A 57,671-nucleotide genomic window follows, 5' to 3' on the forward strand; every position below is an offset into this window, starting at 1 on the left:
ATAGGTGTCCTTACTGGACCAACGGCTCGGCGTGCTGCAGGAGCGGTTGGTCGCGTCGCTTGTGCCAATTTCGGGCGAAGAAGGCGCGTACGACGTAGGTAGCCTTTGAACGGCCTCGGGCCCGGCTGCCACCTTGCCAACGTGCGAGCGGCGGTCGGATACTTGCGCGGACGGCCGCTCGGCTGACTCGTTGGTCAACACCGCCAAAGGATCATGATGGACCTCTGGGACCTGACCCGCCTGCTATTCCGGCGGTGGTACATCGCGCTCCCGATCCTGCTGACGTCACTACTCACCGCAGCTCTGGTTGGCCAGTCAGTCAAGCCCGACTACCGTTCGACGGGCAATGTGGTGGTCATTCCCGCGCCTGGGCCGCCTACTTCGACGGCGACACCGGCGCCGGGTGAGAAAACGCCACCGAAAAACCCGTGGGCGGATCTCGGCCTGGAGGCGCTCGGCAACGCGGCAATCCTCAAGGTGCTCGACCAGAAGGCGCTGAAGAGTCTCGCCGACGCGGGCCTCTCCGACAGCATCACAGTGCAGATGACCCCCCGGACGCCGATCCTCTACGTCGAGGCGGTCGGCACGTCGCCGGCCCAGGCCACGGCGACGGTCCGGGAGGTCATCAGGCTGCTCATAGCCGAGGTGGCGGAGCAGCAACGGCGCTTCGACGTGCTGCCGCAGGACACCATCACGACCCTCACGCTGACCGACGGTGCCGACGTCGCAGCGGTCACCTCGAAGGCCAAGCGCGTGTTGATTGTGATCGTCGGACTGGGATTGTTGATCACTGCCGGCGGGACGATCGGCTTGGACGTGCTGCTGCGTCGGCGCCGCGGTGTCGGGCGGGTCGAAGCCGACGGTGCGGACGGGGAGTCTCGGCGCGAGATCGTGAGCCGGGTGTCGGGCGAACGCCGCGCCGACGTCCCGCACTCGGCCGCTGTGGCAGACGCTACCGAGGCCGTCGGACGACGGCGGTTCGCTCCGGCCGGGCAGCAGCCGGCGGTGCCGTCCCGGCCGCCGAGGGTCGCCGGAATGTATCGCGGGCAGGAGCAGCCCGGCGCGGGCGGCGAGCGGCGCGCTGGCGCCAACTCGAACGGGCCAGCTGAAGGCATCGAGTACGTCGTCCCCCAGGCGAAGCCCACCTCGGCCTCAATGGACAAGACGGTCATCCTGCCGCCGACGCGCAGCCAGCGGATCGGACGAGAAGATCGAAATGGTGGGCGTTGAGTTCGGCCCTACTGCACCCGGCCGACCTTGAGCCGTCGCTGCTCGAGGTCCGCACCTACGCCACGCGCCGCCGGCGGGCTCGGGTCGACGCGGCAAGCCTGCTCAGCCTCATGGTGTTCCTGCTGTACTGCCTGCCGGCCACGCTCATCGTGCCGGAAATGACGTTTGCCGGTCGACCGGCACTCCTGGTGGCGTTCGCGCTCGCCTGCTGGTGGTCACTGACCCGGCTGCATCCCCGACTGGTGATGCCCGGGCCCCAACCGATGCGCTGGGCGGCTTTTGCCTATCTCATTTCGTTTCTGCTGTCCTACCTCGCAGGAAAGATGCGCGGGCTGCCGCAGTTGGAGGCGAACGGGCAGGACTTCGCCATGATCGTGATGGTCGAGTTCCTCGGCGTGGTCCTCATCGCGGCGGACGGCGTGCCCAACTGGCAGCGACTCGCCGGCGTCCTGAAGATCTTCATCTGGTCCGCCGGGTTTGCCGCGGTTGTCGGGCTCCTTCAGTCGGCGACGGCGTTCGACATCACGAGGTACATGACACTGCCGGGTCTGCGCTTCCACGGCGAGGCGGCGGACTTCGCGGCGCGGGGCGATGGCGGGCTCTTCCGCGTGGCGAGCACGACCGCGCACTACATCGAGTTCAGTACGGTGATGGCGGTGGCCGTGCCGTTCGCGATCCACTTCGCCCGGTTCGCACCCTCGCGCTCGGCACGCATCGCCAGCGGATTGATTGCGCTGTTGATGGTCGCGGTCATCCCGATGACGGTGTCCCGGACCGGCGTCCTGGCACTCACTGCGACAATCGCGGTGGTGTTCATCGCCGCCTGGAACTGGCGGACCCGTTACCACGTCCTGGTGTTCGGCGCTGTCACCGTCGGTGTGCTCATGGTGGTCAGACCAGGGCTGCTGGGCACCATGAAGTCGCTGTTCGTGTCAGCACCGGACGACCCGAGCATCCTGGGCCGCACTCAGGACTACGAGTACGTGGCGTACTGGTTCACCCAGCGTCCCTGGCTCGGGCGAGGCCCGGGCACGCTGATTCCGGACCTCTATCTGATCCTTGACAACCAGTGGCTCGGGACGTTGGTAACCGGCGGAATCGTGGGTGTAGTGGCATTCGCCGGGCTGCACATCACCGGCATTACGTTGGCTTCCATCGCAATGCGGCGATCCACGCGTTCCGAGGAGCGCGATCTGTGCGCGGCGCTCATCGCGGCTCAGGTCACGTCGATTCTGGTGGCCGCCACGTTCGACTCACTTGCCTTCACCACGTTCTCGTTCACTCTCGCGCTGACCTGCGGACTCTCCGGCGCCGCCTGGCGCCTCACCCATCCGCATCGGACGATCCGTACGTCCACTGTCCGGCGGTGGAGCGACTGACGCTTGACGTCGGCTGTGTTACAACTGTTCACGTGCCGAGCCACGTGACGGAGATCGACGCGGCCCACCATGGGCTGCGTCAGAGCGGCGTAGACGGGCGTAATCGGAGGCGCCTCGCGGTGATTCCCATCCGACCGGACGACTGCTGTCGGCCGAGCGGTCAGCGTCACGCTCAGAACGTGTGACGATGCCCGCCCGACCCGGGCGCCGCTACGGCACCATTACCAATTGTGGCGGATTTCGGGAGGCACTACGGTCGCCTTGAGTCGCTGGGGCGTTTTGCTTCGCTGCATCAGCCAGGAGAGGGCATGCCGTGGGTAGCGATCGGAAGGGACGCGTCGGCAGGCCGCCTCGCACAGCGAGCGCGATTCAGTGGGCGCCGGTGGCGCCGGTACCGGGCCGGCCGGCGACATTGTGGCGACACATCCGCAAGCTCAAGGCTGCGGTGGCCATCACGGGCCTGTTCCTCGCCGGCGCGGTGATCGCGCAGCCGGCCATCGCGGCCGACAACCCGTGCTCGCTGAACCCGATCGTGTGCGAGAACAGCGCAACTGGCAGCCTGCCCACGGAATGGGACGACATGTACGGCTCCGGTGACTGGGAAATCCAGGGCTTCGCCACCGAGATGAGCGTCAACGTCGGGCAGACGGTTTCGTTCAAGATCGATACGCCGGCCACCAGCTACCGCATCGACATATACCGGATCGGTTACTACGGCGGCAGAGGGGCGCGGAAGGTCGCGACCGTCAATCCGTCGGTCGCCCTCCCGCAGAACCAGCCGGCGTGCGTGACGGACCCGGCCACCGAGATATTCGACTGCGGCACCTGGGCCGTCTCGGCGTCGTGGGCGGTCCCGGCGAACGCGGTGTCCGGCGTGTACGTGGCGAAGCCGGTGCGCACCGACGGCGCTGCCGGCACGAGTCACATCCCGTTCGTCGTCCGCAACGACGCCAGCCACTCGGACATCATCTTCAAGACCTCGGACGCCACCTGGCAGGCGTACAACACCTACGGCGGCGCGAACTTCTACTGGGGCGGCCCGAACGGTCGGGCGTTCAAACTGAGCTACAACCGGCCCTTCGCCACCCGCGGCCTGGAAGACGGGCGTGACTACCTCTTCAGCAGCGAGTACGCGATGATCCGCTTCCTTGAGCGGAACGGGTACGACGTCAGCTACACCACCGACGTCGACGCCGACCGCCGGGGGCACCTGATCAGGAACCACAAGGCCTTCCTCTCCGTCGGTCACGACGAGTACTGGTCGGGCGCCGAGCGCGCCAGCGTCGAGGCCGCCCGCGACGCAGGCGTGCACCTGGCCTTCTTCAGCGGCAACGAGGTCTACTGGAAGACCCGCTGGGAGTCGAGTGTCGACGGCACCAACACCGCCTACCGAACGTTGGTCTGCTACAAGGAGACCTGGGCCAACAGCAAGATCGATCCCACACCCGAGTGGACCGGTACGTGGCGGGACCCGCGCTTCAGCCCGCCCGCCGACGGCGGCCGTCCCGAGAACGGGCTGACCGGCACGCTGTACCAGTCCAACAACACCGACCTCGCCATTCAGGTGCCGACCGAGCAGGGCAAGAACCGCTTCTGGCGCGACACCAGCGTCGCCACGCTGGGCGCTGGGCAGGTCGCCACGCTGGCGCCGCACACCGTGGGCTACGAGTCGAACGAGGACCTCGACAACGGGTTCCGGCCGAAGGGTTTGATCCGCCTCTCGACCACGACCGGCCCCACCCCCGAGTATCTGCGCGACTTCGGTAGCACGACCTCGCCAGGAACGACCACCCATCACCTGACCCTGTACCGCGCGACCAGTGGCGCGCTCGTATTCAGCGCCGGCACGATCCAATGGGCATGGGGCCTGGATTCCCAGCACGACGGCCCGCAGGAGCCGGCCGACCCGCGCATGCAGCAGGCGACCGTCAACCTCTTCGCCGACATGGGCGTGCAGCCCGCCAGTCTGATGAGCGGTCTGGTGCCGGCGACGGCCTCCGCCGACTCTGTAGCGCCGACCACGGCCGTCACGTCCCCCGTCAACAACACGTCCCTCGTCAACGGGTCCGCGGTGACCCTCACCGGTACGGCCGTCGACGCCGGCGGACGCGTCGCCGGCGTCGAGGTGTCGACCGACGGCGGTGACACCTGGCACCCGGCCACCGGTACGGCTTCGTGGAGCTACACGTTCTACAGCAACGGGGTCGGTACGCAGGTCGTCCAGGCGCGGGCGATCGACGACAGCAACAATGTCCAGCAGATCCCGGCCTCGGTCACGCTCAAGCTCACCGGTCCCAGCACGCTCTTCGGCGCCCGGGTGCCCGCCGAACCGGCGGTCGGCGACACCGCGGGCGTCGAGCTCGGCGTGAAGGTCGTCGCGCGAAGCGACGGCACGATCACCGGGATCCGCTTCTACAAGGGCGCCAGCAACACGGGTACCCACAACGGTTCGCTGTGGACCTCCACCGGCACCAGGCTCGCGACCGGCACCTTCTCCAACGAGACCGCGACCGGTTGGCAGACGCTGGTCTTCTCCAGTCCGGTGCAGGTCCGCGCCAACACCACTTACATCGCGTCGTACTACGCACCCAATGGTCACTACGCAGCGGATCCGAACTACTTTAGCTTCGGCGACCACGAGGCAACGCCGTTGCTGGCCCCTCGCTCGTACACCTCAGGCGGCAACGGCGTCTACCGCACCGGGGCGGGCTTTCCGGCCAGCTCCTACGGCGACACCAACTACTACGTCGACGTGCTGTTCTACGATGGCGATTCGTCCGAGCCGGCGGTCCTGTCGGTCTCGCCCGCCCACGGCCAGACCAACGTGGACCTCACGGACAATCCGGCGGCGACGTTCTCGAAGGACATCGACCCGGGCTCGATCGAGTTCACGTTGAAGAACGCGGCCAACGCCGACATCGCCGGACTTGTCGCGTACGACAACGCAACCAGGACGCTGACCCTCACTCCGACGTCCGGCCTGGCCGCCTCACAGAACTACACCGTGAGGTTGTTCGCCCGGGACACCGACGGCCGGCCGATGGAGGAGGCGATGACATGGACGTTCACGACCACCCCCTACAGCCAGTTGTCAACCCTGTTCGCAGTCGATGCCGTACCGGACATCGCCGCCTCCGCGGACTCTGGTGCGCTGACGCTCGGCGTCAAGTTCGTCCCGACGGTCAACGGCAGGATTGTCGGCGTGCGGTACTACCAGGGGCCCGGCAACGACGGCCCGCACACGGCAAGCCTCTACTCCGAGACCGAGACGTTGCTGGCCAGCGCGACGTTCTCGGGTGGCGGTACCGGCTGGAAGAGCATCTACTTCGAAGATCCGGTGACCGTGACGGCCGGTAGTACCTATGTGGCGTCCTATTTCACGCCGAGCGGTCACTATGCATACAACGCCAACTTTTTCTCGTCGGCCTACACGAGCGCGGACTGGGCGCTCACCGCACCTGCGGGCAGCAACGGTGTCTACCGGTACGGCTCCGACGGCTTCCCCAGCAGCACCTACAGCAGCGCCAACTACTGGGTGGACCCGCTGTTCCTGACCGATGCTCCGCCACCCGGTCTGCCGACCCAGCCCCACCCACCCGCCGGATCGTTGATGTTATTCAGCGGCAGCGACACCCCGGCGCTCCCGAACGACCCGGACACCTCGTCGATCGAACTCGGTATCCGGTTCACCAGCGAGGTGGCCGGCAAGGTGGCGGGCGTCCGGTTCTACAAGGGCAACCAGAACACCGGTGCGCACACCGCCACGCTGTGGTCGCCGGATGGCCAGCAGTTGGCGACCGGATCGTTCATCGCCGAAAGCGCCAGCGGTTGGCAGACCATGCTGTTCTCGCAGCCGGTGGCGATCACGCCGGGCGAACCCTACACCATTTCGTACCACACGGATGTCGGGCATTACTCAGTGACCGTGAACGGGCTCGCCGACGGCCGGAATCAGGGGCCGCTGCAGGTATCGGCGGGTGGCGCGGTCTATCGATACGGCTCGACCGCGTTCCCATCATCGTCGTCCAACCACAACTATTGGGTTGACGTTGTATTCACGCCCGACAACTAGGATCGGCTAAAGCGAAGAATGTCTGTACGGATATGAGACTCGGCGCGGTCGGAAGACCGATCGGCGTGCCCACGATTATTGATCCGCGAATGGGGAGGCATCGTGGCCACCACGACGGTCTTGCGTGACCCTCGATGAGACGGATCACGCCGCAGCCGCTGCGGTCCAGACCAACAGTCTCGGTCGTTGTTCCCTGCTACAGGTACGGGCACTTTCTGCCGGCTTGTGTGCGGAGCATCCTCGACCAGGACGGCGTCGACGTCGACGTCCTGATCGTCGACGACGCCTCACCCGACAACAGCGCCACGGTCGCGCGCCGGCTCGCCGAGGAAGACCCCCGGGTGCGGGTCATCGTGCACGAGGTCAACCGGGGCCACATCGCGACGTACAACGAAGGCCTGGCGGCGGTACACGGTGAGTACCTCGTGCTGCTCTCCGCCGACGACCTGCTCGCCCCGCGCAGCCTGGCCAACTCGACCGCACTGTTGCACGCCAATCCGGACGTCGGTCTGGTCTACGGGTTCACCCGGTCGTTCTCCGACGAGCCGCCACCGGCGCGGACCGCCCCGCGTTCCTGGTCGATCTGGCCGGGGGAGGAGTGGCTGAGCCTGCTCTGTCAGCGGGCGAGCAATCCCATCGCCACACCGGAGGTGGTGATGCGAGCCAAGACGATGCAGGATCTCGTCGGATACGACGCCCGGCTGCCACACGCCGCCGACTTCCTGTTGTGGCTGAGGGCCGCCACCCGGGCGTCGATCGGGCGGGTCAATGGCGTGGACCTGGCCTACTACCGAGTCCACGGAGAGAACATGCACATGGCGCAGTATCCGGGCGCGCTGCGCGACCTCACCGAGCGCAAGCGCGCCTTCGACATTCTCTTCGACGAGGACGGCGACCATGTGCCGGACGCGGCGCAGTTGCGGGAGGCGGCGAGCCGCGGCGTGGCCCGAGAGGCCCTGGTCGTGGCCTGCCAGGCGTACCACCGGGGTTTCCCGACCGACGAGCAGGCCGAGGTGCTGGGACGCCTCGCCGAGTTGGCTGAGCAGATCTTCCCGCCGTCGCGCACCACCCGGCTGCGGCGTTCCTACGACCTCCAGGTGGCCCGGGCCAGCAAGGGCAAGGGTCCGCTCGTGCCCCGGCGGGTGACGGCGCTGCGCAACCGCGCCGTCGACCATCTGCGGTGGCGGCGGTTTCGGCGATCCGGCATCGATGGCGCATTGGGGTGGCTATGACCGGCATGGACCGGAACGCCGACGACATCATCGTGCTCTCCGGGCTGACCAAGCTCTACGAGCCGACACCGCGCTGGATGCGGGTGTTCGCCAGATCGCATCTGCGCGAGACGGTCCGCGCCCTCGACGATGTGGATGTGGTCGTCCGCGCGGGCGAGATCTGTGCCGTCGTCGGCCCCAACGGTGCCGGGAAGACCACCCTGTTCCGCATCATCGTCGGACTGACGTCGGCCACCGCCGGGCACGGCAGTGTGCTCGGGCTCGACGTCGAGCGTGACGCGGAACAGGTCCGCCAGGTGGTCGGCTGGATGCCCTCGGAGGACCGCAGCCTGCTCATGCGAGCCACGTCGAGGGAGAACCTTCAGCTCCACGGCCGGTTGCAGGGCATGCCGCGCAATGATCTGACCGACCGCATCGAGCAGGTCCTCGAGACGGTCAACCTGACGCCGCAGACCGACACCGTGGTGGCCAGCATGTCGGCGGGGATGCGGGCCAGGTTGCGCCTGGCCAGGGCGTTGTTGCCCGGCCCGCGCGCGCTGATCCTCGACGAGCCGACCGGGCCGGTGGACCCGATCGCGGCGTACGGGTTGCTGACGCTGATCATGGATCTGGCGAAGCAGGAGCGGCTCGCGGTGCTGATCTCCTCGCACCGACTGGAGGAGATCGAAGCACTGCAGTCGCAGGCGCTCCTTCTCGACGGCGGAAAGGTCAGATACTCGGGCGACCTGGACCGGCTGCGCCGGGAGTGGGAGCGGCCGGAGCTGGAGCTCGTCGTCGCCGGACATCAGGACGCGCTCGCGATCGCCGATGGCCTCCTGACCCAGGGCATCGAGAGCCGGGTCGACGGCGTCAGCGTCCGGTGCCGTCCCACCGGCCTCGACGGTGTGGGCGGGGTACTGACCCGACTGGGCCCACTCACGGGCACCATCCAGCACGTCCGTGAGATTCCTATGCCGTTGCGTGATCTGATCGCGCAGGTGTACGCGCGAGGCAACCACGCCGAAGGAGACCCTCGATGAGCCTCGCCTACCCGTCCGTCGTCGGGAAGCGCTCGTTCGGCAGCAAGGTGCTCAACACCGTCGAGGCATACGTCCGAATCGACCTCGTCGAGGAGCGGATGTTCCCGGCCACGAGCATCATGCGCTACGTCGCGGCCGTCTTCCCGGTGCTGCTCTACTATTTCCAGGGCAACTTCCTGGCGATCTCCGATCAGCTCTTCGTCGTGATGGTCGTCGGCACGGCGGTGGTCGCCGGACTCCAGGACGCTCTCACCGCGCTCACCAGCCGGCTCAACTTCGCCATGGAGCGGGGCACGCTGGAAACCTATCTGGTCGAGCCGGTGCCGTGGGCGTTGATTCCAGTGGCGATGAACGTGTGGCGCAGCTGCACCGGTGCGCTGCTGGCGTGCTTCATGGTCGCCGTCGGCTGGCTGCTGGGAGCCCCGATCCAGGGATCCGGGGTACCGGGGGCGCTGCTGGTGCTCTTCCTCGGCATCATCGCCTGCAACGCGCTCGGCACGTTCGCAGCCGCGTTCATCGTGCTCTTCAAGCGGGGCGAGCCGGTGGTCATGCTCTTCAGCCTCGCCACCGCGGTGCTCGGCGGTGCGCTGTTCCCGATCAACGTCCTGCCGGAGTGGATCCGGTGGGCCAGCTATCTGATCCCGCAGACGTACGTGATCAGCGGGATCCGGCAGCTTCTCATCGCGGACGTGCCGCCGGACGGCCTATCGGTCGGTTGGTCCATCGGCATTCTCGCGGCCTTCTCGGTCGTGTCCTTCGCCGCCGGGCTGTTCGTCTTCGATCGCGCCCTGCGACTCGCCAGGCGGCTCGGAATCCTGAGCATCTGATGGCGTCTCTGGGAGGTGTCCGGTGATCCGATGGGCGACCGGGGCGGCGCGGCGGGCCGCCAGCCGGTACAGCCAGGCTGCGGACCTGAAGTGGCGGCAGCTGCCGCCCTTTACGGTCGCCACCCGGATGAGCGGTCGGTCGAGCGGGCCGACGGTCTATTACCTCGCGCCGCATCCGAACGGCACGTTCGGCGGAGTGCGCAACTCGTACCGGCACGTCGACAGCCTCAACGCGGCCGGGATCCCCGCGGCGGTGGTCCACGCCAAGAAGGGGTACCGGTGCACCTGGTTCGCCAACAGCACGCGGGTCATGAGCGCCTCGGATGTGGTCCTCGGTCCGGATGACCTGCTGGTGATCCCGGAGTGCTACGGCCCGGGGCTCGGCGGGGTGCCCGACGGGGTGCGGGTGGTCATCTTCAACCAGGGCGCGTACATCACGTTCGACCGGGTGCCCTATGAGACGACCGGGGCGGGCGCGCCCTACACCGGTGTGCCTGGCCTGGTCGGCCTGCTGGCCGTGTCGCAGAACAACGCCGAGTTGTTGCGGTACACGTTCCCGGATCTGCCGGTTGGTGTCGCCCGACCGGTCATCGATCCGCTGCTCTTCCACCCCGCAGACGAGCCGCCAGCGCGCCGGATCGCCTACCTCACCCACCGGCGGCCGGAGGAACGCGAGCAGTTGCGGCACATACTGCGCGCCCGCGGCCTGTTCGACCGCTGGGCGGAGACGCCCATCGCCGGCCGGTCGGAGTCGGAGACCGCGACTATCATGCGGGGCAGCGCAATCTTCCTGAGCTTCAGTCAACGCGAAGGGTTCGGGCTCCCTCCGGCCGAGGCCATGGCGAGCGCCTGCTTCGTCATCGGATACTCCGGGCCTGCCGGCCGGGAGTACTTCGAGCCGTCGGACTGCATCTCCGTCCCCGATGGGGACCTGCTCGCGTTCGCACGCGCCGTCGAGGATGCCTGTGCGGCCCACGACGACGACCCGGAGACGTTCCGCAAGGCCGGGTTGGCGGCTTCGGAACGAATCCTGGCGCGCTATTCGGCCGAATTGCTCCGGGCCGAGCTGCTGGCCTTCTACACACCGCTGGTCAGCGGCTCGCGCCGGTCCCGCGACAGCTGACTGGTCCCGCGACCTGATTAGTCCCGCAACAGCTCGGCCAGCCGCTGCGCCTGCCGCTCGGTCGTGAATTGTTCCTGCACCGCCTTGTGCCCGGCAGCACCGAGCGCCGTCGCCTCCGCCGGGTCCCGCAACAGCCGGATGATGGCCGCCGCCAATGCGTCGGCATCGCCCGGCGGCACCAGCACGCCCCATTCGCTGGACACGTAATCGCTCATGCCCGGCGTCGCGGTTATGACGATCGGTCGTCCACAGGCCATCGCCTCTAGCGCCACAGTCATCCCGCTCACATGCACGTTCGGCCGCAGCGCGACCACCACGACCTGGCTGCGCCAGTACAGCTCACGCAGCTGTGGGTGGCTCAGATGGGGATGCCGCACGCCGAGCTCGGCGGGCACGGGCACGTCATGCTGCGTCGCGATCTTGAATCGGGCATGGCCGATCGACTGCCGGACCAGGCACATCGCCCGAACCACCGTGTGGTGGTCCCGGTCGCGGTCGTTGCCGGCGCTCGCGACCAATCCGGGGACCGGCTCGTCGTCGCCCAGGGTGAAGAACTCCCCGTCGATGCCGAAGAGCAGGTGCCGCAGGCGATGCTCCGGAACACCCAGCTCGTCATGTAACACGGGCAGTTGAGCCGACGACAGTGCCCAGACCCGGTGCGCCCGGCGCAGCAGCGGAGCTGCGAGGCGCCGGTGCGTCCGGTCGCGGTCGGTCAGCGCGATGACGCCGGTGGCGACCGGGACACCGCCGCGGAGGATGGACGGCAAACCGGCCCGCTCGTCCCAGCACACACACAGGTCGGCGGAGCCTTGCAGCTCTGCCTTCCGCCAGGTCTCCGCCCATTCGTAACGGCCGAGCGCGCGCGCCGCGCGGGCCGCGTGGCGTCCGACCGGTCCGGCGGCGTAAGGCGGCGCGGCCGTGACCTGGTATCCGTAGCTGCCCAGCCGGTCCAGCCCGTAGGGCAACCGGTCGGGCACCTCGCCCGCAGCGTGCCGCCGTGTCCAGTCGGCCGCGTCCAGATTGCCGCTGAATCTGAGCTGAAGGTTCATATTCGCCACGAGTGGGACTCCTCTTTTCTCGGCACTAGGCGCCGCGGACGATTGCGGGGGACCAAGCGTCGGGCACCAGCACACGAGGCGTACCGGTGCCGTCGGCCGGCACCGCCCACACGTCGCTCGACGCCGAGCCGTTCGTGTCGCGGGGCAACCCGTACACGACGATGCTGTCGTCGAGCCACTCCGCCTGGTCGTCGACGCTGCGGGTCTCCGCCAGTGGCGTTTCTTGTCCAGTTGTTAGGTCCAGCACGGTGAGCCGCCACCTTCCCGCTGGAAGGTCGCCGCGTTTCTTGAACGCGACGCGGGTCCGGTCCGGCGACAGCGACGGGCATTCGACGTCCTGCCGCAACGCGGTCAGCCTCTGCCCGGACAGCGATCCCTCGACCAGCCAGGTTGTCTTTCCTGAGGCGGCCGTGGCGTAGAACCGGTCGTCGTCGACGAACGTCACCCCCCACACGTTCTTATCCGCCGCGGTGACCGTTCTGCCGTCGACGACCAACTTGAACCGCTCGATGTCGATCGGTTCGGCGCCGCCCGTCGGGCCGATCATGGTACGCGTGGAGAACTGCCCGGGGCTGGCGTACGAGTCGCCGTAGACGAATGTCGTGGTGGCGGTCAGCGTGCCGTGGGGTGACACTCGCGCCCGGCTGGGCAGGCCGGGCACTGGCCGCTCCGAAACCGCCGTCCACTGCGGGCCAAGGATCTTCACCTGGTACGTCGTGGCCAAGCCGCGCAGCGCCACCAGGCAGACGGCGGTACCGCGCACGGCGTGCACCCGGTCGCACGAGGCTGGGGTGAACGCGCGGGGGCCGGCCGGTGCGCTGAGCGGGGCCACCGCCACCCGGCCGTACCCGGCGCCGGTGGCGGTGCTGCGGAAGACCAGATGGGGTCCGGCGACCACGGACGCGGTGTCGTCGCGTACCGGCACGGCGGGTGTCTGCGTGGCCGCGTCGGCCTCGTTCGTCGCGACCTGTCGAAGGTAGAAAACCACGCCGGCGACGGCCACCAGCACGATTCCGGCGAAGACCCCGACTCGCAGCCGAAGACCGGTCATTTTCCCCCCTCGGCGCCAAGCAGGAGCCACGCGGCGGCCGGGATCGCCACGGCGAGCGCGACCGCGAATCCGAGCAGCGCCGGGTGGCGGCCCACCGCGACCCACAGCCCGCCGAAGGCCAGCGACGATGCGAACCGGGCCAGTACGACTACCGTCTGTGCGGCGGCGATCCCCGTTCCGCGCGCCGGCACGGGCACCAGCCGGCTGACCAGCGCGGCGAGCACCCCGTCGGAGGCGGCGTAGAACACGCCGAGGAGGAGCAGAGTGGCGGCCGTCCACACCAGACCCCCGAACGGACTCGCCGCGAACAGGTACGCCAACAGCAACGCCACGTGCCCGCCCACGAGGACGCGGGCGCGCCCGACCCGGTCGGCCAGGCGGCCCATCGGCACGGCCAGCGTGAGGTATGCGACGTTGGTACCGACGTAGAGCAGCGGGAAGAGCAGTGCGGTGAAGTCGTCACGGCGCTGCAGCGACAGGTACAGGAACCCGTCGCCGATGGTCAGCACCCCGAGCAGCCCGGCGGCGACGAGTGTCCGGCGCAGCCGCGGTCCGGTCGCCGTGCGGACCACCTCGCGTATGCCCAGCCGGGCAGTGCCGCCGCCGACCCGTCGATCGGGTACGAAGAGCACGAGGACCGCGAGACCGACCAGCGCCACGGCGAAGGAGACCACGAAGATCGCGTCGTACCCGCGGGGGAGCGCCGCCAGCAACGCGAACGCCGCGAGCGGCCCGATCGCCGCACCCAGCGTGTCCAGCGCACGGTGCACGCCGAATGACCGTCCCAGCATGCTGGGTTCCGAGGTGTCGGCGATCAGCGCGTCGCGGGGCGCTGTCCGCAACCCCTTGCCCAGCCGGTCGGCCGTGACGACCGCCGTGATGGCGGCCATCCCGTTGGCGGCCAGCATCGCGATCCGGCTCGCCGCGGAAACGCCGTATCCGACCACCGCTATCCATTTGGGCCGGCGGCTCCGGTCGCCCGAGTATCCGCCAAGGATCCGGACGAAGGCGCTCACCCCTTGGTACACGCCGTCCACAAAGCCGTATGCGAGGAGCCCGATGCCGATCTCGGCGGTCAGGTACAGCGGTAGGACAGCACTGACCATCTCCGAGGAGACGTCGGTCAGCAGGCTGACGATGCCGAGGAGCACGACGGTCCCGGCCACCCGCCGACGTACCCGGTTGGCCGGCGTCTCCCGCTCGCCGGTCAGGCTGTCTCGGACCGAGATGTACACCGCGCGATCAGCCGAGCGCTGATGCGAGTGCGGCCCCAACCCGTTCCTGCTGGACCGCGGTGATCTGAGGGTAGATCGGCAGCGACAGGACCTGGGCGGCGGCCTGCTCGGCGTGCGGAAAGCTCCCCGGTCCGTGGCGCAGGCCGGCGAAAGCGGGCGTCAGGTGCACCGGCACCGGGTAATGGATGCCGGCGCCGATGCCCTGCGCATTGAGGGCGGCCAGGATCTCGCCGCGGCGGGCGGCCGGCACGCGTACGACGTACAGGTGCCACACGTGCACATTGCCTGGTGCGGTCACCGGCCGCACGACATCGATCCCGGCGAGCAACCGGTCGTACCGGCCGGCCGCCTCGCGGCGGGCGGCGTTCCAGCTGTCGAGCCGGGCGAGCTTGGCCCGCAGCACGACCGCCTGCAGCGCGTCGAGGCGGCTGTTCACTCCGATCACGTCGTGCACGTACTTGCGCAGGCCACCGTGGCTGCCGAGGGTGCGTACCTTCGAGGCGAGCGCCTCGTCGTCGGTGACGACAGCGCCGGCGTCGCCGTACGCGCCAAGGTTCTTGCCCGGGTAGAAGCTGGTCGCCGCGATGCCACCAGCGCCGGCAGGGACGCCCAGCCGGGTGGCGCCCTGGCTTTGCGCGGCGTCCTCCACGATCGCGATGTCGCGCCCGTCGAGCAGGGCACGGAGCCGCTCGACCGGCGCGTGCTGGCCGTACAGGTGCACCGGTACGACAGCCCGGGTCGCCTGGGTGACCGCGGCGCGCGCCGCGTCGACGTCGATCAGGTAGGTCTCGGGGTCGACGTCGACCAGCACCGGCTGCCCACCGGCCCGCGCCACCGCCTCGGCCGTGGCTATGAACGTGTTGGCGGGCAGGATCACCTCGTCACCGGGCCCGACGCCGAGGGCGCGCAGCGCCAACTCCAGCGCGTCGGTGCCGTTGGCAACCCCAACGCAGTGCCCCACGCCGGCGAACGCCGCGTACTCGCGTTCGAAGGCGGTCACCTCGGGGCCGCCGATGAAGGCGGTGTCCGCCAGGATCCGTTTGAAGCCGATCGCGACCTCCTCGGCCACCTCGGCGTGCGTGGCCTGCAGGTCCACCAAGGGAATCGCGGTCATCGTGGAGTACTCCCGTGAAGAGCTGGCTGGCGGACAGAACGGAGGAACCGGGCCGGGCTGCCGGCCCACACCTGATCGGGGGGTACATCGCGGAGCACGACCGAGCCCATCCCGATGACCGAATTCGCGCCGACGGTGAGCGATTCGCGGATCAGCGCGCCCGCGCCGAGGTAGGCGCCCCGCCCGATCCGCACGGAACCGGAGATCCGCACGCCCGAGGCGATCGTGGCGTGTTCGGAGACGACGTCGTCGTGGGTGAGCACGGTCTGCGGCATGATGGCCACGTGTGCGCCGACCGTGACGTCGGCGGTCAGGACGACCTGAGCCAGCAGCACCGAGCCTGGCCCGACCGTGCAGTTGGCGGGCACCTCGGCCGACGGGTGTACGACGGTCGCGTACCGTGCTGGCGGCAGGCCCAGCCGCTGCACCACCTGCTCGCGGACGCCGGGGTTGCGTGCGTTGGCGATGCAGACCACCACGGCGGCATCGGGCAGGTCGGCGATCGCCTCCAGCGGGCCCAGCACCGGCAACCCGGCACGGATCACGCCGTGCAAGGCCGGGTCGTCGTCGAGAAAGCCGCGCAGCCGCCATGTCGGCGCTGCCGCGTTGATCGCCGCAACGGTGGCCGCCGTCTCCCGGGCTATTCCTCCGGCGCCGGCGATCACGAGATCGATGGTCATCGGCGGACCAGTCCACGAAGTGTTCCGACGATGTGGTCCTGGTCGTCCTCGGTGAGCGCATGGTGCAGGGGCAGGACCAGTGAGTCACGCGTGATCCGCTCGGTCACCGACAGCGGGGCTGGGCTGACGTCGGCGTACGCCGGCTCCAGGTGCGACGCCATGATGCCGCGCCGGGCGGACACCCCGGCGGCGGCGAGCGCGGCGAGGGTCTCGTCCCGCCCGACGCCGAACTCGTCGGTCAGCAGCACCCAGAAGGTCTGGAAGTTGGTGCGGCCGTGCGCCGGATCGCGGACCGCGACCGCGCCCGGCACGTCGGCCAGCAACTCGTGGTACCGCGCGGCGAGGCTGCGGCGCTGCGCCACGATCTCCCCGAGCTTGCCAAGTTGGACCAGGCCGATGGCGGCCTGGATGTCGGTCATCCGGTAGTTGTAACCCGTCTCCAGGTACGCCTCGAGGATCGGTTGGGCGCTCGCGTGCCGGTCCGCGGCCGACACGTTCATCCCGTGCTCGCGCAACCGGCGCAGCCGCACCGCCCAATCCGCGTTGTCGGTGGTGATCATCCCGCCTTCGCCGGTGGTGAGGAGCTTTCGCGGGTGAAACGACCACGCCGCGAGCAACGCCCCGGCACCGACCGGACGGCCGTCCACCATCGATCCTGCCGCGCACGCCGCGTCTTCGATCAGCGAAACGCCCCAGCGGTCGGCGGCGGTCCGCAGCGCGGACACCTCGGCCGGCACCCCGCCCTGGTGCACGGCGATGACGGCCCTTGTGCGCGACGTGCGCGCCGCGTCGAGCGTCGCCACCGTGACGTTGCCGGTGGCGACGTCCACGTCGGCGAAGACCGGCCGCGCTCCGACGTAGCGGACCGCGTTGGCGGTGGCAATGAACGACAGCGACGGGACGACCACCTCGTCACCGGGCTCCACCCCGACCGCGACGAGCGCGAGGTGCAGCGCCGTGGTGCAGGAGCTGACGGCGACGCCGTGGGCCGCACCGACACTGGCGGCGAACGCGGCCTCGAACGCCGCGACCCGAGGGCCCTGGGCAACCCACCCCGAGCGGACAGCGTCCGCCGCGGCCAGTGCCTCCTCCTCGCCGAGCGCGGGGAGCATCACCGGGATGCGGCGTGCCGCCTCGATGGTCACCGCGCCTCCTGGGACTCGCCGCGGGCGGGCTGCTCCGTGCGCCACCACTCGACCAGCCCCCGTAGGCCCTCCCGAAGTCCGATCTGTGCCCGGAAGCCGAGTGCCTCCGCGGCGGCGGAGGTGTCAGCGAGCCGCCGGGTGACCCCGTTGACCTTCCGCGCCGGGCCGTACTCCGGGGACAGGTCGCTCTTCATCACCGAGAGAAGCGTGCGGGCAAGCTCGTCGAGGCTGGTCTCGACCCCGCTGGCGATATTGAACACCTCGTCGGTGCGAGCCGACTCGGCGGCCAGGATGTTGGCCCGGGCGATGTCGACCACGTCTACGAAGTCCATCGTCTGGGTGCCGTCGCCGAGTATCAGCGGGGCGAGGCCCGCGTCGATGCGCTCCATCCAGCGGATCAGCACCTCGGTGTACAGCCCGTGGATGTCCATCCGCTGGCCGTACACGTTGAAGTACCGCAGGGCCACATAGTCCAGCCCGTACATCCCGTGGAAGCTGCGCAGCATGCCCTCGTTGAACGCCTTGGCGGCCCCGTAGAAATTGTCGTTGTTGTACGGGTGGTGCCGTTCGCTGGTGGGGAACTCCTCGGCCAGGCCGTAAACCGACGCCGACGACGAGGCGACCACCTTGCGGACGCCCTCGGCGGCCGCCGCCTCCAGCACGTTGAACGTGCCGTCGACGAGCACCTCATTGGCCAGCCGCGGCTCCTCGGCGCACTGCGTGATCCGGATGGCGGCAAGGTGGAAGACAAGGTCCTTGCCCCGGGTGACGTCGCGGACGAGGTCGGCATCGCGGATGTCCCCCTCCACCACGCGCACCCGATCGTTCTGCAGCGCCCACTGCAGGTTCTCGCGCCGGCCGCGCACGAAGTTGTCGAGAACGACAACCTCGCTGGCACCGCCGTGCACGAGCAGGTCGACCACGTGCGAGCCGATCGTGCCGGCTCCGCCCGTCACCAGGGCACGCGCATTCTTGACCGAAACCGCCGCACTCATCGTTCGGACTCTCCTTCCAGATCGACCATCACGCCGCCTTTGGCGAGACTGTGCGAGGCTGCCTGCAGGATCTGCAGAACCCGTAGGCCGGATCGGCCGTCGGTGAGCGCGGGCGACCCGGTGCGGATGGCGCGCGCGTACTCCTCGACCATGGTCCGCAGCGCCTCGCGCTCAGTCAGTGCCGGCGCCACCATGTCCCCCGAGCGGTAGGACACCAGCATGTCGTGGCGCTCTTCGGCGCCGAGCTCGTCAGGCGTCGCCACGTCGACGCCCCGATCGAAGATCGCCAGCCGCTGGCTGGGGTTGAGGTCGTCCCAGACCAGGGTGCGCTTGGATCCACCGATGATGGCGGTGCGGATCTTGACAGGGGAGAGCCAGTTGACGTGGATGTGTGCGATCGCACCGGTGTTGAGCTGGAGCGTGAGGTATGCGACGCAACTGCGGCCGGCGCCGATGCCGTCGACACCGTGCGCGGCGACAGCCACCGGCACGACGCCTGGCGGCAGTACGAAATCCAGGATGGACAGATCGTGCGGCGCCAGGTCCCAGATCACGTCGATGTCGCGCTGGACCAGACCGAGATTGATGCGAACCGAGTCGAGGTAGTGCAGCTCGCCCAGATCGCCCGAATGCAGCAACTCGCGGATGCGAAGGACTGCCGGGGTGTAGCAGTAGGTGTGGTCGCACATGAGCGTGAGCCGGCGCCGGTCGGCCTCCTCGACGAGTTGGCGGCCCTCGTCGTACGTGGCGGCGAGCGGCTTCTCCACCAGTACGTGCTTGCCGGCGCGCAGCGCGGCCAATGCCACCGGCAGGTGGGTGCCGGCCGGGGTGGCGATTGCGACGGCCCGTACCGCGTCATCGGCCAGTACCGTGTCGAGGTCGTCGGTGACCTGCACGGTCGAATAGTCCCCGAGCACGCGGCGGGCCCGTTCGACGTCGAGGTCACACAGCCAGCGGAGGCGGAACGCCGTGGATCCTTGGAAGTTGCGAACCAGGTTGGGGCCCCAGTAGCCAGCGCCGATCACGGCGATCCCGATGGGTTTGTCGGAGACGGCAGGTGAAGAAATCACGGCAATCCGTTTCGTCTACGGCGGTTCGTAGTGGGCGACCATGGGGCCAACGTGCGGCACACCCGCGGCGTGTGACAACGATTGGCACCCGTTGACCTGGTCGTGGTCCGCCCCGGGAAGTTACCGGCCGGCGATCGGCCTGGACAGCACTGTGTCGGATTTCGGCGGGCTGCTGCCGGGGAACCGATACCTTCGGCCCACGTGCCTCGGCTGCCGGTCGCGTCATTTCCAACCGACGGGTGCGTAATACCAGCCGCCTCAACGGCGGCCGGCAGCCTGCGCTCGTTCCTACAGTGATGGGCACCAAACTCGCGAAGAGGAACGAGATGATCGATTCTGTTGAGCCGCGCCGGGACGACGTGTTCGTCGCACCCGGCGCCGATGTCGATGCACGCGCGACGATCCAGGCAGGCACCAGGATCTGGCATCTCGCGCAGGTGCGGGAGAACGCCTGCCTCGGGCGCGACTGCGTGATCGGCCGGGGCGCGTATGTCGGACCCGGAGTGCGCCTCGGCGACAACGTGAAGGTCCAGAACTACGGTCTCGTCTACGAGCCCGCCGTGCTGGGCGACGGCGTCTTCGTGGGGCCCGCAGCAGTGCTCACCAACGATGAGTACCCGCGGGCGGTGACGCCGGAGGGCCGACTCAAGGGCGGTGACGACTGGACAGCGGTTGGGGTCATCGTAGGAGAGGGCGCGGCGATCGGAGCTCGTGCCGTCTGTGTAGCGCCCGTGACGGTCGGCCGTTGGGCGTTGGTCGCTGCGGGCGCCGTCGTCACCAAGGACGTGCCCGACTTCGCACTCGTGGTTGGCGTCCCGGCCCGCAGGGTGGCCTGGGTAGGCCGCGCAGGCGAGCCGCTGGCGCCCAAGGGCGACGGCCGGTTCGTCTGTCCCCGCACCGGCGGTGAGTACCTGGAGCTGGCCGGCGTACTTACGGAGGTATGAGTGCGGGGAAACCTCTTACCTGACTTCCGTGAGGAATTAGCCGCACATCGGTTGTCCGGAAAACACGGGGCCTATCAGTGACCACGTGTAGAACCGCAGCGACGCACTCCGACAATCAGTCGAAGGGAACGGGCCGCCGCGCCACGTCGGTATGAACCAATGGGCCGGGGCCTCATCAGGGTGAGCAGAACTAGTGTCGCCTGTCTGAAGTGATTTGACGGATGGGGTGTGGGACAGTGGGGCATGTCCGACCCGGCCTGGAACCCGCCTGCTTCGGCCGCACGCCACAGTGGGCTACAGCGGTGGCCAACACGTCGGTTCCACATGATGAGTCGCACTCCGCCGAGTATTCGGTGGGGTTGACGTAACGGAGCAGTGGTTCTTTTGCGTCGTAGACCCGCCGGCTGTAAGCCGAACAGAGGAAGGTCAACGACAACCACGTCCATGGCCGTCGGCGTTGTGGCAGCGTCACCCAAGAGAGGGCGTGACGGAAGCGGCACTCCAGTGCCGTGATCTGCGGTGAGAGGGGATCCCCACATGGGCGCATCGTCCACCGGCCTGCTCGCCGCGGAGGGCCCCGGCTCCGTCTCGCAGGCTCCGAACCTGCCGGACGGGTTCACGGACACGTTCACCAGCCGGTACGTCGACGCCGGGGTACTGCGTCTGCACGCGGTCATCGGAGGCGACGGGCCGCCGCTGCTGCTGGTACACGGCTGGCCCCAGACCTGGTACGCATGGCGGCTGATGATGCCGGCGCTGGCCGAGAACTTCGAGGTGATCGCGGTCGATCAGCGTGGTATGGGGCTGTCCGACAAGCCCCGGGACGGCTACGACACCGCAACCGTCGCAAACGACCTTGTGGCGTTGATGGACGCGCTCGGCCACCAGCGGTTCGCCATGGTCGGCTGCGACACCGGACTGCTCATCGGCTACGCCCTGGCCGCTGATCACCCCGACCGGGTCGACCGCCTGGCCCTCGGGGAAGCCCCTCTTCCGGGCGTGTCTCCCACGCCGCCACTGTTCCTTCCCGCGCCGCTCAACGAACGCCTGTGGCACATCCCGTTCAACGCACTTCCAGAGGTCAACGAGAAGCTCGTCAGCGGGCGGGAGGACATCTTCTTAGGCGCGAAGTTTTCGGCCGCGGCCGGAAAGAAGAACCTGTCCACCGACGCCGTCAAGTACTACGTCGACCTCCTCGCGGCCGACCCGGAGGCGCTGCGCGGCAGCTTCGAGCTCTACCGCGCTTTCCCGGTGACCCAGGCGCAGAACGAGCAGCGCAAGACCCGGCGGCTGACGATGCCCGTCCTGGCGATCGGCGGAGCGGAAAGCTTCGGCGAACAGGTCGGCAAGTGGATGGACCTCGTCGCGGACGACGTGCAAACCGTGGTCCTGCCCGACTGCGCGCACTGGGTCGCCGAGCAGGCTCCGGACGCGATGCTGGCCGCCCTGATCGGGTTCCTGGCCCCGTACCGGGACGGGTGGCTCGCGGCCCGCAATCCGCGCTGAGCCTGTCGGGTGCGGCCCGGGGAGCGCGTCGCTTGCTCGGCGGAGGTCGCCGGCCGATGCACAAGTTACCGCGCACGTCGGTGAAGGCGGTCGGAGCGTTGCAAGGTGAACAGGGCCAGCTCGGCCAGGGTCGACACGATCGGCGTTTGGGCGGTGACCTCCAGCAACCCGGTGGTCTCCGAGCCCAGCATGAAGCCGGCGAACAGGAAGAGCACCGCGGTGGAGAGGATGGTCCGGTGGGCCAGGCTGGAGAGCAGGACGGCCAGCAGCAGGACGGCGGCGAACGCGAAGAGCAGCACCGGAACTCCTGAAATCAGGGGTCGACGAAGTCACTGCCGACCAGACTTCCCGGTGCACCGACCTGATCTTAGGGTTTCCCGTCAAGCCGGCGGCGTCCGCAGGGCGGGACGCGGTGGGCACCGCACCGGGGCGGTGGCGGGCCGTGACAGACTGACCGCTGTGTTGCGCTGGTTGACTGCAGGTGAATCGCACGGTCCCGCCCTCGTCGCGCTGCTGGAGGGGGTGCCGGCCGGTATCGAGGTGACCTCCACCGAGATCGCCGACGAGCTGGCCCGCCGGCGGCTGGGCTACGGCCGTGGCGCCCGGATGTCGTTTGAGCGGGACGAGGTCGAGGTACTCGGCGGCCTGCGGCACGGCGTCAGCCTGGGCAGCCCGGTGGCGATCCGGGTGGGCAACTCCGAGTGGCCGAAGTGGCGCACGGTGATGGCCGCCGACCCGGTGGACCCCGACGAGCTCGCCCGGCAGGCCCGCAACGCCCCGCTGACCCGCCCCCGGCCCGGCCACGCCGACCTGGCCGGCATGCAGAAGTACGGCCACACCGACGCCCGGCCGATCCTGGAGCGGGCCAGCGCCCGGGAGACCGCCGCCCGGGTCGCCGTCGGCACGGTCGCCAAGGCACTGATCCGTCAGGCGCTCGGCATCGAGATCGTCTCGCACGTCGTCGAGTTGGGCCCGGTGGCCGCGAAGCCCGGGCTGCGCCCCACCCCGGAGGACGCCGCCCGGATCGACGCCGACCCGCTGCGCTGCCTCGACCCGCAGGCCAGCGCCCTCATGGTCGCCGAGGTGGACGCCGCGAAGAAGGACGCCGACACCCTCGGCGGCGTGGTCGAGGTGCTGGCGTACGGGGTGCCGCCGGGGCTGGGCAGCCACGTGCAGTGGGACCGCAAGCTCGACGCCCGGCTGGCCACCGCGTTGATGTCGATCCAGGCGATCAAGGGCGTGGAGATCGGCGACGGCTGGCAGCAGGCCCGGTCCCGGGGCTCCGAGGCGCACGACGAGATCATCCCGTCGGCCACCGGCGTCCGCCGGGTCACCGACCGGGCCGGCGGGCTCGAGGGCGGCATCACCACCGGCGAGCCGCTGCGGGTCCGCGCCGCGATGAAGCCGATCTCGTCGCTGAACCGGGCACTGGCCACCGTGGACGTCACCACCGGCGAGCCGGCCACCGCGATCAACCAGCGCTCGGACGTCTGCGCGGTGCCCGCCGCGGCGGTGGTCGCCGAGGCGATGGTCGCGCTGGTGCTGGCCGAGGCGGCCACCGAGAAGTTCGGCGGGGACTCGGTCGCCGAGATCCGCCGCAACCTGACCGGCTACCTCGACGCGCTGGTCATCCGCTGATGGCGCCGGTCATCGTGCTGGTCGGCGCACCCGGCTGCGGCAAGACCACCGTGGGGCGGGTGCTCGCCGAGGCCCTCGGGGTGGAGTTCCGCGACACCGACACCGACATCGAACGGATGGCCGGCAAGCCCATCCCGGAGATCTTCATCGACGAGGGCGAGGAGCACTTCCGTACCCTCGAACGGGCCGCGGTGGCCGCGGCGCTGGCGGCCAGCACCGGGGTGCTCGCCCTCGGCGGGGGTGCGGTGCTGGCCGAGGAGAACCGCGCCGCCCTGGTCGGGCACCGGGTGGTGCACCTCTCGGTCGAGCTGCCCGACGCGGTGAAGCGGGTCGGGCTCGGCGCCGGTCGGCCGCTGCTGGCGATCAACCCGCGGGCCACCCTCAAGCACCTGATGGATCAGCGCCGGCCGCTCTACACCGAGGTGGCCACCGCGACGGTGCGCACCGACGGTCGGACCCCGGAGGACATCGTCGCCGAGATCGCCGCGCTGCTGCCCCGCTGACCCGGTCAGCCGCTGGTCGGACGGCGGGCGGGGCCGTTGTCGACGAGCCGGAAGGTGCTCGGCAGCGGGGCGTCGCCCAGCTCTTCGAGGATCAGGCCGCTGGTGGCGGAGTGCTGTAGGTACGCCGAGTCGTTGCTGATCGCGTACGCACCCTTGCCGCTGGCGGTGATCGTGAACTGCTGACCCGGGTTGGCGGTGTCGCAGACCGCCCCCTCGACGGTCAGTGACTCTGTGGTGCGAGGGTTGCGCACCTGCCAGCAGGACGGCTCATCGTTGGCGGGATGGCTGTTGGGCTGGCCGTACGCCTTGATCAGGTATTTGTCGCCACCGATCGGCGTCGGGACGAACCGTTGGCGGCCGCTGTCGTCGTCGGCCTCGACGAGCTGGCCGTAGAGCGACACTCCGGACTCGAATGACTGCACCCGGACGATGGCGACCTCCCGTGTACCGGACAGGACGGGGTCGGTCGGACCTGCCGGGGTGGACGGCGGCGGGGTGGACGGCGACGGTGGCGACACCGTCGCCGTCGCGGGTGCCGAGGCGGAGGGCCCGGCGGAGGCGGCGGGGTCTGCGGGCGGGTCGGCCTGGCAGGCCACCAGCGCCCCGGCGCACGTCAACATCGCCGCGCCGGTAGCCCATTTCACCGTCGACATGCCCGACTCCTCACCCCTGCCCCGCGACTGTCCGCCGGGCATCACCATGGACGCGACCACCGCGCCGACACACCCTCCCACAGGCCTGTCACCGCCCGCCGTTTCACCCCGGCCGGCGTATTTCGTCCGTCGTGGTCGGGTGTGGCGGGCCGGTGGCAGGCACTGCCTCAGCTGCGGGCGATGGCGTCGAGCACGTCGGCCAGGGCCTTGGGCTCGCTGAGCATCGGCCAGTGCCCGGTGGGCAGCTCGAACAGTTGACCACCGGCCAGCCCGGTGAAGAACGGGTGCCCCTGTCCGATCATCTGCTCCACCACCGCCAGCGGGAAGGTGCTGGCGACCAGCGCGGTCGGCACCGGGCGGCCGCCGGTGCGCCGCACCGGGTCGGTCGCCGCCCGTAGCGGCTGCCCAGTGGCCCGGGCGCGCAGCAGGGCCAGCGTCGGCTCGTCCAGTCCGGCCAGGTTGGCCGGGTCGGCCGCCGGATCCCAGGCCGGCGGTGGCAGCAGGTGACCAGTACCGATGGCGGCCCGCAGCGCCTGTTGCTCCTCGGGTGGCACCGTGTCGAACTGCGCCGTGCCGTCCGGCAGCGGCCCGCTCTCCACGTAGACCACCCGGGCGATCCGGTCCGGGATGCGGTCCGCCGCCTGGGCGACCGGCATGCCACCGCCGGAGTGCCCGACCAGCAGCACCTCCCGCAGGTCCTCGACCTCGATCAACCGGACGATGTCGAGGGTGTGCGTCTCCAGGCTCACCTCGGGCCCGGCGAGATGGTCCCGCTCGGCCAACCCGGTCAGCGTCATCGGGTAGACCTCATGCCCCTGCGCGCGCAGCGCACCGGTCACGTCCCGCCACGCCCAGGCACCCAACCAGAACCCCGGTACCAGCACGAACGTCGCCATCTGTCGCTCCTTCTCTCGGTTGTGGCCACGACCGTACGATTGCAACCGGACAGAATCCGCCCGGTTTAGAGGAGTGGTCTGTGTCACATCCTGCGGCTCGGGTGCTGGCCCTGCTCGAACTGCTGCAGACGCGGCACCGGGCGACCGCCGCCGAGCTGGCCGGCCGGCTCGGCGTGGACGAGCGCACCGTGCGCCGGTACGCGGCCACCCTGGTCGAGATGGGCATCCCGGTCACCGCCGACCGGGGCCGCCACGGCGGCTACCGGCTGCACCCCGGGTTCAAGCTGCCGCCGCTGATGCTCACCGACGACGAGGCGGTGGCCGTGCTGCTCGGCCTGGTCGTCGCCGAACGGGTCGGGCTGGGCACCGAGCAGCCGGCCACCGCCACCGCGCTGGCGAAGATCCGGCGGGTGCTGCCGGCGGCGCTCGCCGACCGGTTGGCCGCCGTGCAGGAGCACCTCGGCTTCACCCTGTGGCGCCCCGAGGCGCAGCGGGGGCCGACGTCGGGCACCCTGCTCACCCTGGCCGCGGCTGCCCGACACCGGCAGCGGGTGGCGCTGGACTACCGCTCCTGGCGGGGTGAGCAGTCGCACCGTGAGCTCGACCCGTACGGGCTGGTCTTCCACGCCGGCCGCTGGTACGTCACCGGCCACGACCACCGGCGTGGGCAGATCCGCACGTTCCGGCTGGACCGGATCGGCGCCGTGACGCCCGGCGCGGCGACGTTCACCGTGCCGGACGGCTTCGACCCGGTGGCCCGGGTGACCCGGTCGCTGGCCGGCGTGCCGTACACGCACGAGATCGAGGTGCTGCTGGAGACCGACCTGGTCGCCGCCCGCCGTCGCGTCCCGCCCAGCGTGGCCGAGCTGACCGCCACCACCGACGGGGTGCTGCTGCGGGGCCGCGCGGAGAGCCTGCCCGGCGCGGCCGCGCTGCTCGCCGGGCTGGGCTGCCCGTTCACCGTGCGGCACCCGGACGCGCTGCGCGCCGCGGTGGCCGAGCACGCCCGCCTGCTGGCCGACTGGGCCGCCCGGCCAGCAGGTGGGCAGCTGCCGTCACCGCGCCCTCCGCTGGACTAGGCTGCCGGCGATGGACGAGGTGACCCGGATCCCGGTCGGCGGCGAGCGGCCGTACGACGTGCTGGTCGGACGAGACCTGCTGGACACGCTGCCTGGGCTGCTGCCCGGCGCGACCCGCGCGGCGGTGCTGCACGCGCCCCCGCTGAAGGCGCTGGCCGACGCGATCGGCGAGCGGCTGCGCGCGGCCGGCGTCGAGCCGCTGCCGATCGAGGTGCCCGACGCCGAGGCGGGCAAACAGATCGACGTGGCCGCCGAGTGCTGGGACCGGCTCGGTGCGGCCGGTTTCACCCGTACCGACGCGGTGGTCGGGGTCGGCGGCGGCGCGGTGACCGACCTGGCCGGCTTCGTCGCGGCCTGCTGGCTGCGCGGCGTGCGCTGGGTGCCGGTGGCCACCTCGTTGCTGGGCATGGTGGACGCCGCGGTGGGCGGCAAGACCGGAATCAACACCGCCGCCGGCAAGAACCTGGTGGGCGCGTTCCACCCACCGGTCGGGGTGCTGGCCGACCTGGCCACCCTGGACAGCCTGCCCGCCACCGACCTGGCGGCCGGGTTGGCCGAGGTGGTCAAGTGCGGCTTCATCGCCGACCCGGCGATCCTGGACCTGGTCGAGCGTGAGCCGGCGGCGGCCACCGACCCGCGGGGGCCGGTCGCCCGGGAGCTGATCGAGCGGGCGATCCGGGTCAAGGCCGACGTGGTCTCCGGCGACCTGCGTGAGTCGGGCCTGCGGGCGGTGCTCAACTACGGGCACACGCTGGCCCACGCGATCGAGCGGGTCGAGGGCTACCGCTGGCGGCACGGCCACGCTGTCGCCGTCGGCCTGGTGTACGCCGCCGCGCTGGCCCGGCTCGCCGGCCGGCTGGACGCGCCGACCGCCGAGCGGCACCGGAGCGCCCTGGCCGCGCTCGGCCTGCCGGTGAGTTACCCGACCGACGCCTGGCCGCAGCTCCTGGCCGCGATGCGGGTGGACAAGAAGGCCCGGGGCAGTCAGCTCCGCTTCGTGGTGCTGGACGGGCTGGCCCGCCCGGCGATGTTGGAGGGGCCGGACGACGAGTTGCTCGCGGCCGCCTACCGGGAGGTGGGTGTCGCGTGAGCGCGAGGAGTGGGCCGGGTTTGCGAGCCCCGCAGTCGCGAACGAAAGGTGGCCCGGCGTGAAGGTCTACGTCCTCAACGGGCCGAACCTGCGCCGGTTGGGCTCCCGCGAGCCTGCCGTGTACGGCGCGGCCAGCTACGCCGACCTGGTGGCGCTCTGCGAGCACACCGGCAAGGAGTTGGGGCTCGACGTGACGGTCCGGCAGACCGACGCCGAGCACGAGCTGCTCGGCTGGCTGCACGCCGCCGCCGACGAGGGCGCCGCGGTGGTGCTCAACCCGGCCGCCTGGTCGCACTACTCGTACGCGGTGCGGGACGCCTGCGCGATGCTGCGGGGGCCGTTGGTGGAGGTGCACATCTCCAACATCCATGCCCGCGAGGACTTCCGGCGCCACTCGGTGGTGTCCGCGGTGGCCGCTGGGGTGATCTGCGGGCTCGGCATTGACGGTTATCGCCTCGCCCTGCACCATCTGGCCGCCCGCTGAGGGGCCGTCCCGAGCGGGGGCCGGGCGATTCGACGCAGCTAGTAGACTCGTAGGGTCTGTCCGCCAATTGATGATCAAGGCAGGAAATGGCCTCCACCAACGACCTCAAAAACGGCCTGGTACTCAACCTTGACGGCGAGCTCTGGGCCGTCGTCGAGTTCCAGCACGTCAAGCCCGGTAAGGGTGGTGCGTTCGTGCGCACCACGCTGAAGAACGTGCTGTCCGGGAAGGTGGTCGACAAGACCTTCAACGCGGGCACCAAGGTCGAAACCGCGACCGTGGACAAGCGCACGATGCAGTACCTGTACGCCGACGGCGAGGACTACGTCTTCATGGATCTGGAGACCTTCGACCAGATCACCGTTCCCGGGGGCACCGTCGGCGAGGCGGCCAACTACCTCCTCCCCGAGGCCGAGGCGACCGTCGCCACGCACGAGAGCGTCCCGCTCTACATCGAGCTGCCCACCAGCGTCGTGCTGGAGGTCACCTACACCGAGCCGGGTCTGCAGGGCGACCGGTCGACCGGCGGCAACAAGCCGGCCACCGTCGAGACCGGCGCGACCGTGCAGGTGCCGCTCTTCATCACCACCGGCGAGAAGATCAAGGTCGACACGCGCGACGGCCGTTACCTCGGCCGCTCCTGATGGCTGAGGGTCCCAAGCAGCAGATGCCCGCGCGTCGCAAGGCGCGCAAGCGGGCGCTGGACGTCCTCTACGAGGCTGACCTTCGGGACCGGCCCCCGGTCGAGGTGCTCGCCGGCTACCTGCAGCGGATCGAGCAGCCCCGGCCGGAGCACCTGGGCTACGCGGTGGGCCTGATCGAGGGGGTCGCCGAGCACCTGAACCGGATCGACGAGCTGATCGCCAGCTACGCCGAGGGTTGGACGCTGGAGCGGATGCCGGTGGTCGACCGCAACCTCGCCCGGATCGCGGTCTACGAGCTGCTCTACGTCGACGAGATCGACGACGCGGTGGCGATCAGCGAGGCCGTCGAGCTGGCCCGGCAGATGTCCACCGACGACTCGCCGCGCTTCCTCAACGGCATCCTCGGCCGAATCGCCGAGTACGCCACCCGCTGAGCGCACCCGCTCAGCACCCGTACCAGAAGAAGGGCCCGTGCCGGATGGCACGGGCCCTTCTTGTGGATCGACGGATCAGGACGCGAAGAACGCCCGCGGGTCGGCGACCAGCACACCGTGCTCGGTGAGCCGCTCGATCAGACCCGACGGCGAGGCGTCGTAGACGATCGCGAGCGCCCGCAGGTCATCGGCGCGGATGGAGAGCACCCGGCCGTTGTAGTCGCCGCGCTGCTGCTGGATGGCGCGGGCGTAGCGGGCGACGTAGGCCAGGTCCTCGGAGGCCTCGTCGTAGAGCCGCTCCAGGTCCAGGACGATCTTGCTGGTGGGCTCGTGACGGACACCACTGCCGTCGGGCAGCAGCTCCGAGACGGGGACGCGGTAGAACTCAGCCAGCTCGGCCAGGCGGGACACCGTCACGGCCCGGTCGCCGCGCTCGTACGAGCCGACCACCACGGCCTTCCACCGCCCGTTCGACTTCTCCTCCACGCCCTGCAGGGAGAGACCCTGCTGCTGGCGGATGGAGCGCAGGCGGGCGCCCAGCGACTTGGCGTATTCAGAGGGCATTCGGACACTCCCAGTGCTGCTCGGGGTTCTCCCGTCGATCGCTACGGAGCGTGACGGTACGGGGATTGCGACACCTGGTCAAGTGGTCGTGACCTTACCGTTGGGGAGCACCGGGGGAGTTATCCCCATTCGCCGGGCCTGATCCGATGCTCAGCGGCCGCCGTCCATCGGCCCGGTGACCACTGGTAACGTGGCGTGAAGCCCCGGCCCAGGTCCGTCCGCGGACCGGCCGGAGGTGCCCGACATCCTTTAACGACCCGTCCAGTGAGGCGGGGAAGGAGGTCCGCCGTGGCATACCCACCGGCTGCCCGCTCGTCACCACCGCGACAACCCTCGGTGAAGGTGATCCTCGCCAGCGCCGACGTGCAACGCGTGGTCGACCGCATCGCCCACCAGATCCTGGAGAAGACCCAGGGCGCCGCCGACACGGTGCTGCTCGGGATTCCCACCCGGGGTGCCCCGCTCGCTCGGCGGCTCGCCGCCCGAATCAGCACCTTCGAGGACGTCGCCGTCCCGGTCGGTGTGCTCGACATCACGCTCTACCGCGACGACCTCCGCCGGCACGCCACCCGCGCGGTCGGCCCGACGGAGCTGCCGGCCGGTGGCATCGACGGCAAGCGGGTCATCCTCGTCGACGACGTGCTCTTCTCCGGCCGCACCGTCCGGGCCGCGCTCGACGCGCTCAACGACGTGGGCCGCCCGGCGTCCGTGCAGCTCGCCGTCCTGGTCGACCGCGGCCACCGGGAGCTGCCGATCCGGGCCGACTACGTCGGCAAGAACATCCCGACCTCGCTCGTCGAGAGCGTCAGGGTCACGCTCGCCGAGACCGACGGAGCCGACGAGGTCAAGCTGTACGGGGGGACCACCTCATGATCAGGCACTTGCTCTCCGGCGCGGACCTGGACGCCGACACCGCCACCGAGATCCTGGACACCGCCGCCGAGATGGCCACGGTCGCCGGCCGGGAGATCAAGAAGCTGCCCGCGCTGCGTGGCCGGACCGTGGTGAACCTCTTCTACGAGGACTCCACCCGCACCCGGATCTCCTTCGAGGCGGCGGCGAAGCGGCTCAGCGCCGACGTGATCAACTTTTCCGCGAAGGGGTCCAGCGTCACCAAGGGCGAGAGCCTGAAGGACACCGCGCTGACCCTGCAGGCCATGGGCGCCGACGCCGTGGTCGTCCGGCACCCTGCCTCCGGTGCGCCGCACCGGCTGGCCAACTGGGTGGACGGGTCGGTGGTCAACGCCGGCGACGGCACCCATGAGCACCCCACCCAGGCGCTGCTGGACGCGTACACCATGCGGGCCCGGCTGGGCCGGCTGGCCGGCCTGTCGGTCGCGGTCGTCGGGGACGTGCTGCACTCCCGGGTGGCCCGCTCGAACGTGCTGCTGCTCTCCACCCTCGGCGCCAAGGTCACCCTGGTCGGCCCGCCCACCCTCATCCCGGTGGACATCTCCGCGGCGCTCGCCCCCGGCACCGACGTCTCCTACGACCTCGACTCCGTGCTGCCCAACGTCGACGTGGTGATGATGCTGCGGGTGCAGCGGGAGCGGATGAACGACTCCTACTTCCCCTCCGCCCGCGAGTACGCCCGCCGCTACGGCCTGGACGGGCCGCGGATGCGCCGGCTGCCCGAGCACGCGATCGTCATGCACCCCGGCCCGATGAACCGGGGGATGGAGATCACTCCCGAGGTGGCCGACTCTCCCCGCTCCACGATCGTCGAACAGGTCACCAACGGGGTCTCCGTGCGGATGGCCGTCCTGTACCTGCTGCTCGGAGGGAACAACCGGTGACCGCGTACCTGATCACCAGCGTGAGTGTCGTCGGCTCCGCACCGACCGACCTGCTGATCCGCGACGGCGTGGTCGCCGAGGTCGGCCCGGGGCTGTCCGCACCGGACGCCACGGTGCTCGACGGCACCGGCCTGGTCGCCCTGCCCGGCCTGGTCGACCTGCACACCCACCTGCGCGAGCCCGGTCGGGAGGACGCCGAGACCGTCGAGTCCGGCTCCCGCGCGGCCGCGCTGGGCGGCTACACCGCGGTCTGCGCGATGGCCAACACCTCCCCGGTCGCGGACACCGCCGGCGTGGTCGAGCAGGTCTGGCGGCTCGGCCGGGAGGCCGGGCTGGTCGACGTGCAGCCGATCGGCGCGGTCACCGTCGGGCTGGCCGGCGAGCGCCTGGCCGAGCTGGGCGCGATGGCCGACTCCGCGGCCCGGGTGCGGATCTTCTCCGACGACGGGCACTGCGTCGCCGACCCGAAGCTGATGCGCCGGGCCCTGGAGTACGTCAAGGCGTTCGACGGGATCATCGCCCAGCACGCCGAGGAGCCCCGGCTCACCGAGGGCGCCCAGATGCACGAGGGTGAGGTCTCCACCCGACTCGGGCTGATCGGCTGGCCGGCGGTCGCCGAGGAGGCGATCATCGCCCGGGACGTGCTGCTCGCCGAGCACGTGGGCAGCCGGTTGCACGTCTGCCACGTCTCCACCGCCGGCAGCGTCGAGGTGCTGCGCCAGGCCAAGGCGCGCGGGGTACGGGTCACCGCCGAGGTCACCCCGCACCACCTGCTGCTCACCGACGAGCGGGCGGAGAGCTACGACCCGGTCTTCAAGGTCAACCCGCCGCTGCGCACCGCCGCGGACATCGCCGCGCTGCGCGCCGCGCTCGCCGACGGGGTGCTCGACGTGATCGCCACCGACCACGCCCCGCACGCCGTGGAGGACAAGGAGTGCGAGTGGGCGTACGCCCGGCCGGGGATGCTCGGCCTGGAGACGGCCCTCTCCATCGCGCTGGACGTGCTCGGCCCCAAGTGGGACCTGATCGCCGAGCGGATGTCGCGGACCCCGGCCCGGATCGCCGGGCTGGCCGGCCACGGCGTCGACCCGGCACCCGGCGTGCCGGCCAACCTGACCCTGGTCGACCCGGCCGCCCGCCGCACCATCGACCCGGCGGAGCTGGCCAGTCGCAGTCGCAACACCCCGTACGCCCGCATGACGCTGCCGGGTCGCATCGTGGCGACCTTCCTGCGTGGCGAGCCGACGGTCCTGGACGGAAAGGCAATCAAGTGACCCGCAGACGTTCCGCGATCCTCGTACTCGAGGACGGGCGTACGTTCCACGGCGAGGCGTACGGCAGTGTCGGGGAGACCTTCGGCGAGGCGGTCTTCAACACCGGCATGACCGGCTACCAGGAGACCCTCACCGACCCGTCCTACCACCGGCAGGTGGTGGTGCAGACCGCCCCGCACATCGGCAACACCGGCGTCAACGGTGAGGACGACGAGTCCAGCCGGATCTGGGTGGCCGGGTACGTGGTGCGCGATCCGGCCCGGATCGGTTCGAACTGGCGGGCCACCGGCAGTCTTGAGGACCGGCTCGCCACCGAGGGTGTGGTGGGCATCAGCGGAGTGGACACCCGGGCGCTGACCCGGCACCTGCGGGAGCGGGGCGCCATGCGGGTGGGCATCTCCAGTGTCGACGACGACCCGCGCGGCCTGCTGGCCCGGGTTCGCCAGTCGCCGCAGATGGTCGGCGCGAACCTCTCTGCCGAGGTGACCACCGCCGAGCCGTACGTCGTCGAGGCGGTCGGGGAGCACCGGTTCACCGTGGCGGCGCTGGACCTGGGCATCAAGCGCAACGTGCCGCGCCGGCTCGCCGCGCGCGGGGTGACCACCCACGTGCTGCCGGCCGGGTCGAGCATCGAGGAACTGCTCGCCACCGGCGCCGACGCGATCTTCCTGTCGCCCGGCCCCGGCGACCCGGCCACCGCCGACGGCCCGGTGGCGCTGGCCCGGGAGGCGCTCGTCCGGCGGGTGTCGCTGTTCGGCATCTGCTTCGGCAGCCAGATCCTCGGCCGGGCGCTCGGCTTCGGCACCTACAAGCTGGGCTACGGCCACCGGGGGATCAACCAGCCGGTGCTCGACCGGGCCACCGGCAAGGTGGAGGTGACCAGCCACAACCACGGCTTCGCCGTCCAGGTGCCCGGCGCGGGGCAGGGCGCGGTGGTCCCCGACCAGGTGATCGACACCGATTTCGGCGGGGTTCGGGTCAGCCACGTCTGCCTCAATGACAACGTGGTCGAGGGGCTGCGAGCCGTGGACGTGCCCGCCTTCACCGTTCAGTACCACCCGGAGGCGGCGGCCGGCCCGCACGACGCGGACTACCTCTTCGACCGTTTCGCCGAGCTGATCGAAGGCCGCGGCCTCGACTCGCAGCACAGTGAGGGGCGCAGCAATGCCTAAGCGGACCGATCTCAAGCACATCCTGGTGATCGGCTCCGGGCCGATCGTGATCGGGCAGGCCTGCGAGTTCGACTACTCCGGCACCCAGGCCTGCCGGGTGCTGCGCAGCGAGGGGATCCGGGTCAGCCTGGTCAACTCCAACCCGGCGACGATCATGACCGACCCGGAGTTCGCCGACGCGACCTACGTCGAGCCGATCACCCCGGAGTTCGTGGAGCTGGTCATCGCCAAGGAGCGGCCGGACGCGATCCTGGCCACCCTCGGCGGGCAGACTGCGCTGAACACCGCGGTCGCCCTGCACGAGGCCGGCGTGCTGGAGAAGTACGGCGTGGAGCTGATCGGCGCGAACATCGACGCGATCAACCGGGGCGAGGACCGCCAGCTGTTCAAGGAGATCGTGGCCAAGGCCGGGGTCCGCCTCGGCATCGAGGACCCGGCCGCGCTGGTGCCCCGCTCGCGGGTCTGCCACTCGATGGACGAGGTCGAGGCGACCGTCGCCGAGTTGGGCCTGCCGGTGGTGATCCGGCCGTCGTTCACCATGGGTGGCCTGGGCTCCGGCATGGCGCACACCCCGGAGGACCTGGCCCGCATCGCCGGTGACGGTCTCTCCGCCAGCCCGGTGCACGAGGTGCTCATCGAGGAGAGCGTGCTCGGCTGGAAGGAGTACGAGCTGGAGCTGATGCGCGACCGGCACGACAACGTGGTGGTGGTCTGCTCGATCGAGAACGTCGACCCGATGGGCGTGCACACCGGCGACAGCGTCACCGTGGCCCCGGCCATGACGCTCACCGACCGGGAGTACCAGCACCTGCGTGACCTGGGCATCGCGGTGCTGCGCGAGGTCGGTGTGGACACCGGCGGCTGCAACATCCAGTTCGCGGTCAACCCGGCCGACGGCCGGATCGTCGTGATCGAGATGAACCCGCGGGTGTCCCGCTCCTCGGCGCTGGCCTCCAAGGCGACCGGCTTCCCGATCGCCAAGATCGCCGCCAAGCTGGCCATCGGCTACACCCTCGACGAGATCCCCAACGACATCACGTTGAAGACCCCGGCGGCCTTCGAGCCGACCTTGGACTACGTGGTGGTGAAGATCCCGCGGTTCGCGTTCGAGAAGTTCCCCGGCGCCGACCCGGAGCTGACCACCACGATGAAGTCGGTGGGCGAGGCCATGAGCCTCGGGCGCAACTTCACCGAGGCGCTGAACAAGGCGATGCGCTCGATGGAGACGAAGGAAGCGGGCTTCTGGACGGTGCCGGACCCGGCCGACGCGACGACGGAGAACACCCTCGCCGCGCTGCGGATCCCGCACGACGGCCGGCTGTACACCGTCGAGCGGGCGCTGCGCCTGGGCGCGTCGATCGCCGAGGTCACCGCCGCCTCCGGCGGGATCGACCCGTGGTTCCTGGACCAGATCGCCGCGCTGGTCGAGCTGCGCGCCGAGATCGTGGACGCCCCGGTGCTCGACGCCGAGCTGCTGCGCCGGGCCAAGCGGGCCGGCCTGTCCGACCGGCAGCTCGCCGCGCTGCGGCCGGAACTGGCCGCCGAGGACGGCGTACGGACCCTGCGGCACCGCCTCGACGTGCGCCCGGTCTACAAGACGGTGGACACCTGCGCCGCCGAGTTCGAGGCGACCACGCCGTACCACTACTCCAGCTACGACTCGGAGACCGAGGTCGTGCCGTCGGACCGGCCGAAGGTGCTGATCCTGGGGTCCGGCCCGAACCGGATCGGGCAGGGCATCGAGTTCGACTACTCGTGCGTGCACGCGGTGCAGGCGCTGCGGGCGGCCGGCTTCGAGACCGTCATGGTCAACTGCAACCCGGAGACCGTCTCCACCGACTACGACACCGCCGACCGGCTCTACTTCGAGCCGCTGACCTTCGAGGACGTGCTGGAGGTCTGGCACGCCGAGGAGTCCTCCGGCCGGGCGGCCGGCGGGCCGGGCGTGGTCGGGGTGGTCGTGCAGCTGGGCGGGCAGACGCCGCTGGGGCTGGCGCAGCGGCTCAAGAACGCCGGAGTACCGGTGGTCGGCACCTCCCCGGAGTCGATCCACCTCGCCGAGGAGCGCGGCGCGTTCGGCGCGGTGCTCGCCCGGGCCGGGCTGCGCGCACCGGCGCACGGCATGGCCACCTCCTACGACGAGGCCAAGGCGATCGCCGACGAGATCGGCTACCCGGTGCTGGTCCGGCCGTCGTATGTGCTGGGCGGGCGGGGGATGGAGATCGTCTACGACGACCCGACGCTGCGCGACTACATCGGCCGGGCCACCGACATCTCCCCGGACCACCCCGTGCTGGTGGACCGGTTCCTGGACGACGCCATCGAGATCGACGTGGACGCGCTCTGCGACGCCGACGGCGAGGTCTACATCGGCGGGGTGATGGAGCACATTGAGGAGGCCGGCATCCACTCCGGCGACTCGTCCTGTGCGCTGCCGCCGATCACCCTCGCGGGCTCGCACCTGGCCGAGGTTCGTCGCTACACCGAGGCGATCGCCCGTGGCGTCGGCGTCCGCGGCCTGCTCAACGTGCAGTACGCGCTCAAGGACGACGTGCTCTACGTGCTGGAGGCCAACCCGCGCGCGTCGCGGACCGTCCCGTTCGTCTCCAAGGCGACCGCGGTCCCGCTGGCCAAGGCGGCGGCCCGGATCGCGCTCGGCGCCAGCATCGCCGAGTTGCGCGCCGAGGGCCTGCTCCCGGCGACCGGGGACGGCGGCACAATGCCCGCCGATGCGCCGATCGCGGTCAAGGAGGCGGTGCTGCCGTTCAAGCGCTTCCGTACCCGCTCCGGCAAGGGGATCGACTCGCTGCTCGGGCCGGAGATGAAGTCGACCGGCGAGGTGATGGGGATCGACACCAACTTCGGGCACGCCTTCGCCAAGAGCCAGTCGGCCGCGTACGGCTCGCTGCCGACCGCCGGGAAGATCTTCGTCTCGGTGGCCAACCGGGACAAGCGTGGCATGATCTTCCCGATCAAGCGCCTGGCCGATCTGGGCTTCGAGATCGTGGCGACCACCGGCACCGCCGAGGTGCTGCGTCGGCACGGCATCGCCTGCGAGCAGATCCGCAAGCACTACCAGGCCGGCGAGGGCGACGACGCGGTGTCGCTGATCCTCGGCGGCCACGTGGCGCTGGTGATCAACACGCCGCAGGGCTCGGGCGCCAGCGCCCGCTCGGACGGGTACGAGATTCGCAGTGCCGCGGTCACCGCGGACATCCCCTGCATCACCACGGTCCCCGGCGCCGCGGCGGCCGTGATGGGCATCGAGGCGCGGATCCGCGGCGACATGCAGGTCCGCCCCCTGCAGGACCTGCACGCCACCCTTCGAGCCGCCCAGTGACCGTGTTCGAGCGGGTGGTGCGGCCGCAGTTGTTCCGGGTTGGCGGTGGGGACGCGGAGGCGGCGCACGAGTGGACGTTGCGGCGGCTGGCCGCGCTGTCCCGGCGGCCGATGGCGTTGGCGGCGCTGCGGGCCCGGTACGCGGTCCAGGCACCGCGCACGGTGTTCGGCGTGCGGTTCCCCAACCCGGTCGGGCTGGCCGCTGGAATGGACAAGGACGGGGCGGCGCTGCCGGCCTGGCCGGCGCTGGGCTTCGGCTTCGTCGAGGTCGGCACGGTCACCGCGCGGGCACAGCCGGGCAACCCCCGGCCGCGGCTGTTCCGGCTGCCGGCCAGCGAGGCCGTGGTCAACCGGATGGGCTTCAACAACGCCGGCGCCGCCGCACTGGCCGCCCGGCTGACCGCGCTGCCGCGGCCGATCGGCGTGCCGCTGGGAATCTCGTTGGGCAAATCCAAGGTGACCCCGCTGGACGAGGCGGTCGAGGACTACCTCGCCTCGTACCGGGCGCTGCGCGGGCACGGCGACTACTTCGCGGTGAACGTCTCCTCACCGAACACCCCCGGGCTGCGCTCGTTGCAGGATCGGGCACACCTGGACGCGCTGCTCGCCGCGCTGGTCGGGGAGAAGCCGGTGTTGGTCAAGATCGCCCCTGATCTGACCGAGGCGGCGATCGCCGAGCTGTTGGAGGTCTGCCTGGCCCGGGGCGCGGCCGGGGTGATCGCCACCAACACCACCCTGGCCCGGGACGGGCTCGCCCCGGTGGACGCCGAGCGTGGCGCCCAGGCCGGCGGCCTGTCCGGCCGGCCGCTCACCGGCCGGGCCCGGGAGGTGGTCTCCTTCGTGCACCGGGAGACCGGTGGCCGGCTGCCGATCATCGGGGTCGGCGGAGTGCTGGACCCGGACGACGCGGCGGGGATGTTCGACGCCGGCGCCGCCCTGGTGCAGCTCTACACCGGCTTCATCTACCGGGGCCCCGCCCTGGTCCGTGCCGTCGCCCGCGCGACGGCCGCGTCCCCGGCGCCGGACGCGGTCGCCGGGCGGTGACCGGACCCGGCGTGGGGCGTACGGCTGCCCTGCCCGCCCAGGACTGGAAGGAACGCGCGTGACGCCCGAGGAGATCCTGACCGCCGACCGGGCGCACGTCTGGCATCCGTACACCGCGCTGCCGTCGGCGAACCCGCCGTACGTGGTGCAGAGCGCCGAGGGGGTACGGCTGCGGCTGGCCGACGGGCGGGAGCTGGTGGACGGGATGTCGTCCTGGTGGGCGGCGATCCACGGCTACCGGCACCCGGCGTTGGACGCGGCGGTGACCGACCAGCTCGGCCGGATGAGCCACGTGATGTTCGGCGGGCTCACCCACGAACCCGCGGTCCAGCTCGCCCGGACCCTGGTCGAGCTGAGCCCGGACGGCCTGGAGCACGTGTTCCTGGCCGACTCCGGCTCGGTCAGCGTCGAGGTGGCGGTGAAGATGTGCCTGCAGTACCAGCGGGCCGTCGGCCAACCGCAGCGGCGCCGGCTGGCCACCTGGCGGGGCGGCTACCACGGCGACACGTTCCACCCCATGAGCGTCTGCGACCCGGAGGGCGGGATGCACCACCTCTGGGGCGACGTACTGCCCCGGCAGGTCTTCGCCCCGGTCCCGCCGGGCGGCTTCGGCGACCCGCCCGACGAGGCGTACGTGGCGGAGCTGGTGGACGCGGTCGAGCGGCACGCCGACGAACTGGCCGCGGTGATCGTCGAGCCGGTGGTGCAGGGTGCCGGCGGGATGCGCTTCCACCATCCCGGGTACCTGCGCGTGCTGCGCGAGGTGACCCGCGCGCACGGAGTGCTGCTGATCTTCGACGAGATCGCCACCGGCTTCGGCCGCACCGGGACGATGTTCGCCGCCGAGCACGCCGGGGTGACCCCGGACGTGATGTGCGTGGGCAAGGCGCTCACCGGCGGCTACCTGACCCTGGCGGCGACGCTCTGCACCCCGCGGGTCGCCCGGGCCATCTCCGCCGCGGGCGTGCTGGCGCACGGACCCACCTTCATGGGCAACCCGTTGGCCTGCGCGGTCGCCAACGCCTCCATCGGGCTGCTGCGGGCCGGGGACTGGGCGGCGCAGGTGGAAAGGGTCGGCGGCGGCCTGCGCGCCGGGCTGGAGCCGCTGCGCGGCGCGCCGGGCGTGACCGACGTGCGGGTGCTCGGCGCGATCGGGGTGGTCCAGCTCGATCACGAGGTCGACCTCGGCGCGGCCACCGTGGCGGCGGCCGACCAGGGGGTGTGGCTGCGGCCGTTCCGCGACCTGATCTACACGATGCCGCCGTACGTCACCGACGACGCCGACCTGGCCCGGATCGCGGCCGGGGTGGCGGCGGCGGTGGCGGCCGGCTGAGCCGCCCTGACCAACGGCTCAGGGGTACGCCGGGCGGGGCAGCCGTCCGGACGAGGAGAGGGGAAGTACCGGATGGAGAGCTTCGGCACCCGGTTGCACCGTGCCGTCACCGAGCGGGGGCCGCTGTGTGTCGGCATCGACCCGCATCCCGGTCTGCTGGCCCGCTGGGGGCTCGCCGACGACCTTCAGGGGCTTGACCGGTTCGCCCGGACCGTCGTGGACGCGCTCGGTGACCGGGTTGCGGTGGTCAAGCCTCAGTCGGCCTTTTTCGAGCGATTCGGATCCCGCGGTGTGGCGATTCTTGAGTCAACTATCCGACAGTTACGGGATGCCGGCTCGCTCGTTCTGCTGGACGTCAAACGCGGCGACATCGGCTCGACGGTCAGCGCGTACGCCGCCGCGTACCTCGATCCATCCAGCCCGCTGTATGTCGACGCGGTCACCGCGAGCCCCTACCTGGGGGTGGGTTCGCTGGCGCCGATGTTCGAGCTGGCCGCCGAGCACGGCGGCGGGGTCTTCGTGCTGGCCCTCACCTCCAACCCCGAGGGCGCCGCCGTGCAGCAGGCCCGCACGGCCGACGGACGCACCGTCGCGCAGACCGTGATCGACGAGATTTCCCAGCTCAACAGGGGTGCGACCCCACTCGGCAGCTTCGGTCTGGTGGTCGGCGCGACCATCGGAGACACCGGTCACGACCTCTCCGGCGTGGGGGGTCCGCTGCTCGCCCCGGGGCTCGGCGCGCAGGGTGCCGGCGCGGCGGATCTGCGCACCGTCTTCGGTCCGAGCCTGGCCAACGTGCTGCCCACGTACTCCCGTGAGGTGCTCTCGGCAGGCCCCGACGCCGTCGCCCTGCGGGCCGCCGCGGACCGGGTGCTGGCCGAGTGCCGGGCCGTTCTGGCTGCCCGTGACTGACTGACGGCTCGGTCACACTGCGATGATCACTGCGCGTCCACGTTGCCGAAAGCTCCGTTGACCGCTAGTTTTCCCCGCGCTGGGAACCACGGACCCCTTGGTTCACAGCGACACCACGTTTCACAGATGCGGCGGTGCGCCCCGCCCGCCGCGATAGGGACCTGAGGAGAACTGGTGCCGCTCCCGTCACTGACCCCCGAACAGCGCGCTGCCGCGCTCGAGAAGGCCGCGGAGATCCGCAAGGCCCGTGCCGAGCTGAAGGAGCAGCTCAAGCAGGGCAAGACCACCCTCGGTGCCGTCCTCGAGCGCGCCGAAGGCGACGACGTCGTGGGCAAGCTCAAGGTTTCGGCCGTCCTGCAGGCAATGCCGGGCATCGGCAAGATCCGGGCGACCCAGATCATGGAGAAGCTCAAGATCGCCGACAGCCGTCGCCTGCGCGGCCTTGGCGAGCAGCAGCGCAAGGCACTGCTTGGAGAGTTCGCCGCCAACTGAACCTGGCAGCGTGTAGAAACAAGCAGTGAGCACGGATGACGAGGCGCGCCCGGCGGCTCGGCTCACTGTCCTGTCTGGACCTTCGGGTTCGGGCACGGAGAGTGTCGTCGAGCTTGTCCGGGCGCGTTCTCCGTCCGTGTGGATCCCGGTGCCGGCCACCACCCGCCCGCGCCGGGAGACGGAGGTGGACGGGGTCGACCGGATCTTCCTCGCCCCCGCCGAGTTCGACCGCCGGGTGGCCGTCGGCGAGCTGCTGGAGTGGTCCCGGATGGGCCCGCACCGCCGCGGCACCCCGTACCTGCCGCTGCGCGCCCGGCTCGACGCCGGGCAGCCGGTGTTGCTCCCGCTGGACCTCGCGGGCGCCCAGTTGGTCCGGGCGCGGCTACCCAACGCCCGGCTGGTGCTGCTGAGCCCGCCCGGGCACCGCCCCGACCCCGCTGTGGCGGCGGCCTTCGACCACACCGTGGCCCACGACCGCACCGATCGGGCGGTCGACGAGCTGGTAGGCTTACTCGGTTCTTCTTATCCGGATCCGGCCTGGTCACGCGTGCGTGGCTGACGGCCGACCGCCGTTGAGACTCAGCACCGCGTCCGCGCGGCTCGAAAGACGCAGAGGTTAATTCGTGGGATCCATCGCCAACCCCGAAGGCATCACCAACCCGCCGATCGACGAGCTCCTCGAGAAGACGACGTCGAAGTACGCGCTGGTCATCTTCGCCGCCAAGCGCGCGCGCCAGGTCAACGCCTACTACAGCCAGCTCGGTGAGGGCCTCCTGGAGTACGTCGGCCCGCTCGTCGAGACCACCCCGCAGGAGAAGCCCCTCTCCATCGCCATGCGCGAGATCAACGGGGGCCTGCTCACCGCCGAGCCGACCGACCAGCCGTAAGCCCGCACACGTCGATGTCCGCCGGGATCGTCCTCGGGGTCGGCGGCGGCATCGCCGCCTACAAGGCCTGTGAGCTGCTGCGGCTCTTCACCGAATCGGGTCACCGGGTTCGTGTCGTGCCGACCGCGTCGGCGCTCCGGTTCGTCGGAGCGCCGACCTGGGCGGCGCTCTCCGGCCAACCAGTCGCCGACGATGTCTGGCACGAGGTGCACGAGGTGCCGCATGTCCGGCTCGGCCAGCAGGCCGACCTGGTGGTGGTCGCGCCGACCACCGCCGACCTGCTCGCCAAGGCCGCCCACGGGCTCGCCGACGACCTGCTGACCAACACGCTGCTGACCGCGCGCTGCCCGGTGGTGCTGGCCCCGGCCATGCACACCGAGATGTGGGAGCACCCGGCGACCGTGGCCAACGTCGCCACCCTGCGCGCCAGGGGTGTCCGGGTCATCGAGCCGGCCGTCGGCCGACTCACCGGCGTCGACACCGGCAAGGGCCGCCTGCCCGACCCGGCGGAGATCTTCGCGGTCGCCCGTCGGGTCCTCGCCCGGGGCGGGCACGCCCCCGCTGACCTGGTCGGCCGCCGGGTGGTGGTCACCGCGGGGGGCACCCGCGAGCCGCTGGACCCGGTCCGCTTCCTGGGCAACCGCTCCTCCGGCAAGCAGGGCTACGCCTTCGCCCGGGCGGCGGTCGCCCGGGGCGCCCGGGTCACCCTGATCGCGGCGAACGTCTCGCTCACCGACCCCGCCGGGGTCGACCTGGTTCGGGTGGGCACCACCGGCGAGTTGCGGGAGGCCACGCTGAAGGCCGCCGTCGAGGCCGACGCGGTGGTGATGGCGGCGGCTCCGGCCGATTTCCGGCCGGTGACGTACGCGGCTGGCAAAATCAAGAAGTCGGACGATGGCGTCGCACCCACCATCGAACTCGTCACGAACCCGGACATCGCGGCGGAGCTCGGCCAGCGCAAACGACCGGAGCAGCTGCTGGTGGTGTTCGCCGCCGAGACCGGCGAGGCCGAGGCCAACGGACGGGCGAAACTCGCCCGGAAGCGGGCCGACCTGATCGTGGTCAACGAGGTAGGGCCGGACAAGGTCTTCGGCGCCGACACCAACACGGTGACGGTGATCGGTGCGGACGGCTCGGTCAGCCGACTGCCCGAGCAGGCCAAGGAGGACGTGGCCGACATCGTATGGGATCTCGTCGTGGCGCGGCTGCCCGGCCGCTCCTGACGGGTGGAACAAGGCGCGACCGACCCCGACACCCGCCGCAGTGGTGACTACACTGCCGCGGAATGACTTCACACGCTTAGGAGTGCCGTGACACGCCGCCTCTTTACGTCCGAATCGGTCACGGAAGGCCACCCGGACAAGATCGCCGACCAGATCAGCGATGGCATCCTCGACGCGCTACTCACCGAAGACCCGCACAGCCGGGTGGCGGTCGAGACCATGATCACCACCGGCCAGGTCCACATCGCCGGTGAGGTGACCACCAAGGCATACGCCGACATCCCCAACATCGTGCGCCGGACCATCCTCGACATCGGCTACGACTCGTCGAAGAAGGGGTTCGACGGCGCGTCCTGCGGGGTCAGCGTCTCCATCGGCGCGCAGTCCGAGGACATCGCGCAGGGCGTGGACAACGCCTTCGAGCTGCGCACCGGGGCGTCGGAGAGCGCGCTGGACGCTCAGGGCGCCGGGGACCAGGGCATGATGTTCGGCTTCGCCTGCTCCGAGACGCCCGAGCTGATGCCGCTGCCGATCGCGCTGGCGCACCGGCTGGCACGCCGACTGGCCGCTGTGCGCAAGGACGGGACCATCCCGTACCTGCGGCCCGACGGCAAGACCCAGGTGACCATCGAGTACGAGGGGCTGCGCCCGGTCCGGCTGAACACCGTGGTCGTGTCCAGCCAGCACGCCGCGGACATCTCGCTGGAGTCGCTGCTCACCCCGGACGTGCGCGACCACGTCATCGCCCCGGAGCTGGAGAGCCTCGGTCTCGACACCGACGGCTACCGGCTGCTGGTCAACCCGACCGGCCGGTTCGAGATCGGCGGGCCGATGGGTGACGCCGGCCTGACCGGCCGCAAGATCATCGTCGACACCTACGGCGGGTACGCCCGGCACGGTGGCGGCGCGTTCTCCGGCAAGGACCCGTCCAAGGTGGACCGGTCGGCCGCGTACGCGATGCGCTGGGTGGCCAAGAACGTGGTCGCCGCCGGCCTGGCCGAGCGGTGCGAGGCCCAGGTCGCGTACGCCATCGGCAAGGCCCACCCGGTGAGCCTGTTCATCGAGACGTTCGGCACCGAGACCGTGCCGGTCGCCTCGATCGAGAAGGCCGTCAACGAGGTGTTCGACCTGCGCCCGGCCGCGATCATCCGGGACCTCAACCTGCTCCGCCCGATCTACCAGCAGACCGCCGCGTACGGCCACTTCGGCCGGGAGCTGCCGGACCTGACCTGGGAGAGCACCGACCGGGCCGCCGACCTCAAGTCGGTCGCGGGAGCCTGACCGCCACCAGGCGCAGCGACCGGCGACCCGCGGATGGGTCGCCGGTCGCTCGCGTCTGCGTGGATGTTCCGCTGGCGCACCTGGACCGGCCGTTCGACTACCTGGTGCCCGCCGAGCTGGACGACGTGGCGGTGCCCGGCACCCGGGTGAAGGTGCGCTTCGCCGGGCAACTCGTCGACGGCTGGCTGCTGGCCCGCGCCGACGACTCCGGGCACACCGGTCGGCTCGCCTACCTGGAGAAGGTGGTCTCGCCGGAGCCGGTGCTGGCGCCCGAGATCGCCCGGCTGGCCCGGGCGGTCGCCGACCGGTACGCGGGCAGCCTCGCCGACGTGCTCCGGCTGGCCGTGCCACCCCGGCACGCCCGGGTCGAGAAGGAGCCCCGTGGCGGCGGCGCGTCCACCCCACCAGAAGCCGCCGCCCCCGACCGGGCCGCCGCCGCGCCCGCGGACGTGCAGCCCGCGACCGCCGGCCCCGCGACCGTGCAGCCCGGGACCGTCGACCCGGCGGCCGTCGAGCCCGCGACCGTGCAGCCCGGGACCGCCGAGCCCGCGACCGTGCGGCCCGGGACCGTCGACCCGTCGACCGTCGAGCCCGCCGGGGCCGGGGGAGCGGTCGACCCGCGCGGGTGGCGGGACTACCCGACCGGGCCGGCCCTGCTGCGCGCGCTCACCGACGGCCGGGCACCCCGCGCGGTCTGGTCGGCGCTGCCCGGCGAGGACTGGGCCGCCCGCTATGCCGACGCGGTCGCCGCGACCGTCGCCGGGGGACGCGGCGCGGTGGTCGTGGTGGCCGACGCCCGCGACCTCGATCGGCTGGACGTCGCGCTCACCGCTGTGCTCGGCCCGGGGCGGCACGTCAGCCTCTCCGCCGCGCTCGGTCCGGCCCGCCGCTACCGGGCGTTCCTCGCCGCCCGGCGCGGGGAGGTGCCGGTGGTGATCGGTACCCGGGCGGCGATGTTCGCCCCGGTGGACCGGCTCGGTCTGGTCGCCGTCTGGGACGACGGCGACGACCTGCACTCCGAGCCCCGGGCGCCCTATCCGCACGCCCGCGACGTGCTGCTCACCCGCGCCCAGCTCGCCGAGGCCGGCGCGCTGGTCGGCGGGTACGCCCGTACCGCCGAGGCGCAGCTGCTGCTGGAGACCGGTTGGGCCCGGGAGGTGGTCGCTGACCGGGCGACCGTGCGGGCCCGTATCCCGGCCATCGCGCCGACCGGCGACGACCCGCAGCTGGCCCGCGATCCCGGGGCGGCCACCGCCCGGCTGCCCAGCCTGGCCTGGACGGCCGCCCGCGACGCCGTCCGGGCGGACCTGCCGGTGCTGGTGCAGGTGCCCCGGCGCGGCTACCTGCCCTCGATCTCCTGCGCGGACTGTCGCACCCCGGCCCGCTGCGCGCACTGCGCCGGACCGCTCGCGCTGCCCTCGGCCGGCGGCACCCCGGCCTGCCGCTGGTGCGCCCGGGTGGCCGCCGCGTACGCCTGCCCGCAGTGCGGTGGGCGGCGCCTGCGGGCCGCGGTGACCGGCGCCCGGCGTACCGCCGAGGAACTGGGCCGGGCGTTTCCCGGTGTGCCGGTGCGCACCTCGGGACGGGAGGAGGTGCTGACCGACGTGCCCGGCGGGGCGGCCCTGGTGGTCGCCACCCCGGGCGCCGAGCCGGTCGCCGAGGGCGGCTACGGCGCGGTGCTCCTGCTCGACTCGTGGGCCCTGCTGACCCGGGCCGACCTGCGTGCCGGGGAGGAGGCGCTGCGCCGCTGGCTGGCCGCCGCGGCACTGGCCCGCCCGGCGCCGGCCGGCCGGGTGGTGGTGGTCGCCGACGGCGCGCTCGCCCCGGTGCAGGCGCTGCTGCGCTGGGACGCCGGCTGGTTCGCTGGCCGTGAGCTGGCCGAGCGCCGTGAGCTGGGCTTTCCGCCGGCGGTGCGGATGGCCAGCGTCACCGGCCCGGCCGAGGCCGTGGCCGACCTGCTCGCGGCGGCCCGGCTGCCCGACGACGCCGAGGTACTCGGGCCGGTGCCGGCCGAGGAGGGCCGGGAGCGGATGCTGGTACGGGTGCCCCGGGCCCGGGCTGCCGCGCTGGCCGAGGCGCTGCACTCGGCCGCCGGGGTGCGCGCCGCCCGGAAGGCCGCCGATCCGGTCCGCCTTCAGGTCGATCCGTTGAGCATGTTCTGACCGTGTCGGCCGGCGTCGAAGGCCGCCGGACCTGGTCCGGGACGGTGGTCCTCGCACACCGCGTCCGGCAAAGCGGTGGCGCCGGAGTGGTAGCATCGCCCGTCATGCCAAGGCGTACGACGGCTCCAGGTCGCGACGGGGCGTCAGACGCGCCGAGCTGGGGCCCTCGCAGGATGGCGGGAACGCGTCGGTCGGGCGCGATGTCGATGATGTCTTCAATGAGCCGGTGATCAGGGGTGGACCAGTCGTGACCGTTGGACAATCGATCGTCTTCAACGGCGACCTCGGCAGCGGCAAGAGCACCGTGTCGGTCGAGATCGCCAAGCGGCTGGGCATGCGCCGGGTCAGCGTGGGTGACCTCTACCGCGAGATGGCGCAGCAGCGGCAGATGACCGCCCTGCAGCTCAACCTGCACGCCGAGCTTGACCAGGCCGTCGACGGCTACGTCGACCAGCTTCAGCGCGACATCGCCGCCTCCGGCGAGCGCCTCGTCATGGACTCCCGGCTGGCCTGGCACTTCTTCACCGACGCGCTCAAGGTGCACATGATCACCGAGCCGGGTGAGGCGGCCCGCCGGGTGCTGGCCCGTCCGTCCGGGCCGGCGGAGAGCTACGCCTCGCTGGAGGAGGCCACCGCCAAGCTGCGCGAGCGCAGTGAGAGCGAGCGCAGCCGGTTCATCATCCGGTACGGGGTGGACAAGGCACGGCTGCGCAACTACGACCTGATCTGTGACACCACCCGGGCCTCCGCCGCCGAGGTGATCGAGCACATCATCGCCGCGTACGAGGGGAAGCTCGGCGCCGAGGTGCTGCGCGACGGCCCACCGCTGCTGCTGCTGGACCCGGCCCGGGTCTACCCGACCGAGGACATCGCCACCCTGCGGGGGCTGTGGGACACCGAGTTCGTCGGCGACGTGGCCGAGGCCGGCGACGAGGGGCTGGAGCCGCTGAAGATCGGGTTCACCGGCGAGTACTTCTTCGTCGTCGACGGGCACCGCCGGCTCAGCGCCGCCCTGCAGAACGGCTTCTCGATGGTCCCCGCCCAGCTCGTCGCGGAGGTCGACGAGCCGGTGGTGGGCGGGATGAGCGCCATCGACTACTTCGCCGCGCAGGTGCGCCCCGGCCTGGTGTACGACTGGGAGGCGGCCCACAAGATCCAGCTGCCGCTGCCGGAACCCGCGCTGCTCGCCGGCGACGCGGTCCTCGCTGGGGACCCGGGCGCCAGCGTCTGAGCCCACGAAGGCGGGGCCCGACCCTCGGCATGTGAGCCCGTAGGGGCGTCCTGACCACTGGAGCCTGAGCCCGCAGCGGGCCGGATCGGCGTCGTCACCCCGGCCGGGGGGCTGCCGATCGTGGACGCCATCGGGATGATGGAGCCTCCGACGCATCGAGGGGGAGGCCGGCCATGGAGGCTGCCGAGGCGCTCACACTGCTCATGTCGCCGCAGGGGCGGATCGATCCGTACCCGACGTACGAGCGGCTGCGCGCGCACGGGCCGGTGGTGGAGGCGCTGCCGGGCATGTACGTCGTGACCGGCTACGCGGAGGCCGACGAGCTGCTGCGCGACCCCCGGCTCGTGGTGCTGGACGACGCGCTGCGGGACGAGGTCTGGCCGGACTGGCGGGAGAGCCCGGCGGTGGCGTCGATCGCCCGGTCCATGCTGCGGACCAACCCGCCCGACCACAGCCGGATGCGCCGGCTCGCCGCCGGCGCGTTCACCCCGCGCCGGATCGCCAGCATGCGCGACGTGGTGCGCGCCCAGGCCGAGGATCTCCTCGACGAGATGTGCCACCGGGCCGGGGACGGCGCACCGGTCGACATGCTGTCCGACTTCGCGTACCCCCTGCCGGTGGGGGTGATCTGCGCGCTGCTCGGCGTACCGGCGGCCGACCGACCGCTGTTCCGCCGCTGGGCCAGCGACCTGACCGGGGTGCTGGAGCCGGAGATCACCCTTGAGGAGCTGGCCGTCGCCGACGCCGGCGCCACCGAACTGCGCGACTACTTCGTCGAGCTGGTCGTCGCCCGGCGCAAGGCCCCGGCCGACGACCTGACCACGGCGCTGGTCCAGGTGCACGACGCCGACGGCGATCGGCTCACCGGCCACGAGCTGCTGGCCAACCTGGTGGTGCTGCTCGTCGCCGGCTTCGAGACCACCACCAACCTGCTCGGCAACGGGCTGGTGGTGCTGCTGGGGCACCCCGAGGCCGCCGCCGCGCTGCGCGCCGACCCCGGGCTCGCCCCGGCGTACGTCGAGGAGCTGCTGCGCTACGACTCGCCGGTGCAGCTGACCACCCGGACCAGCAGCGCGCCGGTGCGCCGCGGCGGGCTCGACCTGCCGGCCGGCAGCGTGACGCTGCTGCTGCTCGGCGCGGCCAACCGGGACCCACGCCGGTTCCCCGACCCGCAGCGCTTCGACCCGACCCGCGACCAGGCGCACCCGCTCTCCTTCGGCGCCGGCCCGCACTACTGTCTCGGCGCCGGGCTGGCCCGGCTGGAGGCGCAGCTCGCCTTCCCGTTGCTGCTGCGCCGGCTGCCCGAGTTGGCCCTGGCCGGGACGCCCCAGCACCGGACCCGGCTGACCCTGCGCGGCTACCAGAGCCTGCCGGTGACGCTGGGCACACCGGCGGCGGCCGATCGAGGTACGCCGGCCGGTGCCGGCCCGAGCACTCCGTAGACTGGTACGGCACCGCTCGTCCCACCCATGAAGGAGCCCTCCCGCGTGACCGTTCAGCCCATCCGTCTGTTTGGGGATCCGGTGCTGCGCACGCCGGCCGATCCGGTGGTCGACTTCGACGCCGAGCTGCGTAGGCTCGTCGCCGACCTGACCGACACGATGCGTGAGCAGAATGGTGCCGGCCTGGCCGCCCCGCAGCTCGGTGTGAGCCTGCGGGTGTTCACCTTCGACGTCGACGACGTGCTCGGGCACCTGATCAACCCGGTGCTCGAATTCCCCGACGAGGAGGAGCAGGACGGCCCCGAGGGCTGCCTGTCCATCCCCGGGCTCTACTTCGACACCAAGCGCCGGCAGAACGTCATCGCCAAGGGCTTCAGCTCGTTCGGCGACCCGGTGCAGATCGTCGGCACCGGCCTGATGGCGCGCTGCGTGCAGCACGAGACCGACCACCTCGACGGTGTGCTCTTCCTCGACCGGCTGGACCCGGAGGGGCGCAAGGAAGCGATGAAGGCGATCCGCCAGGCCGAGTGGTACGACGCGGCAGCTCCGCCGGTGGTCAAGCTGAGCCCGCACATCTCCGACCCGTTCGGCCTGGGCCGGTGACCGCGATGCGTGTGATCTTCGCCGGTACGCCGGCCGTCGCTGTGCCCGCCCTGGCCGCCGTCGCCGCCTCCCGGCACGAGCTGGTCGGCGTCGTCACCCGGCCCGACGCGCCCGCCGGACGCGGGCGCGGCCTGTCCCGTTCCCCGGTCGGCGAGTGGGCCGACGAGCACGGCGTCGAGGTGCTCACCCCGGCCCGCCCCCGTGACCCGGAGTTCCTCGACCGGCTACGCGAGCTCGCACCGGACTGCGTACCGGTGGTCGCCTACGGCGCGCTGGTGCCGCCGGCCGCACTGGAGATCCCCCGGTACGGCTGGATCAACCTGCACTTCTCGCTGCTGCCCGCCTGGCGCGGCGCCGCGCCCGTGCAGCACGCCGTGCTGCACGGTGACGAGCTGACCGGGGCCAGCGTCTTCCAACTGGAGCAGGGCCTGGACACGGGCCCGGTCTTCGGCACCCTGACCGACGAGATCCGTGCCGGCGACACCTCCGGTGACCTGCTGGAGCGGCTCGCCGAATCCGGCGCAGGGCTGCTGGTGGCGGTGCTCGACGCGATCGCCGACGGCACCGCGCGGGCCGAGCCGCAGCCGGCCGACGGGGTGACGTTGGCACCGAAACTGACCGTAGAGGACGCCCGCGTGCGCTGGACCGACCCTGCTTTCGCGGTGGACCGACGGGTCCGGGCCTGTACCCCGGCTCCGGGCGCCTGGACGACCTTCCGGGGCGAGCGGGTGAAGCTCGGCCCGGTCGTGGCGGCGGCCGACGGCCCCGACCTGAAGCCGGGGGAGCTGCTGGTGGAGAAGGCCCGGGTGCTGGCCGGCACGGCTACCGTGCCGGTGCGGCTGGGCGAGGTCCGGGCCGCGGGCAAGCGGGCCATGCCGGCGACCGACTGGGCGCGCGGCGTCCGGGTCAGCACCGGCGAGGACTTCGCGTGACGGCCCCGGAGGGGACGCGCCCGACGCGCGGTGGCCCGTCGACTGGTCGCGGCGGTGACCGCCGGCCGGTCCGGCCGCCGTTGGACCGGCCACGGCGTGCGGCGTACGAGGCGGTCGCCGCGGTGCACCGCGACGATGCGTTCGCCAACCTGGTGCTGCCGATCATCCTGCGCGAGGAGGGGCTGTACGGCCGGGACGCGGCGTTCGCCACCGAGCTGACCTATGGCACCCTGCGTCACCTGGGCACCCTGGACGCGATCCTGACCGAGGCGGCGGGCCGGGACGTGGCCCGGATCGACCCGCCGGTGCGTGACGCCCTGCGGATCGGGGCGTACCAGCTGCTGCACACCCGGGTGCCGGCGCACGCCGCCGTCTCGTCGACCGTGGACCTGGTCCGCGCCGTCACGCCGGGTGCCACCGGGTTCGCCAACGCGGTGCTGCGCGAGGTGTCCACCCTCGACGTGGACGGCTGGGTGGCGAAGCTCGCCCCGCCGATGGAGACCGACCCGGTCGGGCACCTGTCGCTGGCGTACAGCCATCCGCAGTGGATCGTCCGGGCCTTCTCCGAGGCGCTCGGCGGCGACCTGGGCGAGACGGCCCGGCTGCTGATCGAGGACAATGAGCGCCCACCGGTGCACCTGTGCGCCCGGCCCGGTCTGATCGATCCGGTCGAGCTGGCCGACCAGGTCGGCGGGGCGCCCGGCGCCTTCTCGCCGTACGCCGTCTACCTGCCCGGCGGCGCGCCGGGCGACGTGCCGGCGGTGGTCGACGGCCGGGCCCACGTCCAGGACGAGGGCTCCCAGCTGGTGGCCAGCGCACTCGCCGACGCGCCGCTGGACGGCCCGGACGGGCGCTGGCTGGATCTGTGCGCCGGTCCCGGCGGCAAGGCCGGGCTGCTCGGCGCGCTGGCCGCGCAGCGTGGCGCCCAGGTGACCGCGGTGGAGGTGGCCGAGCACCGGGCCCGGCTGGTATCCCAGGCGACCCGGGGCCTGCCGGTGACCGTGCTGGCAATCGACGGCCGTGAGGTCGGCGCGGACCCGAAGCTCCCGGAGGGGCACTTCGACCGGGTGCTGGTGGATGCGCCGTGCACCGGCCTGGGGTCGCTGCGCCGCCGGCCCGAGTCGCGGTGGCGTCGCCAGCCCTCCGATCTGCCGCCGTTGACCCGGTTGCAGCGGGAGCTGCTCGGCGCGGCGCTGCGCGCGGTCCGTCCGGGTGGCCTGGTCGCCTACGTCACCTGCTCGCCGCACACCGTGGAGACGCACGTGACGGTGACCGAGGCGGCTCGCCGTAGCGGGGTGCCGGTGGACTTCGTCGACGCCCGGCCGCTGCTGCCGGCCGGTATGCCTGGTCTGGGCGACGGGCCCACCGTGCAGCTCTGGCCGCACCGGCACGGCACCGACGCGATGTTCCTCGCCGTCCTGCGCCGGGGCTGAGTCGTTCCACGCCGGGGCTGAGCCGTCCCGGCGACGCGCACCGCACCCGGCCGCCCGGCCGGGTGCGGGGTGCCCGGCCGGTCAGGTGACCGGGAGGCCCTTGGTGCCAGCGCCCTTCAGCGAGCGGGTCAGGTTCCGGTCGCTGACCCAGAGGAAGCACTGCACGCCACGGTTGCCGTTCTTCCACTCCTGCTCGTACGGCTGGTAGTAGATCGTCCCGGCGCGGAAGTCGAGCTCGGCGTTGTCCGGCACCTTCACGTACTTCGCGGTCATCGTCTGGCAGGCCCGGTGGGTCCGCTTGGTCGTGCGGTTGAACTCGGCATAGCTGATGTCCGGTGCCCGCCAGATCCCGACGAACTCGGCGTGGTGCTTGGCGGTGCAGGAGACCGGCTCCATGGCGTCGATGTCGTCCTTGACCAGCTTCGGGTTGAAGCAGCGGTACGCCAGCGGCGCGGCGCCGGTCAGCGCACCCCGGAGGCTGCCGGTGCGCAGGTCGACGGCGGTGTCGTCGATGCTGGCGAGCTCGGTGACGTCGCAGCGGTACCAGCGGGCTCCTCCGGCCCACGCGGGCGGCGAGGGCAGCACGACGGTCAGGCCGAGGCGACCGGAGCGCCAGTCGGCACCCACCGCCTTGCTGACCTCCGTCTCGCAGCCGGCCTGCGCGGTCCGCATGCCGGCCGAGCCGGCCGGCGGGGGCGTGCCGCGGTCCGCGCCCGGGCCGGTGAGCGTGCCGACGTGCACGGTCTCCACCCGGTGTGCTTCGGTGCACGCCACCGGGTTGTACCCGGTCAGGAAGCCGACCTGCTGGGAGGAGTGGTGGCAGACATCGGCGGCGGGAACGAACTGCTGCGCCGCGACGGGCGCCGGCCAGTCATCGATGAGGTCCCGGTCGACTCCGGCGGGTGCGCCGCACCCGGCCAGCGCCAGGGTCACCGCCGCGCCCACGGCGACCGCCGCCAACCACCGTCGCATCCCCGACCTCCTGCCGCTGGTGGTCTCCGGCCGGCCCCCAGCCGGTCGGTAGCGCCACGGCGCAGCAGCATACGGCACCGGTACTCAGATCGCGGGTAGTCCCTCCGGGCCGGCACCGCGCATCGAGCGGGTGAGTTTGCGGTCGTCGCTCCACAGGAAACAGCGCACGCCGCGGTCGCCCTCCTCCCACTCCCGCTGCGACGGTGGGTAGTAGATGGACCCGGCCCGGTACGGCAGGTCGCTGTTGTTCGGTACGGCGGCGTACGCGGCGATCAACGCCCTGCAGCGCCGGTGTGCCTGCTCGGCGGAGCGGGCGAACTCCGCCCAGGTCATCTCCCGTTCCACGTAGACGCCGACGAACTCGGCGCGGTGCGGCTCGGTGCAGAGCACCGGCGCCATGTAGTTGAGGTTGTCGCCGATCAGCTTGGGGTCGAAGCAGCGGTGGGTCAGGGGGGTGTCGCCGATCAACGCGCCGCGCAGGCTGCCGGTGCGGTTCACCGCCCTGGTGTTGTCGATGCTGTCGGTCTCGCTGAGGTCGCAGCGGAACCAACGCGCGCCGCCGGCCCACGCCGGGACGGTGGGCAACGAGATGGACAGGGTGAGACGTGCCGTGTGCCAGTCGCCGCCGAGCACCTCCCGGGCCCGCTGGTCGCACTCGGCGCGGGCGGTGCGCAGCGCCGACGAACCGGGCTCCGGTCGGGTGTCGGCCAGCGCGACCGGGCCGGTGAAGGCGCCGACGTGGATGGCCTCGGCCAGGTGGTTGCGCGCGCAGTCCACCGTCTCGTACGTGCTGGCCTGCACGATCGAGGTGATCCGGGGCAGGCAGGTGTCGGTGGCGGGGGTGAACGGCTTCGGGGCCGCGAGCGCCGGCCAGTCGTCGGTGAGATCACCGTCCGCGCCCCGCGCCGGCCCGCAGCCGGCCAGCAGCATCGTCGTGACGCCGGCCAGCGCCAGCGTTCCGAGCCACCGTCGCATCGTCCGCCCTCCCCGGGAGCTGGCGGCCGGTGACCGCGCCCCGCGGCGAGACCCCGGCGGGCGTGCAACCTCTGGCACCGTCCCGGTTGGAGTGTCGTCGCGTTTCCGTCGATCGGCCAGCCGCTGATGTCTGTTCGTCCGGATTCGGCGGTCCGGACCGGCCAATTCTGCACCACTGGTCACCGCCGGATCACAGCGCGTCGGCCATGGTGCCGCGCTGCGGGCGGCGGGTGGCCGCGTTCGTACACTGACCCCGTGACCGTACCGCCGCCGATCGTCGCGCCGAGCATTCTGGCCGCCGATTTCGCCCACCTCGCCGAAGAAGTCCGTGCCGTCGAGGACGCCGCGGACTGGTTGCACGTAGACGTGATGGACAACCATTTCGTGCCGAACCTGACCATCGGGCTGCCCGTGGTGCAGAGCCTGCGGGCCGTCACCGCCATGCCGTTCGACGTGCACCTGATGATCGAGGACCCACGTCGGTGGGCCCCCGGCTACGCCGACGCCGGGGCGTACAACGTCACCTTCCACGCCGAGGCGTGCGACGACCCGGTGGCGCTGGCCAAGGACCTGCGCTCGGCCGGCGCGAAGGCCGGGCTGGCCATCGACCGGGACACCCCGATCGAGCCGTACCTGGACCTGCTGCCCAGCTTCGACACCCTGCTGATCATGACCATCAAGGCCGGCTTCGGTGGGCAGCGGTTCATCCCGCAGTTGCTGGACAAGGTCCGTGCCGCCCGCCGGCACGTCGCCGCCGGGCATCTGGAGCTGCGCATCGAGGTGGACGGCGGGATCGCCGCCGACACCATCGAGCAGGCCGCCGCCGCCGGCGCCGACGCGTTCGTGGCCGGCACCGCCGTCTACGGCGCCGCCGACCCGGCGGAGGCGGTACGGCACCTGCGGGCGCTGGCGGAACGCGCGGCTCCCGGGGCCTGAGATGGACCCCGACGGCGATCGCAAGGACATCATCCTCGTCGTCGACGACGACGAGGACATCGCCCGTTTCGTCGAGTTCAACCTGCGGCTGCACGGCTTCGAGGTGATCCACGCCAGCGACGGCCAGGAGGCGTTGGAGGTCATCGAGCGGCAGCGGCCGGACCTGGCTGTGGTCGACCTGATGATGCCCCGGATCGACGGGTTGGAGCTGACCCGGCGGCTGCGGGCCGACCCGATGACCTCTGCCCTGCCGGTGATCATGTTGACGGCCAAGGGGATGACCGTGGACAAGGTGCACGGGCTCAGCGCCGGCGCCGACGACTACCTGGTCAAGCCGTTCGACACCGCCGAACTGGTGGCTCGGGTCTCGTCGACGCTGCGGCGCAACAAGGAGTTCCGGGAGGTCTCCCCGCTGACCGGGCTGCCCGGCAACAGCCGGATCCGTCGGGAGATCAGCGACCGGGTCCGGCACGGGGTGGACTACGCGGTCGGCTACGTCGACATCGACCGGTTCAAGAGCGTCAACGACCGGTACGGCTTCGTCCGTGGCGACGACTTCATCTCGGCGCTGGCCCGCAGCCTGCACCGGGCGGTGGTGGCGGTGGGTCTGCCACCGGCCTTCCTCGGCCACGTCGGCGGCGACGACTTCGTCATCGTCTGCGCCCCGGACCAGGTCCGCCCGCTGACCTCCAGGGCGGTGGTCGACTTCGAGAAGGCCGCCGACACGCTCTACGACCCGACCGACCGGGAGCGCGGCTTCGTCGAACTGAAGGACCGGCGTGGCAATATCCGCCGGGCCGCCCTGGTCACCCTCTCCATCGGGGTCTCCCTCTCCGACGACGGCAAGCGGTTCACCGACCCCCTTGAGGTGATCGCGGTGGCCTCGGAGATGAAGACGGTGGCCAAGAGCCAGCCGGGATCGTACGTGGCGGTGGACCGGCGCCGTGGCGTCACCTGAGCGTGATACCGCTGTGAAGTAGCTCGCCTCGGTGGCGGCACACCCCCGTCAGCGTGTAAGACTGCCGTTGTACCCACCACGCGCTGGCGGGACTCGGTGAAATTCCGAACCGGCGGTGATCCACGGTCCAACCGTGGTCAGCCCGCGACCCGGACGGCTCTGCTGTCCGGTGGACCTGGTGAAAATCCGGGGCCGACGGTTGGGGGCGGTTCGTCCGCGCCCAGACAGTCCGGATGGGAGACAGCGCGCGGGACGGACGGGTCCGAGCCGGCCGCTGGCTTCAGCGTGCCGTGTCGACCCCCCGGGGCGGCTGCGCCGTACCCGGAATCCGCCGCCGCCTGCCCGCGGCCCCATGCCGCCTCCCTGACCGCCCGCGCGCGGACCGGCGAGTGAGAGGGCATGGGCAAGGCGATGGCCAGCGTCTCCGTCGATGAGGCGATGCGGCGTGCGATCGAACTGGCGGCGCGCGGGCTGGGCACAACCAGCCCCAACCCGGTGGTCGGCTGCGTGCTGCTCGACGCGGACGGCCAGGTCGTCGGGGAGGGCTTCCACGCCTACGCCGGCGGCCCGCACGCCGAGATCGTCGCGCTGGCCCAGGCCGGGGAGCGGGCCCGCGGCGGCACCGCAGTGGTCACCCTGGAGCCCTGTAACCACACCGGTCGCACCGGTCCCTGCAGCAACGCGCTGGTCCAGGCCGGTGTGGGCCGGGTGGTGATCGCCGTGCCCGACCCCAACCCGGTGGCCACCGGTGGCGCCGCCACGCTGCGCTCCGCCGGGGTCCGGGTGGACCTGGGAGTACGCGGCGACGAGGCCGAGGCCGGCAACGTCGCCTGGCTGACCTCGATGCGCCGCGGCTGGCCGTACGTGATCTGGAAGTACGCCGCCACCCTGGACGGCCGGTCCGCTGCGGCGGACGGAACCAGCATGTGGATCACCTCGGAGGCGGCCCGGATCGACGTGCACGCGCTGCGCGGCACGGTCGACGCGGTCCTCGCCGGGGTCGGCACCGTGCTCGCCGATGATCCCCGGCTGACCGCCCGCAACCTGCGCGACGGCAGCCTCGCCATCCGGCAGCCGCTGCGGGTCGTGGTGGACAGCGCAGGGCGTACCCCGGCCGACGCCCGGGTCCGCGACGGCGCCGCCCGGACCTGGATCGCGACCGCCGCCGAGGTTGGCGCAGGCCCCGACGGCCGGGTCGATCTGCCGGCGCTGCTCGCGGCGCTGCACCAGCGCGGCGTCCGCGCGGTGCTGCTGGAGGGCGGCCCCCGGCTGGCCGGCGCGTTCCTGGCCGCCGGCCTGGTCGACAAGATCGTCGGGTACGTCGCGCCCCGGCTGCTCGGCGCCGGCCCGACCGCCCTGATCGACGCAGGCGTGACCACCATCGCTGAGGCCATCGATCTGGAGTACGTCGACGTTACGCAGATCGGTCCGGATCTGCGGATCACCGCGTTGCCTCGGAAGAGGGAGGGCTGACATGTTCACCGGCATTGTCGAGGAGCTGGGCGAGATCGTCCGGGTGACGGCGACGGCGGGCGATTCGGCGCTGGTCGCCGTACGCGGCCCGCTGGTCACCTCAGACGCCCGACACGGGGACTCCATCGCGGTCAAC

General features: G+C 71.4%; 52 protein-coding genes, 1 pseudogene and 1 riboswitch (1 of these 54 cut by a window edge). Of the genes and pseudogenes, 39 read left to right on the forward strand and 14 right to left on the reverse strand.

The window, feature by feature from the left end:
- Window positions 1-216 precede the first annotated feature (216 nt).
- From OG470_RS18925 to OG470_RS18955, 7 genes are all read left to right on the forward strand, one after another.
- Window positions 217-1,230 (forward strand): hypothetical protein, encoded by a 1,014-nt coding sequence (locus OG470_RS18925; protein ID WP_328414039.1) that lies wholly within the window; start codon window positions 217-219, stop codon window positions 1,228-1,230.
- A gap of 110 nt (window positions 1,231-1,340) precedes the next feature.
- Window positions 1,341-2,609: an O-antigen ligase family protein gene (locus tag OG470_RS18930; RefSeq protein WP_328414041.1), complete on the forward strand. Its 1,269-nt coding sequence runs from the start codon at window positions 1,341-1,343 to the stop codon at window positions 2,607-2,609.
- Between the two features lie 382 nt (window positions 2,610-2,991).
- Window positions 2,992-6,681 (forward strand): DUF4082 domain-containing protein, encoded by a 3,690-nt coding sequence (locus tag OG470_RS18935; RefSeq protein WP_328414043.1) that lies wholly within the window; start codon window positions 2,992-2,994, stop codon window positions 6,679-6,681.
- Between the two features lie 134 nt (window positions 6,682-6,815).
- Complete coding sequence (locus OG470_RS18940; protein WP_328414045.1) at window positions 6,816-7,913, forward strand: glycosyltransferase family 2 protein; 1,098 nt, start codon at window positions 6,816-6,818, stop codon at window positions 7,911-7,913.
- Complete coding sequence (locus tag OG470_RS18945; protein ID WP_328414047.1) at window positions 7,910-8,932, forward strand: ABC transporter ATP-binding protein; 1,023 nt, start codon at window positions 7,910-7,912, stop codon at window positions 8,930-8,932. Before OG470_RS18940 ends, OG470_RS18945 begins: the two co-directional genes overlap by 4 nt.
- Window positions 8,929-9,759: an ABC transporter permease gene (locus tag OG470_RS18950; RefSeq protein ID WP_328414049.1), complete on the forward strand. Its 831-nt coding sequence runs from the start codon at window positions 8,929-8,931 to the stop codon at window positions 9,757-9,759. The genes OG470_RS18945 and OG470_RS18950 overlap by 4 nt, the downstream gene beginning before the upstream one ends.
- A 22-nt stretch (window positions 9,760-9,781) precedes the next feature.
- A complete protein-coding gene (locus OG470_RS18955) occupies window positions 9,782-10,882 on the forward strand; it encodes a glycosyltransferase (RefSeq protein ID WP_328414050.1) in 1,101 nt (366 codons plus the stop codon).
- Window positions 10,883-10,899: 17 nt separating this feature from the next.
- Here the strand turns inward: OG470_RS18955 and OG470_RS18960 are convergent, their stop codons facing one another.
- From OG470_RS18960 to OG470_RS18995, 8 genes are all read right to left on the reverse strand, one after another.
- Entirely contained in the window at window positions 10,900-11,859 is a 960-nt protein-coding gene (locus tag OG470_RS18960; protein ID WP_328414051.1) for a glycosyltransferase family 4 protein, read from the reverse strand.
- Window positions 11,860-11,965: 106 nt separating this feature from the next.
- Window positions 11,966-12,991, reverse strand: a complete 1,026-nt coding sequence (locus tag OG470_RS18965) for a hypothetical protein (RefSeq protein ID WP_328414052.1) — start codon at window positions 12,989-12,991, stop codon at window positions 11,966-11,968.
- Window positions 12,988-14,226 carry an MFS transporter gene (locus tag OG470_RS18970; protein WP_328414053.1) on the reverse strand — a complete coding sequence of 413 codons (1,239 nt, stop codon included), beginning with the start codon at window positions 14,224-14,226 and terminating at the stop codon, window positions 12,988-12,990. Before OG470_RS18970 ends, OG470_RS18965 begins: the two co-directional genes overlap by 4 nt.
- 7 nt (window positions 14,227-14,233) lie before the next feature.
- On the reverse strand, window positions 14,234-15,340 hold the full coding sequence (locus OG470_RS18975) for a DegT/DnrJ/EryC1/StrS family aminotransferase (RefSeq protein ID WP_328414055.1): 1,107 nt from the start codon (window positions 15,338-15,340) through the stop codon (window positions 14,234-14,236).
- Window positions 15,337-16,020 carry an acetyltransferase gene (locus tag OG470_RS18980; protein ID WP_328414057.1) on the reverse strand — a complete coding sequence of 228 codons (684 nt, stop codon included), beginning with the start codon at window positions 16,018-16,020 and terminating at the stop codon, window positions 15,337-15,339. Before OG470_RS18980 ends, OG470_RS18975 begins: the two co-directional genes overlap by 4 nt.
- Window positions 16,017-17,165 (reverse strand): DegT/DnrJ/EryC1/StrS family aminotransferase, encoded by a 1,149-nt coding sequence (locus OG470_RS18985; protein ID WP_328414059.1) that lies wholly within the window; start codon window positions 17,163-17,165, stop codon window positions 16,017-16,019. Before OG470_RS18985 ends, OG470_RS18980 begins: the two co-directional genes overlap by 4 nt.
- A complete protein-coding gene (locus tag OG470_RS18990) occupies window positions 17,162-18,160 on the reverse strand; it encodes an NAD-dependent epimerase/dehydratase family protein (protein ID WP_328414061.1) in 999 nt (332 codons plus the stop codon). Before OG470_RS18990 ends, OG470_RS18985 begins: the two co-directional genes overlap by 4 nt.
- The gene (locus OG470_RS18995; protein ID WP_328414063.1) at window positions 18,157-19,230 is read right to left on the reverse strand and encodes a Gfo/Idh/MocA family protein; all 1,074 of its coding nucleotides are present in this window, start codon (window positions 19,228-19,230) and stop codon (window positions 18,157-18,159) included. The genes OG470_RS18990 and OG470_RS18995 overlap by 4 nt, the downstream gene beginning before the upstream one ends.
- A 296-nt stretch (window positions 19,231-19,526) precedes the next feature.
- Between OG470_RS18995 and OG470_RS19000 the strand changes: the two genes are divergently transcribed.
- Complete coding sequence (locus OG470_RS19000; protein ID WP_328414065.1) at window positions 19,527-20,174, forward strand: acyltransferase; 648 nt, start codon at window positions 19,527-19,529, stop codon at window positions 20,172-20,174.
- Window positions 20,175-20,711: 537 nt separating this feature from the next.
- Window positions 20,712-21,680, forward strand: coding sequence for an alpha/beta fold hydrolase (locus OG470_RS19005; RefSeq protein WP_328414067.1), 969 nt, complete (start codon window positions 20,712-20,714; stop codon window positions 21,678-21,680).
- Window positions 21,681-21,769: 89 nt separating this feature from the next.
- Here OG470_RS19005 and OG470_RS19010 read toward each other — a convergent pair.
- A pseudogene (locus tag OG470_RS19010) lies at window positions 21,770-22,023 on the reverse strand (cation:proton antiporter); the annotation flags it as partial.
- A 116-nt stretch (window positions 22,024-22,139) separates the two neighbouring features.
- On the opposite strand from OG470_RS19010, the gene aroC reads away from it, so the two are divergent.
- Both aroC and OG470_RS19020 read left to right on the forward strand, forming a co-directional pair.
- Window positions 22,140-23,318, forward strand: coding sequence for a chorismate synthase (aroC, locus tag OG470_RS19015; protein ID WP_328414069.1), 1,179 nt, complete (start codon window positions 22,140-22,142; stop codon window positions 23,316-23,318).
- The gene (locus tag OG470_RS19020) at window positions 23,318-23,821 is read left to right on the forward strand and encodes a shikimate kinase (protein WP_328414071.1); all 504 of its coding nucleotides are present in this window, start codon (window positions 23,318-23,320) and stop codon (window positions 23,819-23,821) included. Before aroC ends, OG470_RS19020 begins: the two co-directional genes overlap by 1 nt.
- A gap of 5 nt (window positions 23,822-23,826) precedes the next feature.
- Here the strand turns inward: OG470_RS19020 and OG470_RS19025 are convergent, their stop codons facing one another.
- Window positions 23,827-24,474, reverse strand: a complete 648-nt coding sequence (locus tag OG470_RS19025) for a hypothetical protein (RefSeq protein WP_328414072.1) — start codon at window positions 24,472-24,474, stop codon at window positions 23,827-23,829.
- A 167-nt stretch (window positions 24,475-24,641) separates the two neighbouring features.
- Window positions 24,642-25,370: an alpha/beta fold hydrolase gene (locus tag OG470_RS19030; protein WP_328414074.1), complete on the reverse strand. Its 729-nt coding sequence runs from the start codon at window positions 25,368-25,370 to the stop codon at window positions 24,642-24,644.
- Window positions 25,371-25,450: 80 nt separating this feature from the next.
- Between OG470_RS19030 and OG470_RS19035 the strand changes: the two genes are divergently transcribed.
- The 5 genes from OG470_RS19035 (at window position 25,451) to nusB (ending at window position 29,101) form a co-directional block, all read left to right on the forward strand.
- A complete protein-coding gene (locus OG470_RS19035; protein WP_328414076.1) occupies window positions 25,451-26,449 on the forward strand; it encodes a helix-turn-helix transcriptional regulator in 999 nt (332 codons plus the stop codon).
- 10 nt (window positions 26,450-26,459) lie between these two features.
- Entirely contained in the window at window positions 26,460-27,539 is a 1,080-nt protein-coding gene (gene aroB, locus OG470_RS19040) for a 3-dehydroquinate synthase (protein ID WP_328414077.1), read from the forward strand.
- Between the two features lie 58 nt (window positions 27,540-27,597).
- The gene (gene aroQ / locus OG470_RS19045; RefSeq protein WP_328414079.1) at window positions 27,598-28,023 is read left to right on the forward strand and encodes a type II 3-dehydroquinate dehydratase; all 426 of its coding nucleotides are present in this window, start codon (window positions 27,598-27,600) and stop codon (window positions 28,021-28,023) included.
- Between the two features lie 86 nt (window positions 28,024-28,109).
- Window positions 28,110-28,667: an elongation factor P gene (efp, locus tag OG470_RS19050; protein WP_210917934.1), complete on the forward strand. Its 558-nt coding sequence runs from the start codon at window positions 28,110-28,112 to the stop codon at window positions 28,665-28,667.
- 23 nt (window positions 28,668-28,690) lie between these two features.
- Window positions 28,691-29,101, forward strand: coding sequence for a transcription antitermination factor NusB (gene nusB / locus OG470_RS19055; RefSeq protein ID WP_328426460.1), 411 nt, complete (start codon window positions 28,691-28,693; stop codon window positions 29,099-29,101).
- 75 nt (window positions 29,102-29,176) lie between these two features.
- On the opposite strand, the gene bldD is transcribed toward nusB, so the two are convergent.
- Window positions 29,177-29,665 (reverse strand): transcriptional regulator BldD, encoded by a 489-nt coding sequence (bldD, locus tag OG470_RS19060; RefSeq protein ID WP_007458348.1) that lies wholly within the window; start codon window positions 29,663-29,665, stop codon window positions 29,177-29,179.
- Between the two features lie 288 nt (window positions 29,666-29,953).
- Here bldD and pyrR point away from each other — a divergent pair, with 288 nt between their 5' ends.
- The 19 genes from pyrR to OG470_RS19155 all read left to right on the forward strand — a co-directional run bounded on the left by pyrR (window position 29,954) and on the right by OG470_RS19155 (window position 52,221).
- Entirely contained in the window at window positions 29,954-30,538 is a 585-nt protein-coding gene (gene pyrR / locus OG470_RS19065; RefSeq protein ID WP_328414084.1) for a bifunctional pyr operon transcriptional regulator/uracil phosphoribosyltransferase PyrR, read from the forward strand.
- The gene (locus tag OG470_RS19070) at window positions 30,535-31,461 is read left to right on the forward strand and encodes an aspartate carbamoyltransferase catalytic subunit (RefSeq protein ID WP_328414086.1); all 927 of its coding nucleotides are present in this window, start codon (window positions 30,535-30,537) and stop codon (window positions 31,459-31,461) included. Before pyrR ends, OG470_RS19070 begins: the two co-directional genes overlap by 4 nt.
- Window positions 31,458-32,735 carry a dihydroorotase gene (locus OG470_RS19075; protein WP_328414087.1) on the forward strand — a complete coding sequence of 426 codons (1,278 nt, stop codon included), beginning with the start codon at window positions 31,458-31,460 and terminating at the stop codon, window positions 32,733-32,735. The genes OG470_RS19070 and OG470_RS19075 overlap by 4 nt, the downstream gene beginning before the upstream one ends.
- The gene (carA, locus tag OG470_RS19080; RefSeq protein ID WP_328414089.1) at window positions 32,732-33,907 is read left to right on the forward strand and encodes a glutamine-hydrolyzing carbamoyl-phosphate synthase small subunit; all 1,176 of its coding nucleotides are present in this window, start codon (window positions 32,732-32,734) and stop codon (window positions 33,905-33,907) included. The genes OG470_RS19075 and carA overlap by 4 nt, the downstream gene beginning before the upstream one ends.
- Window positions 33,900-37,247: a carbamoyl-phosphate synthase large subunit gene (carB, locus tag OG470_RS19085; RefSeq protein ID WP_328414091.1), complete on the forward strand. Its 3,348-nt coding sequence runs from the start codon at window positions 33,900-33,902 to the stop codon at window positions 37,245-37,247. The genes carA and carB overlap by 8 nt, the downstream gene beginning before the upstream one ends.
- Window positions 37,244-38,290: a quinone-dependent dihydroorotate dehydrogenase gene (locus tag OG470_RS19090; protein WP_328414093.1), complete on the forward strand. Its 1,047-nt coding sequence runs from the start codon at window positions 37,244-37,246 to the stop codon at window positions 38,288-38,290. The genes carB and OG470_RS19090 overlap by 4 nt, the downstream gene beginning before the upstream one ends.
- Window positions 38,291-38,348: 58 nt before the next feature.
- Window positions 38,349-39,623, forward strand: coding sequence for an adenosylmethionine--8-amino-7-oxononanoate transaminase (locus OG470_RS19095; protein WP_328414095.1), 1,275 nt, complete (start codon window positions 38,349-38,351; stop codon window positions 39,621-39,623).
- A gap of 72 nt (window positions 39,624-39,695) precedes the next feature.
- Window positions 39,696-40,535, forward strand: a complete 840-nt coding sequence (gene pyrF / locus OG470_RS19100; RefSeq protein ID WP_328414097.1) for an orotidine-5'-phosphate decarboxylase — start codon at window positions 39,696-39,698, stop codon at window positions 40,533-40,535.
- 174 nt (window positions 40,536-40,709) lie between these two features.
- A complete protein-coding gene (mihF, locus tag OG470_RS19105; protein ID WP_053655462.1) occupies window positions 40,710-41,027 on the forward strand; it encodes an integration host factor, actinobacterial type in 318 nt (105 codons plus the stop codon).
- A 25-nt stretch (window positions 41,028-41,052) separates the two neighbouring features.
- The gene (locus OG470_RS19110) at window positions 41,053-41,586 is read left to right on the forward strand and encodes a guanylate kinase (RefSeq protein ID WP_328414102.1); all 534 of its coding nucleotides are present in this window, start codon (window positions 41,053-41,055) and stop codon (window positions 41,584-41,586) included.
- 64 nt (window positions 41,587-41,650) lie between these two features.
- Window positions 41,651-41,914, forward strand: coding sequence for a DNA-directed RNA polymerase subunit omega (gene rpoZ, locus OG470_RS19115; RefSeq protein WP_074318577.1), 264 nt, complete (start codon window positions 41,651-41,653; stop codon window positions 41,912-41,914).
- Between the two features lie 14 nt (window positions 41,915-41,928).
- On the forward strand, window positions 41,929-43,137 hold the full coding sequence (gene coaBC, locus OG470_RS19120; protein ID WP_328414106.1) for a bifunctional phosphopantothenoylcysteine decarboxylase/phosphopantothenate--cysteine ligase CoaBC: 1,209 nt from the start codon (window positions 41,929-41,931) through the stop codon (window positions 43,135-43,137).
- Between the two features lie 87 nt (window positions 43,138-43,224).
- A complete protein-coding gene (gene metK / locus OG470_RS19125; RefSeq protein ID WP_328414108.1) occupies window positions 43,225-44,418 on the forward strand; it encodes a methionine adenosyltransferase in 1,194 nt (397 codons plus the stop codon).
- Between the two features lie 59 nt (window positions 44,419-44,477).
- Window positions 44,478-46,580, forward strand: coding sequence for a primosomal protein N' (locus tag OG470_RS19130; RefSeq protein WP_328414110.1), 2,103 nt, complete (start codon window positions 44,478-44,480; stop codon window positions 46,578-46,580).
- 247 nt (window positions 46,581-46,827) lie between these two features.
- Complete coding sequence (locus tag OG470_RS19135; RefSeq protein WP_328414112.1) at window positions 46,828-47,811, forward strand: AAA family ATPase; 984 nt, start codon at window positions 46,828-46,830, stop codon at window positions 47,809-47,811.
- A 173-nt stretch (window positions 47,812-47,984) separates the two neighbouring features.
- The gene (locus OG470_RS19140) at window positions 47,985-49,253 is read left to right on the forward strand and encodes a cytochrome P450 (RefSeq protein ID WP_328414113.1); all 1,269 of its coding nucleotides are present in this window, start codon (window positions 47,985-47,987) and stop codon (window positions 49,251-49,253) included.
- A 45-nt stretch (window positions 49,254-49,298) separates the two neighbouring features.
- On the forward strand, window positions 49,299-49,856 hold the full coding sequence (gene def / locus OG470_RS19145) for a peptide deformylase (protein ID WP_328414115.1): 558 nt from the start codon (window positions 49,299-49,301) through the stop codon (window positions 49,854-49,856).
- A 5-nt stretch (window positions 49,857-49,861) separates the two neighbouring features.
- Entirely contained in the window at window positions 49,862-50,788 is a 927-nt protein-coding gene (gene fmt / locus OG470_RS19150) for a methionyl-tRNA formyltransferase (protein WP_328426462.1), read from the forward strand.
- Complete coding sequence (locus tag OG470_RS19155) at window positions 50,743-52,221, forward strand: RsmB/NOP family class I SAM-dependent RNA methyltransferase (RefSeq protein ID WP_328426464.1); 1,479 nt, start codon at window positions 50,743-50,745, stop codon at window positions 52,219-52,221. The genes fmt and OG470_RS19155 overlap by 46 nt, the downstream gene beginning before the upstream one ends.
- An 81-nt stretch (window positions 52,222-52,302) precedes the next feature.
- On the opposite strand, the gene OG470_RS19160 is transcribed toward OG470_RS19155, so the two are convergent.
- Window positions 52,303-53,193 carry a septum formation family protein gene (locus tag OG470_RS19160; protein WP_328414116.1) on the reverse strand — a complete coding sequence of 297 codons (891 nt, stop codon included), beginning with the start codon at window positions 53,191-53,193 and terminating at the stop codon, window positions 52,303-52,305.
- An 84-nt stretch (window positions 53,194-53,277) separates the two neighbouring features.
- Window positions 53,278-54,168: a septum formation family protein gene (locus tag OG470_RS19165; protein ID WP_328414117.1), complete on the reverse strand. Its 891-nt coding sequence runs from the start codon at window positions 54,166-54,168 to the stop codon at window positions 53,278-53,280.
- A 255-nt stretch (window positions 54,169-54,423) separates the two neighbouring features.
- On the opposite strand from OG470_RS19165, the gene rpe reads away from it, so the two are divergent.
- The 4 genes from rpe to OG470_RS19185 form a co-directional block, all read left to right on the forward strand.
- On the forward strand, window positions 54,424-55,104 hold the full coding sequence (gene rpe, locus OG470_RS19170) for a ribulose-phosphate 3-epimerase (protein ID WP_328414119.1): 681 nt from the start codon (window positions 54,424-54,426) through the stop codon (window positions 55,102-55,104).
- 1 nt (window position 55,105) lies between these two features.
- A complete protein-coding gene (locus tag OG470_RS19175; RefSeq protein WP_328414120.1) occupies window positions 55,106-56,062 on the forward strand; it encodes a response regulator in 957 nt (318 codons plus the stop codon).
- Window positions 56,063-56,140: 78 nt separating this feature from the next.
- Window positions 56,141-56,311: riboswitch (FMN riboswitch) on the forward strand.
- A 162-nt stretch (window positions 56,312-56,473) separates the two neighbouring features.
- Complete coding sequence (gene ribD, locus OG470_RS19180; protein ID WP_328426466.1) at window positions 56,474-57,535, forward strand: bifunctional diaminohydroxyphosphoribosylaminopyrimidine deaminase/5-amino-6-(5-phosphoribosylamino)uracil reductase RibD; 1,062 nt, start codon at window positions 56,474-56,476, stop codon at window positions 57,533-57,535.
- Between the two features lies 1 nt (window position 57,536).
- Window positions 57,537-57,671, forward strand: partial view of a riboflavin synthase gene (locus tag OG470_RS19185; protein WP_328414122.1) — the beginning only. 516 nt of this gene lie beyond the right edge of the window; only the first 135 of its 651 coding nucleotides appear in the window; its start codon is at window positions 57,537-57,539; the stop codon falls past the right edge of the window.

This window comes from Micromonospora sp. NBC_00389 (genome assembly GCF_036059255.1).
In the GTDB taxonomy this organism is placed as follows: domain Bacteria; phylum Actinomycetota; class Actinomycetes; order Mycobacteriales; family Micromonosporaceae; genus Micromonospora.

Bases quoted from the DNA above. Each gene is read 5' to 3' on its own strand.
- OG470_RS19070 (WP_328414086.1), top strand. From the start codon at position 30,535: ATGATCAGGCACTTGCTCTCCGGCGCGGACCTGGACGCCGACACCGCC.
- OG470_RS19165 (WP_328414117.1), bottom strand. From the start codon at position 54,168: ATGCGACGGTGGCTCGGAACGCTGGCGCTGGCCGGCGTCACGACGATG.
- OG470_RS18925 (WP_328414039.1), top strand. From the start codon at position 217: ATGGACCTCTGGGACCTGACCCGCCTGCTATTCCGGCGGTGGTACATC.
- OG470_RS19020 (WP_328414071.1), top strand. From the start codon at position 23,318: ATGGCGCCGGTCATCGTGCTGGTCGGCGCACCCGGCTGCGGCAAGACC.
- aroB (WP_328414077.1), top strand. From the start codon at position 26,460: ATGGACGAGGTGACCCGGATCCCGGTCGGCGGCGAGCGGCCGTACGAC.
- pyrF (WP_328414097.1), top strand. From the start codon at position 39,696: ATGGAGAGCTTCGGCACCCGGTTGCACCGTGCCGTCACCGAGCGGGGG.
- OG470_RS18930 (WP_328414041.1), top strand. From the start codon at position 1,341: ATGGTGTTCCTGCTGTACTGCCTGCCGGCCACGCTCATCGTGCCGGAA.
- coaBC (WP_328414106.1), top strand. From the start codon at position 41,929: ATGTCCGCCGGGATCGTCCTCGGGGTCGGCGGCGGCATCGCCGCCTAC.
- OG470_RS19000 (WP_328414065.1), top strand. From the start codon at position 19,527: ATGGGCACCAAACTCGCGAAGAGGAACGAGATGATCGATTCTGTTGAG.
- ribD (WP_328426466.1), top strand. From the start codon at position 56,474: ATGGCCAGCGTCTCCGTCGATGAGGCGATGCGGCGTGCGATCGAACTG.
- OG470_RS19160 (WP_328414116.1), bottom strand. From the start codon at position 53,193: ATGCGACGGTGGTTGGCGGCGGTCGCCGTGGGCGCGGCGGTGACCCTG.
- OG470_RS19140 (WP_328414113.1), top strand. From the start codon at position 47,985: ATGGAGGCTGCCGAGGCGCTCACACTGCTCATGTCGCCGCAGGGGCGG.
- OG470_RS18950 (WP_328414049.1), top strand. From the start codon at position 8,929: ATGAGCCTCGCCTACCCGTCCGTCGTCGGGAAGCGCTCGTTCGGCAGC.
- OG470_RS18980 (WP_328414057.1), bottom strand. From the start codon at position 16,020: ATGACCATCGATCTCGTGATCGCCGGCGCCGGAGGAATAGCCCGGGAG.
- OG470_RS18965 (WP_328414052.1), bottom strand. From the start codon at position 12,991: ATGACCGGTCTTCGGCTGCGAGTCGGGGTCTTCGCCGGAATCGTGCTG.
- carB (WP_328414091.1), top strand. From the start codon at position 33,900: ATGCCTAAGCGGACCGATCTCAAGCACATCCTGGTGATCGGCTCCGGG.
- OG470_RS18940 (WP_328414045.1), top strand. From the start codon at position 6,816: ATGAGACGGATCACGCCGCAGCCGCTGCGGTCCAGACCAACAGTCTCG.
- efp (WP_210917934.1), top strand. From the start codon at position 28,110: ATGGCCTCCACCAACGACCTCAAAAACGGCCTGGTACTCAACCTTGAC.
- OG470_RS18975 (WP_328414055.1), bottom strand. From the start codon at position 15,340: ATGACCGCGATTCCCTTGGTGGACCTGCAGGCCACGCACGCCGAGGTG.
- fmt (WP_328426462.1), top strand. From the start codon at position 49,862: ATGCGTGTGATCTTCGCCGGTACGCCGGCCGTCGCTGTGCCCGCCCTG.
- OG470_RS18945 (WP_328414047.1), top strand. From the start codon at position 7,910: ATGACCGGCATGGACCGGAACGCCGACGACATCATCGTGCTCTCCGGG.
- OG470_RS19005 (WP_328414067.1), top strand. From the start codon at position 20,712: ATGGGCGCATCGTCCACCGGCCTGCTCGCCGCGGAGGGCCCCGGCTCC.
- OG470_RS19175 (WP_328414120.1), top strand. From the start codon at position 55,106: ATGGACCCCGACGGCGATCGCAAGGACATCATCCTCGTCGTCGACGAC.
- OG470_RS19030 (WP_328414074.1), bottom strand. From the start codon at position 25,370: ATGGCGACGTTCGTGCTGGTACCGGGGTTCTGGTTGGGTGCCTGGGCG.
- OG470_RS19025 (WP_328414072.1), bottom strand. From the start codon at position 24,474: ATGTCGACGGTGAAATGGGCTACCGGCGCGGCGATGTTGACGTGCGCC.
- OG470_RS18990 (WP_328414061.1), bottom strand. From the start codon at position 18,160: ATGAGTGCGGCGGTTTCGGTCAAGAATGCGCGTGCCCTGGTGACGGGC.
- nusB (WP_328426460.1), top strand. From the start codon at position 28,691: ATGCCCGCGCGTCGCAAGGCGCGCAAGCGGGCGCTGGACGTCCTCTAC.
- bldD (WP_007458348.1), bottom strand. From the start codon at position 29,665: ATGCCCTCTGAATACGCCAAGTCGCTGGGCGCCCGCCTGCGCTCCATC.